This window comes from Hansschlegelia beijingensis (assembly GCF_014196425.1).
Lineage (GTDB): Bacteria > Pseudomonadota > Alphaproteobacteria > Rhizobiales > Methylopilaceae > Methylopila > Methylopila beijingensis.
In genome coordinates this window covers 610624-667791 of record NZ_JACIDR010000002.1, presented here as the reverse complement: position 1 = coordinate 667791, position 57168 = coordinate 610624, and the positions used below count along the sequence as shown (strand labels likewise).

Annotated in this window: 50 protein-coding genes and 1 tRNA gene (2 of these 51 cut by a window edge); 30 read left to right on the top strand and 21 right to left on the bottom strand. The window is 70.5% G+C overall.

Translation table 11 applies throughout. The annotated features are described in order from the left end of the window. The 3 genes in view from GGR24_RS09650 to GGR24_RS09640 are tightly spaced (at most 5 nt apart) and all read left to right on the top strand, a layout consistent with a single transcriptional unit that may run on beyond the window. On the top strand, positions 1-6203 hold the 3' portion of the coding sequence (locus GGR24_RS09650) for a type I polyketide synthase (RefSeq protein WP_183395116.1). The gene continues 1408 nt to the left of window position 1, outside the view; 6203 of the gene's 7611 nt are visible here — the last part of the coding sequence; the start codon falls outside the window, past its left edge; it ends in the stop codon at positions 6201-6203. Further along, positions 6200-7588, top strand: coding sequence for an aminotransferase class I/II-fold pyridoxal phosphate-dependent enzyme (locus GGR24_RS09645; RefSeq protein WP_183395115.1), 1389 nt, complete (start codon positions 6200-6202; stop codon positions 7586-7588). Before GGR24_RS09650 ends, GGR24_RS09645 begins: the two co-directional genes overlap by 4 nt. A gap of 5 nt (positions 7589-7593) precedes the next feature. Beyond that, on the top strand, positions 7594-8748 hold the full coding sequence (locus tag GGR24_RS09640; protein ID WP_183395114.1) for a GNAT family N-acetyltransferase: 1155 nt from the start codon (positions 7594-7596) through the stop codon (positions 8746-8748). A gap of 4 nt (positions 8749-8752) precedes the next feature. On the opposite strand, the gene rimM is transcribed toward GGR24_RS09640, so the two are convergent. The 3 genes from rimM to ffh form a co-directional block, all read right to left on the bottom strand. Continuing rightward, a complete protein-coding gene (gene rimM, locus GGR24_RS09635) occupies positions 8753-9289 on the bottom strand; it encodes a ribosome maturation factor RimM (RefSeq protein WP_183395113.1) in 537 nt (178 codons plus the stop codon). Between the two features lie 177 nt (positions 9290-9466). Then, on the bottom strand, positions 9467-9826 hold the full coding sequence (rpsP, locus tag GGR24_RS09630) for a 30S ribosomal protein S16 (protein WP_183395112.1): 360 nt from the start codon (positions 9824-9826) through the stop codon (positions 9467-9469). A gap of 144 nt (positions 9827-9970) precedes the next feature. Beyond that, positions 9971-11512, bottom strand: a complete 1542-nt coding sequence (gene ffh / locus GGR24_RS09625) for a signal recognition particle protein (RefSeq protein ID WP_183395111.1) — start codon at positions 11510-11512, stop codon at positions 9971-9973. A gap of 385 nt (positions 11513-11897) precedes the next feature. Between ffh and GGR24_RS09620 the strand changes: the two genes are divergently transcribed. Together GGR24_RS09620 and dapF are read left to right on the top strand one after the other, a co-directional pair. After that, the gene (locus tag GGR24_RS09620) at positions 11898-12056 is read left to right on the top strand and encodes a hypothetical protein (RefSeq protein ID WP_183395110.1); all 159 of its coding nucleotides are present in this window, start codon (positions 11898-11900) and stop codon (positions 12054-12056) included. Positions 12057-12126: 70 nt separating this feature from the next. Further along, positions 12127-12990, top strand: a complete 864-nt coding sequence (gene dapF / locus GGR24_RS09615) for a diaminopimelate epimerase (RefSeq protein ID WP_183395109.1) — start codon at positions 12127-12129, stop codon at positions 12988-12990. Between the two features lie 5 nt (positions 12991-12995). Here dapF and GGR24_RS09610 read toward each other — a convergent pair whose 3' ends face one another. After that, positions 12996-14255, bottom strand: a complete 1260-nt coding sequence (locus tag GGR24_RS09610) for an MFS transporter (protein ID WP_183395108.1) — start codon at positions 14253-14255, stop codon at positions 12996-12998. Positions 14256-14353: 98 nt separating this feature from the next. Between GGR24_RS09610 and mtaB the strand changes: the two genes are divergently transcribed. Together mtaB and ftsY are read left to right on the top strand one after the other, a co-directional pair. Continuing rightward, positions 14354-15592, top strand: a complete 1239-nt coding sequence (gene mtaB, locus GGR24_RS09605; protein ID WP_183395107.1) for a tRNA (N(6)-L-threonylcarbamoyladenosine(37)-C(2))-methylthiotransferase MtaB — start codon at positions 14354-14356, stop codon at positions 15590-15592. A gap of 37 nt (positions 15593-15629) precedes the next feature. Then, positions 15630-16574: a signal recognition particle-docking protein FtsY gene (gene ftsY, locus GGR24_RS09600; protein ID WP_183395106.1), complete on the top strand. Its 945-nt coding sequence runs from the start codon at positions 15630-15632 to the stop codon at positions 16572-16574. On the opposite strand, the gene GGR24_RS09595 is transcribed toward ftsY, so the two are convergent. Continuing rightward, on the bottom strand, positions 16539-17801 hold the full coding sequence (locus GGR24_RS09595; RefSeq protein WP_183395105.1) for an MFS transporter: 1263 nt from the start codon (positions 17799-17801) through the stop codon (positions 16539-16541). The two genes, ftsY and GGR24_RS09595, sit on opposite strands and share 36 nt — an antisense overlap. Then, on the bottom strand, positions 17798-19933 hold the full coding sequence (locus tag GGR24_RS09590; protein ID WP_183395104.1) for a TonB-dependent siderophore receptor: 2136 nt from the start codon (positions 19931-19933) through the stop codon (positions 17798-17800). The genes GGR24_RS09595 and GGR24_RS09590 overlap by 4 nt, the downstream gene beginning before the upstream one ends. A 367-nt stretch (positions 19934-20300) precedes the next feature. On the opposite strand from GGR24_RS09590, the gene GGR24_RS09585 reads away from it, so the two are divergent. From GGR24_RS09585 to GGR24_RS09555, 7 genes are all read left to right on the top strand, one after another. Next, positions 20301-20861: a DUF3016 domain-containing protein gene (locus GGR24_RS09585; protein ID WP_183395103.1), complete on the top strand. Its 561-nt coding sequence runs from the start codon at positions 20301-20303 to the stop codon at positions 20859-20861. A gap of 44 nt (positions 20862-20905) precedes the next feature. Further along, positions 20906-21838 (top strand): pirin family protein, encoded by a 933-nt coding sequence (locus tag GGR24_RS09580; protein ID WP_183395102.1) that lies wholly within the window; start codon positions 20906-20908, stop codon positions 21836-21838. Between the two features lie 116 nt (positions 21839-21954). Further along, the gene (gene bioB / locus GGR24_RS09575) at positions 21955-22953 is read left to right on the top strand and encodes a biotin synthase BioB (protein WP_183395101.1); all 999 of its coding nucleotides are present in this window, start codon (positions 21955-21957) and stop codon (positions 22951-22953) included. Next, positions 22950-24086 carry an 8-amino-7-oxononanoate synthase gene (locus tag GGR24_RS09570; RefSeq protein ID WP_183395100.1) on the top strand — a complete coding sequence of 379 codons (1137 nt, stop codon included), beginning with the start codon at positions 22950-22952 and terminating at the stop codon, positions 24084-24086. Before bioB ends, GGR24_RS09570 begins: the two co-directional genes overlap by 4 nt. Further along, positions 24083-24712 carry a dethiobiotin synthase gene (bioD, locus tag GGR24_RS09565; protein ID WP_183395099.1) on the top strand — a complete coding sequence of 210 codons (630 nt, stop codon included), beginning with the start codon at positions 24083-24085 and terminating at the stop codon, positions 24710-24712. Before GGR24_RS09570 ends, bioD begins: the two co-directional genes overlap by 4 nt. 98 nt (positions 24713-24810) lie before the next feature. Further along, a complete protein-coding gene (locus tag GGR24_RS09560; protein WP_183395098.1) occupies positions 24811-26076 on the top strand; it encodes an adenosylmethionine--8-amino-7-oxononanoate transaminase in 1266 nt (421 codons plus the stop codon). Continuing rightward, positions 26073-27056, top strand: coding sequence for a beta-ketoacyl-ACP synthase III (locus tag GGR24_RS09555; RefSeq protein WP_183395097.1), 984 nt, complete (start codon positions 26073-26075; stop codon positions 27054-27056). Before GGR24_RS09560 ends, GGR24_RS09555 begins: the two co-directional genes overlap by 4 nt. Here the strand turns inward: GGR24_RS09555 and GGR24_RS09550 are convergent. The 4 genes from GGR24_RS09550 to GGR24_RS09535 all read right to left on the bottom strand — a co-directional run bounded on the left by GGR24_RS09550 (position 27053) and on the right by GGR24_RS09535 (position 32373). Beyond that, positions 27053-28228, bottom strand: a complete 1176-nt coding sequence (locus tag GGR24_RS09550; protein WP_281375341.1) for a M20 aminoacylase family protein — start codon at positions 28226-28228, stop codon at positions 27053-27055. The two genes, GGR24_RS09555 and GGR24_RS09550, sit on opposite strands and share 4 nt — an antisense overlap. After that, positions 28225-29370, bottom strand: a complete 1146-nt coding sequence (locus tag GGR24_RS09545) for a polysaccharide biosynthesis/export family protein (protein ID WP_183395095.1) — start codon at positions 29368-29370, stop codon at positions 28225-28227. Before GGR24_RS09545 ends, GGR24_RS09550 begins: the two co-directional genes overlap by 4 nt. Before the next feature lie 154 nt (positions 29371-29524). Then, positions 29525-30994: a sulfatase-like hydrolase/transferase gene (locus tag GGR24_RS09540; protein WP_183395094.1), complete on the bottom strand. Its 1470-nt coding sequence runs from the start codon at positions 30992-30994 to the stop codon at positions 29525-29527. Further along, positions 30991-32373, bottom strand: a complete 1383-nt coding sequence (locus GGR24_RS09535; protein ID WP_183395093.1) for a capsular polysaccharide export protein, LipB/KpsS family — start codon at positions 32371-32373, stop codon at positions 30991-30993. Before GGR24_RS09535 ends, GGR24_RS09540 begins: the two co-directional genes overlap by 4 nt. Positions 32374-32774: 401 nt before the next feature. Between GGR24_RS09535 and GGR24_RS09530 the strand changes: the two genes are divergently transcribed. From GGR24_RS09530 to GGR24_RS09520, 3 genes are read left to right on the top strand one after another with little or no spacing between them, the layout of a single operon-like run. After that, the gene (locus tag GGR24_RS09530; RefSeq protein WP_183395092.1) at positions 32775-34079 is read left to right on the top strand and encodes a capsule polysaccharide biogenesis protein; all 1305 of its coding nucleotides are present in this window, start codon (positions 32775-32777) and stop codon (positions 34077-34079) included. Beyond that, positions 34076-34867, top strand: a complete 792-nt coding sequence (locus GGR24_RS09525) for an SDR family NAD(P)-dependent oxidoreductase (protein ID WP_183395091.1) — start codon at positions 34076-34078, stop codon at positions 34865-34867. Before GGR24_RS09530 ends, GGR24_RS09525 begins: the two co-directional genes overlap by 4 nt. A gap of 5 nt (positions 34868-34872) precedes the next feature. Continuing rightward, positions 34873-36543, top strand: coding sequence for a thiamine pyrophosphate-binding protein (locus GGR24_RS09520; protein ID WP_183395090.1), 1671 nt, complete (start codon positions 34873-34875; stop codon positions 36541-36543). A gap of 3 nt (positions 36544-36546) precedes the next feature. Here GGR24_RS09520 and GGR24_RS09515 read toward each other — a convergent pair whose 3' ends face one another. From GGR24_RS09515 to GGR24_RS09500, 4 genes are all read right to left on the bottom strand, one after another. Continuing rightward, positions 36547-37308 carry a pyrimidine 5'-nucleotidase gene (locus GGR24_RS09515; protein ID WP_183395089.1) on the bottom strand — a complete coding sequence of 254 codons (762 nt, stop codon included), beginning with the start codon at positions 37306-37308 and terminating at the stop codon, positions 36547-36549. A 105-nt stretch (positions 37309-37413) separates the two neighbouring features. Then, a complete protein-coding gene (locus GGR24_RS09510) occupies positions 37414-37734 on the bottom strand; it encodes a hypothetical protein (RefSeq protein ID WP_183395088.1) in 321 nt (106 codons plus the stop codon). A gap of 8 nt (positions 37735-37742) precedes the next feature. After that, positions 37743-38639, bottom strand: a complete 897-nt coding sequence (gene argB / locus GGR24_RS09505) for an acetylglutamate kinase (RefSeq protein WP_183395087.1) — start codon at positions 38637-38639, stop codon at positions 37743-37745. A gap of 73 nt (positions 38640-38712) precedes the next feature. Further along, complete coding sequence (locus GGR24_RS09500) at positions 38713-40836, bottom strand: putative bifunctional diguanylate cyclase/phosphodiesterase (protein ID WP_183395086.1); 2124 nt, start codon at positions 40834-40836, stop codon at positions 38713-38715. Between the two features lie 191 nt (positions 40837-41027). Between GGR24_RS09500 and galE the strand changes: the two genes are divergently transcribed. Beyond that, the gene (gene galE, locus GGR24_RS09495) at positions 41028-42044 is read left to right on the top strand and encodes a UDP-glucose 4-epimerase GalE (RefSeq protein WP_183395085.1); all 1017 of its coding nucleotides are present in this window, start codon (positions 41028-41030) and stop codon (positions 42042-42044) included. Positions 42045-42063: 19 nt separating this feature from the next. On the opposite strand, the gene GGR24_RS09490 is transcribed toward galE, so the two are convergent. Continuing rightward, the gene (locus GGR24_RS09490) at positions 42064-42228 is read right to left on the bottom strand and encodes a Thivi_2564 family membrane protein (protein ID WP_183395084.1); all 165 of its coding nucleotides are present in this window, start codon (positions 42226-42228) and stop codon (positions 42064-42066) included. A 128-nt stretch (positions 42229-42356) separates the two neighbouring features. Then, a complete protein-coding gene (locus tag GGR24_RS09485) occupies positions 42357-42866 on the bottom strand; it encodes a DUF2244 domain-containing protein (protein ID WP_183395083.1) in 510 nt (169 codons plus the stop codon). A 21-nt stretch (positions 42867-42887) separates the two neighbouring features. On the opposite strand from GGR24_RS09485, the gene nth reads away from it, so the two are divergent. Then, positions 42888-43637 (top strand): endonuclease III, encoded by a 750-nt coding sequence (gene nth / locus GGR24_RS09480; RefSeq protein WP_183395082.1) that lies wholly within the window; start codon positions 42888-42890, stop codon positions 43635-43637. A gap of 14 nt (positions 43638-43651) precedes the next feature. Here the strand turns inward: nth and GGR24_RS09475 are convergent, their stop codons facing one another. Beyond that, the gene (locus GGR24_RS09475) at positions 43652-44953 is read right to left on the bottom strand and encodes an MFS transporter (RefSeq protein ID WP_183395081.1); all 1302 of its coding nucleotides are present in this window, start codon (positions 44951-44953) and stop codon (positions 43652-43654) included. A gap of 200 nt (positions 44954-45153) precedes the next feature. Here GGR24_RS09475 and GGR24_RS09470 point away from each other — a divergent pair, with 200 nt between their 5' ends. The 8 genes from GGR24_RS09470 to GGR24_RS09435 all read left to right on the top strand — a co-directional run bounded on the left by GGR24_RS09470 (position 45154) and on the right by GGR24_RS09435 (position 49318). Then, positions 45154-45597 (top strand): DUF2948 family protein, encoded by a 444-nt coding sequence (locus tag GGR24_RS09470; protein WP_183395080.1) that lies wholly within the window; start codon positions 45154-45156, stop codon positions 45595-45597. 6 nt (positions 45598-45603) lie between these two features. Beyond that, positions 45604-46902 carry a histidinol dehydrogenase gene (gene hisD, locus GGR24_RS09465; RefSeq protein ID WP_183395079.1) on the top strand — a complete coding sequence of 433 codons (1299 nt, stop codon included), beginning with the start codon at positions 45604-45606 and terminating at the stop codon, positions 46900-46902. A 12-nt stretch (positions 46903-46914) separates the two neighbouring features. Beyond that, a complete protein-coding gene (locus GGR24_RS09460; protein ID WP_183395078.1) occupies positions 46915-47400 on the top strand; it encodes a UPF0262 family protein in 486 nt (161 codons plus the stop codon). Positions 47401-47454: 54 nt separating this feature from the next. Next, positions 47455-47871: an arsenate-mycothiol transferase ArsC gene (locus tag GGR24_RS09455; protein WP_183395226.1), complete on the top strand. Its 417-nt coding sequence runs from the start codon at positions 47455-47457 to the stop codon at positions 47869-47871. Between the two features lie 148 nt (positions 47872-48019). Further along, positions 48020-48238, top strand: coding sequence for a translation initiation factor IF-1 (infA, locus tag GGR24_RS09450; protein ID WP_131003039.1), 219 nt, complete (start codon positions 48020-48022; stop codon positions 48236-48238). Positions 48239-48287: 49 nt separating this feature from the next. Then, positions 48288-48911: a Maf family nucleotide pyrophosphatase gene (locus GGR24_RS09445; protein ID WP_183395077.1), complete on the top strand. Its 624-nt coding sequence runs from the start codon at positions 48288-48290 to the stop codon at positions 48909-48911. 4 nt (positions 48912-48915) lie between these two features. Further along, a complete protein-coding gene (gene yacG, locus GGR24_RS09440; RefSeq protein WP_183395076.1) occupies positions 48916-49110 on the top strand; it encodes a DNA gyrase inhibitor YacG in 195 nt (64 codons plus the stop codon). Positions 49111-49242: 132 nt separating this feature from the next. Beyond that, positions 49243-49318, top strand: a tRNA-Phe gene (locus tag GGR24_RS09435). A 130-nt stretch (positions 49319-49448) separates the two neighbouring features. Here the strand turns inward: GGR24_RS09435 and GGR24_RS09430 are convergent. The 3 genes from GGR24_RS09430 to GGR24_RS09420 all read right to left on the bottom strand — a co-directional run bounded on the left by GGR24_RS09430 (position 49449) and on the right by GGR24_RS09420 (position 52113). Further along, positions 49449-50405 carry a manganese catalase family protein gene (locus GGR24_RS09430; RefSeq protein ID WP_183395075.1) on the bottom strand — a complete coding sequence of 319 codons (957 nt, stop codon included), beginning with the start codon at positions 50403-50405 and terminating at the stop codon, positions 49449-49451. A 164-nt stretch (positions 50406-50569) separates the two neighbouring features. Beyond that, positions 50570-51688, bottom strand: coding sequence for a carboxylate-amine ligase (locus GGR24_RS09425; RefSeq protein WP_183395074.1), 1119 nt, complete (start codon positions 51686-51688; stop codon positions 50570-50572). Positions 51689-51780: 92 nt separating this feature from the next. Continuing rightward, entirely contained in the window at positions 51781-52113 is a 333-nt protein-coding gene (locus GGR24_RS09420) for a hypothetical protein (protein ID WP_183395073.1), read from the bottom strand. 251 nt (positions 52114-52364) lie between these two features. On the opposite strand from GGR24_RS09420, the gene GGR24_RS09415 reads away from it, so the two are divergent. Beyond that, on the top strand, positions 52365-53729 hold the full coding sequence (locus tag GGR24_RS09415; protein ID WP_183395072.1) for a cytochrome P450: 1365 nt from the start codon (positions 52365-52367) through the stop codon (positions 53727-53729). 53 nt (positions 53730-53782) lie between these two features. Then, positions 53783-54880 (top strand): YihY/virulence factor BrkB family protein, encoded by a 1098-nt coding sequence (locus GGR24_RS09410; RefSeq protein WP_343066231.1) that lies wholly within the window; start codon positions 53783-53785, stop codon positions 54878-54880. Here the strand turns inward: GGR24_RS09410 and GGR24_RS09405 are convergent, their stop codons facing one another. Beyond that, positions 54881-55537, bottom strand: a complete 657-nt coding sequence (locus GGR24_RS09405; RefSeq protein ID WP_183395071.1) for an alpha-ketoglutarate-dependent dioxygenase AlkB — start codon at positions 55535-55537, stop codon at positions 54881-54883. It abuts the gene before it with no gap. 135 nt (positions 55538-55672) lie between these two features. On the opposite strand from GGR24_RS09405, the gene dnaK reads away from it, so the two are divergent. Continuing rightward, positions 55673-57168 carry the 5' portion of a molecular chaperone DnaK gene (dnaK, locus tag GGR24_RS09400; protein WP_183395070.1) on the top strand. Its footprint extends 412 nt past the window's final position, so the window shows 1496 of its 1908 coding nt (coding positions 1-1496); it begins with the start codon at positions 55673-55675; its stop codon lies beyond the right edge, outside the window.

The following is a 57168-nucleotide window of genomic DNA, read 5'->3' as shown; positions in this document are numbered from 1 at the left end:
TGCTCGAGGGCCGCGACCCCGCGGCCGCCCGCCACATCGCGAAGAGCGTGGCCGCGACCCGCGACCTGCTGCCCCGCAGGCTGGTGCTGGAGAGCGACGATCCCTCGACCTGGGCGGCGACGCTCGCCGCGGTCGCCGAAGGCGGCGAGGCCAAGGACGTCGCGATCGACGGCGCGGTCGGCCGCGACGCGCCGGTCGCTTTCGCGTTCTCGGGCAACGGCTCGCAATGGGCCGGCATGGGCCGCAGGCTTCACGCCCACAACGCGACCTTCCGGCAGAAGATCTCCGAGATCGACGCGCGCTTCGCCGCGCTCGCCAAATGGTCGATCGCGGACGCGCTGTTCGCCGACGACCTTCCCGACCGTCTGCGCCGCGCCGAGACCGCGCAGCCGCTGATGTTCGCTGTGCAGGTGGCGACCACCGCGGCGCTCGCCGCCGAGGGGCTGACGCCGGATATCGTGCTCGGCCATTCGGTGGGCGAGGTCGCGGCCGCCGCCGCCTCCGGCGCCTTGACGCTCGACCAGGCTGTGGCGGTCGTTCATTCGCGCAGCGTTCACCAGGAGATCGCCTGGAAGAACGGCACGATGGCCGCCGTTCTGCTGCCGGCGCAGGAAGTCAGCGCGCTGCTGCGCGACGGCGGTTTCGCCAATGTCGAGATCGCGGCGATCAACAGCGAGCGCTCGATCACGATCTCGGGGCCGGAGTCCGAGATCAAGGAGCTCAGCCGCTTCGCCCGCACCCGGCGCGTGCCGGTGCGCGTGCTCGACATCGACTATCCGTTCCACACCGGCCTGATCGACGCCGTGAAGGAGCCGCTGCTGGCCGATCTCGCCGGCCTGCAGCCGGGCGCCACCCAGCGCACCTTCGTGTCGAGCGTCACGGGCGCGGTGATCGACGGAGCCGAGCTCGGCGCCGACTACTGGTGGGAGAACGTTCGCCGGCCTGTGCGCTTCGCCGATGCGGTCGCGGCCGCGGTCGAAGAAGGCGCGCGGGTGTTCGTGGAGATCGGTCCGCGGCCGGTGCTTCAGACCTATCTGAGCGACTGCCTCGCGGCCGCGGAAGTGACCGGCGGCGTGCTGTCCTGCGACGACCACGGCGCCGGCGAGCATGATCCGCTCCGCCGCGCGGTGGCCCGCGTCATCGCCAAGGGCGGCCGGGTCGACCGCGAGCTGGCCTTCGGGAAGCTCGACGGCTCGGCGGTCCGCCTGCCCACTTACCCGTGGCAGAACACCCGTTTCGCGGTCGGCGCGACCGCGGAGGCGCAGTCCTTCTACCGGGGCTTCGACCCGCATCCGCTGATCGGCTCGCGACTGCGCGCGGATTCGGACGAGTGGACTGCTCATCTCGACGCCGCCGTCGTCCCGCTTCTCGGGGACCACAAGGTCTCGGGCCGCGTGATCGTGCCCGGCGCGGCGCTTGCCGAGATGGCGCTCGCGGCAGGCCGCGGCTGGCTCAAGGCCGACGTGGTGGAGCTTGCGGACTTCGAAATCCCGCACGCGCTGACGCTTGAACCCGACTCCATGTCGGAAATCCGCACCCGCGTGTCTCCCGAGAGCCGGACCGTCGAGATCCTTAGCCGTCCGCGCCTGCGAGACGACGGCTGGGTGCTGCATGCCACCGGCCGGGTCTCCGCCCCGCCGACCGTCGCCGCGCAGACGCCGTCGACCCCTGCGCATGACGGCGAGATCTTCCGCGCCGCGGACCTCTACGCCCGCGCCGAGGCCCACGGCCTCGACTTCGGCCCGGCGTTCCAGGTCGTCGATCACGTGGTTCGCTATGGGCCCGACCGCCTGTCCGTCCGCCTCCGTCCGGAGGGCGACCGCAAGGGCGAGCGCGACGCGCGCTACGGCCTGCACCCGGCCGATTTCGACTCCTGCTTCCACGCCCTGCTGACGCTGTTCGGCGTTCATGGCGACCGGCCGGACGTGACGTACCTGCCGATGCGTTTCGGCTCGCTGCGGCTGCTCAAGCCGGGCGCGGCCATCGCGGGCGCGGAAATCGTGGTGCGCCGCCTCAGCCCGCGCTCGATCGACGCGACCTTCACGATCCTGGGCGCCGACGGCGAGATCGTCGCGGTGCTGGCGGACGCGCGCTTCCGCGCGGTCACGCTGTCCCGGCGTACGCCGCTCGGGCGGCTGTCCTACCATTACGCTCCGGCGCTTGTGGGGGCCTCCGAGGGGGCCTCGGCCCCGGCCCCGACCGGCGAGGAGCTCGCCGCAAGGGCGGCGGCTCTCGGCCTGACCGCGACGGGCGACGTCGAGCGGCCGGAAGACGACCTTCTTCTGGAAGCCTTCGCGGTCGCGGCCGCGCATGAAAGCCTGTCGGCGATCTTTGGCCGAAAGCGCCAGGGCGCGATCGCGGACCTCATCAAGCGAGGCCGGCTGGCCGCCGCCTCTGCGCCGCTCGCCTACAGCCTGCTCGGGCTGCTGGAGCATCAGGGTCACGCGACGGCCCAGGGCGACGTCTGGACGCTCGTGGCCAAGACCGGCCTGCCGCCGTCGGCCGAGATCATCCGCACGATCATCGCCGACTTCCCCGATCGCGGCGCCGAATGCGTGTTCGCGACGCGCGCCGCGGTCCTGCTGCCGAAGGCCCTCAGGGACGGCCCGCTCGCGTCGCCCTATGGCGCCTCCACGCTGGCCCACGCCGGCAGCGCGGCGCCGCTGGTCTCCGCCGGCGTCACGGCCGTGGCCGAGACGGCCGCCGACCTGGTCGCGCAGAGCCCCGCCGGCCAGCCTATCCGCATCCTCGAGATCGGCGCCGGCTCCGGCGCGCTGACCCGCCGGCTCGCCCCGCTCGCGCGCGATCCACGCGTCACCCTGGTGGTGACGGATCCGGACGCGACCGCGGCGGAGCGGCTGCGCTTCGCCTTCGCGGGCGAGCCAAACGTCACGGTCGAGCAGTTCGACCTCGCCGCCGACGGCGCGGATGTCGGCAGGTTCGACCTCGTGGTCGGCTCGCTCGGCTGGGGCGCCACGGTCGCTGCGTCCGACGCCATGCGCCGTCTCGGCGCCCGGATCGCGGACGGCGGACGGCTCGTGCTGGCGGCTCTGGAGCCCACCCCGTTCCTGGACGTCGTGTTCGGCGTGCAGGCCGGCTGGTTCGAGCGCTCCGCCTCGCCGGAATTCCCGGTCGGCGGCGCGAGGTCCTCGGCGGACTGGACGGCCGACCTCGGCGACGCCCGGCTTCCCGATCAGGCGATCGCCCCTGTCGCGGGCGCGCGCTCGCCGATCTCGCTCGTGCTCGCCGCCAAGCGGCGGCGCGCGACCGCGGCCGTCGAAGCGGCCGCGCATGTCGCGCCGCTCGTGCTCGTGGCCGAGACCCCCGGCGCGGCCGAAGGGCTTTCGCTCGCGATCGCGCGTGCGATCGAAGGTCTCGGCCGACCGGTCACTGTGCATCAGGCGCCCGCCGGCGCTGGGCGCTCGAACGGCAAGACCAATGGCCATGCCCATGCCGAGCAGGGCTGGGCCCCGGCGGCCGAGCTCGGGCTGCGGGCCCCCGCCAAGGGAGCGACCGGGGCCTCGGCCGACGTGATCGCTGTGTTCGACGCGGCCGAAGGCGCGCTGTCGGCCGCGACCGCGGACCGGGCGGGACGGCTGCTGTCGCTCGCCCGCGCGGTGCATGACGTGTCGGCGCGCCTCTGGGTGGTCGCGCCCGGCGCGCTCGCGGGCGGCCTTGGCGCGGGAGAGGATCGTCCGGAACAGGCCGCGCTGACCGGTTTCCTTCGCGTCGTGCGCAACGAGCTGCGCGGCGTGGACATCCGTCTGCTGGACGTGTCCTCGCAGCTCAGCCTGGACGATGCGGCTCGCGCCGTGGCGGCCGAACTCGCCGCGCCCAAGGATGACGTCGAACTCGCGATCACCTCCGAGGGCGTTCTGGCCCCGCGGCTCCGGCCCGGCCTGCCGGAATTCCCGGTCGCCGCCTCCGACGCCGAGGGCGCTCGCGTCGCGGCGCTCGAATCCGGCCGCGACGGCGGCCTCGACGACCTGTCCTGGGTCGCCGCGCCGGCCCTCGACCCTGCCGAGGGCGAGGTCGCGATCGATGTCTCCGCCGTCGGCCTGAACTTCCGCGACGTGATGTGGGCTCTCGGCCTTCTGCCCGAAGAAGCGCTCGAGGACGGCTTCGCCGGTCCCGGGCTTGGCATCGAATGCGCCGGCGTCGTGACCGCCGTCGGGCCGGGCGTGAAGCGCTACCGGGTCGGCGACCGCGTCGTGGCGTTCGCCTCCGGGGCCTTCGCGTCGCGCGTCGTGACGTCTGAAACCGCCGTGGCCCCGCTGCCGGACTCGATCAATTTCGAGGAAGGCGCGACGATCCCGGTGTGCTTCCTCACCGCCTATTATGCGCTCCAGCATCTCGCCCAGCTTCGGCGCGGCGAGTGGGTGCTGATCCATGGCGGCGCCGGAGGCGTCGGACTTGCGGCGCTGCAGATCGCGCTCTGGAAGGGCGCCAAGGTCATCGCGACGGCCGGCTCCGACGAGAAGCGGGACCTGCTGCGCGCGCTCGGCGCGACGCACGTTCTGTCGAGCCGCAGCCTCGAGTTCGTCGACGAGGTGAAGAAGCTCACCGGCGGCGAAGGCGTCGACGTGGTGCTGAATTCGCTGTTCGGCGAGGCGATGGAGCGCTCCCTGAGCGTGCTGCGCCCGTTCGGCCGCTTCCTCGAGCTCGGCAAGCGCGACTACTACGCCAACAGCCGTCTCGGGCTCCGTCCGTTCCGCCGCAACATCAGCTATTTCGGCATCGACGCCGATCAGCTGCTGATCCACCGCGGGGATCTCGGCCAGCGCCTGTTCGGCGAGTGCATGAAGCTGTTCGACAAGGGCGTGTTCGCGCCGCTGCCCTACCGGGCCTATGAGGCGAACGACATCGGCGACGCCTTCCGGCTGATGCAGCAGTCCGGCCATGTCGGCAAGATCGTGGTGCGGCCGCTCGACCCGGCCCAGCTCGGCGAGACCACGCCGCCCGCGTTCCGCGCGGCCGAGGGCGCGCATGTGCTGGTCGGCGGCCTCGGCGGGTTCGGGCTCGCGACCGCCGAATGGCTGGTCGCCAACGGAGCCGACAGGATCGCCCTGATCGGCCGCTCCGGCGCCTCCACCCAGGCGGCCCGAGACGGCGTCGCCCGCGTCGAGGCGGCCGGCGCCAAGGTCAAGGTGTTCGCCTGCGACGCCGCGGACGCCGCCGCTCTGGAGAAGGCGCTCGACGAGACCCGCCGCGACCTCGGTCCGATCGGCGGGGTCTGGCACGTGGCCATGGTGCTCGACGACGCGCTGCTCGCCAATCTCGACGAGGCGCGGTTCGAGGCCGTGCTGCGGCCGAAGATCGACGGCGCGCATGCGCTCGACAAGCTGACGCGCCAGGACCCGGTAAAGCAGTTCGTGGTCTATTCCTCGGCCACGACGGTGATCGGCAATCCGGGCCAGTCGAACTATGTCGCGGCCAACATGTGGCTCGAGTCGCTGGTTCGCGTGCGTCGGCGCGAGGGGCTTCCGGGCCTCGCGATCGCCTGGGGCGCGCTCGGCGACGTGGGCTACCTGGCCCGCACCGGCGAGGTGAAGGAGAAGATCCAGAAGCGTCTCGGCTATCAGACCCTCTCGGGCGCCGAGGCGCTGGAGGGACTGGGCCGCGTGCTCGCACATGACGACCTCCGCCTCGAGACCGCGGTGATCACGATCGCCCCGCTCGACTGGGGCGCGGCGCGGCGCGATCTCGCCTTCCTGGCGTCGCCGATGTTCGCCCAGGTGGTGGCTGGCGCCGAGATGGGGCCGCAGGACTCCGTCGAGACGATCGACCTCGCCGCGCTCGTCCGCGGCAAGGACGCCCGCGAGGCGCGCGACATCGTGGCGGAGATCCTCGCCGGCGAGGTCGGGCGCATCCTCAAGCTGCCGGCCAAGGAGATTTCTCCGCAGCGGCCGCTCGCAGAACTTGGGATGGACTCGCTGATGGGCCTCGAGCTGCGGATGAGCGTCGAACGTCGCTTCGACATCGAGCTGCCGCTCGTGGCGATCGGCGACTCGACGACGCTGACCACGATCGCGCAGTCGATCGTCAGCCGCATCCATGAGCCGGACGCGGGCGCCGAGGCGGGCTCGGTCAACGCCGACCTCGTCAACCGTCACATCGGCGACGACGTCGCTCACGCGGAACTCGCCGAGTTCAGCGAAGCCGTCGAAGCGCGCCGCGCGACGCTCGGGCACGTCACCGGATGAGCGGCCGGCGCGGAATCGGCGCACTCTCCCGTTCGGCCAAGGACGGCATCCTGGGCGCGCTGCGCGCGACCCCGAAGCCGGAGGCGCGCGGCGAGACGGCCGCCGCCGCGCGGCCGGCGCGCAAGCGCAACGACCGCTTCGCCGACCTTCAGGAGCTGAAGGACATCAAGACCCAGCAGGCGGTCACCGACCTGCTCGGGGTGACGAACCCGTTCTTCCGCCTCCACGACGGAGTCGCGGGAGCGACCACGCATATCGACGGCCGCACCGACATCAACTTCGCCTCCTACAACTATCTCGGCCTGAACGGTCATCCGGAGGTCGCCGCAGCGGCCAAGGCCGCGATCGACCACTACGGCGTCTCGGTCTCGGCGAGCCGCCTCGTCGCCGGCGAGCGCCCGATCCATCGGGAGCTCGAGCGCCGCATCGCGGACTTCTACGGCGTCGAGGCCGCGATCGCCTTCGTCAGCGGCCACGCCACCAACGTGGCCGCGATCGGCCACCTGATGCGTCCGAAGGACCTCATCGTCTACGACTCGCTCGCCCACAACTCGATCGTGGTCGGCGCGACGCTGTCGGGCGCCACCCGCAGGCTGTTTCCGCACAACGACCTCGACGCGCTGGAGGAGATCCTCGCCCAGCAGGCCCATTCGCATGAGCGCGTGCTGGTCGCCGTGGAAGGCCTCTACAGCATGGACGGCGACTTCCCGGATCTCGCGCGCCTGGTCTCGCTGCGCGACCGCTACGGCTTCTGGCTGATGGTCGACGAGGCCCATTCGCTCGGCGTTCTGGGCAAGACCGGCCACGGCGTCGCCGAGGAATGCGGCGTCGACCCGCGCGACGTCGACATCTGGATGGGCACGCTGTCCAAGACGCTGTCGGGTTGCGGCGGCTTCATCGCCGGCTCGGCGGCGCTCGTCGAATACCTCAAGTTCACCGCCCCCGGCTTCGTCTATTCGGTCGGCATGCCGCCCGCGGTCGCGGCCGCCGCGATCGCCTGCTTCGACCTGCTGGAGCGGGAGCCGGAGCGGGTGACGCAGCTGCGCGCCAACGGCGTGCGCTTCGTCGAGAAGGCCAAGGAGGCGGGTCTCGACGTCGGCTCCAGCACCGGGCTCGCCATCGTGCCCGTGATGGTCGGCGACTCGCTGCGGGCCGTCCACCTGTCCAACAGGCTGCTGGAGCGCGGCGTGAACGCGCTTCCGATCATCCATCCGGCGGTGCCGGAGCGCTCGGCTCGGCTGCGCTTCTTCATCACCAGCGAGCACACGCCGGAGCAGATAGACGAGGCGGTCGCGATCACCGCCGACGAGCACGCGAAGCTGGCGAAGGCGGGGTTCGGCATCAAGATGGCCGCAGCCCTGGCCAAAGCGACCCGGCCGAGCTGACCCGCTTGGCGTCGGCGACCAGGGTCCCGGGTGGCGCGGTCGAGATCCGGCCTGTCGCCACCAGGGCTGACGTCAAGCCGTTCTGGCGCGCCGCGCTGAAAGCGCAGGGCCACGAGCCGAACTACGCGCCGCCGCTGCTCAAGGAGACCTATGACGTCCTGACCCCGCGCGTGACGCCGTTCGCGCGCGAGAACGAGGGTCAGGCCTGGGTGGCCTTCCGCGGCGGCGAGCCGGTCGGCCGCATCTACGCGGTCAAGCACAACGCGCACCTCGCCAAGTACCACGACGCCACCGGGCACTTCGGCTTCCTTGAGGCCGTGGACGACGACCCGGTGTGGGACGCGCTGTTCGCCGTCGCGGCGGATTTCCTGCGCTCGCACGGGCTGAGCCGGGTGACGGGGCCGTTCAGCGCCTCGGTCAACCATGAGTGCGGGCTGCTGGTCGAAGGCTATGAGACGCCCTCGACCACCCATACCAATTTCGCGCCGCCCTATTATGCGCGGCAGCTGGCGCGCCTCGGCTTCCGGCCTATCAAGGACATCGTCGGCTACGAAGGGTCGATCGCGGAGAGCCAGCTCCCGAGCCGCGTCGCGGCCGTGCGCGCCCGGTGGTCCGGGTCCGACGACCTGAAGCTCCGGCGCGCGCAGGGACCCAACGCGGCCCGCGAGCTGAACGAGGTCTACAACGACGCCTGGTCTGTGAACTGGGGCTCGGCGCCGGTGTCGTACGAGGAGGCGAAGTTCCTCGCCGAGCTCGCGCAGCAGATCGTGCCGCCGGACTGGACGACGCTGGCGGACTGGCGCGGCGAGCCGATCGGCGTCCTGTGCATGGCGCCCGACCTCAACGAGGCGGTCCATGACCTCGGCGGCAAGCTCATGCCGTTCGGCTGGGCGAAGCTGATCTGGCGGCTCAAGGTCTCCGGCGTTTCGCGCGTGCGGGTGCCGATCATCGGGGTGCGCCGCGCCTGGCGCGGCACCCGGGTCGGGGCCATGGCGGCGGCCGTTCTGCTGGCGGACGCGATCGAGAAGGCCAGGAAGGCTGGCTGCCGGCGCCTCGAGGTGAGCTGGATGCTCGAGGACAACAGGTCGATCCTCAACCTCGTCCGGAGCATGCCGGCCGAGAAGACCAAGGTATGGCGGATCTTCGAGAAGGAGATCTGAGAGGCTAGCGCCCCTCGGGGGTCGGCTCGTCGAGCGCGCCCTCGGGCGGCTGGACAACCACGCGGCCGCCCGCGATGTCGACCAGCGGCGCGACCGCCTTGGTGAACGGCAGGTAGATCGTGCGCCGGCCGCGATCGAGCCGTATCTCCAGAAGGTCGTCGGCGCCGAAATTCGTCACTGCGACCACCTCGCCCAGGCGCGCGCCGTCGACCGTCTCGGCCCGGAGGCCGACGAGGTCGGCGTAGTAGAATTCGTCCTCGTCCTCGGCGGGAGGCAAGGCCTCGCGGGGAACGAACAGGCCGACGCCAGTCAGCGCCGCGGCGGCGTCGCGGTCCCCGAAGTCCTTGAGCCGGACGACCAGCATGTCGTCCTTGAGAAGCCTGGCGCTGGCCACTTCAAAGCGGCGCGCCCCCGCCTCGTCCGTCAGCGGCCGGTAGCCGGCGAGCGCCTGCGGATCGGCCGTGAACGACTTGACGCGCAGCTCTCCGCGCACGCCGTGAGGCGCGCCGAAGACGCCGATCTGAACAAGGCGGGAGGCCATCAGTCTCAAGCCAGTAAGGGGACGCGCCGTCCGCCGGCGAGCCGGAGGACGGATCTCGGCGGCCTTGGCCCCGGTCCGGCGCAGATGACCCGGCGAAGCCGGATCACGACGGACCAGGGTTCAGGAGACGCTCCCGGCGCTCGGCGAAGCCTCGGCCGGGACGACGTCGGTTCCGGCTTACGCCGCGGCTTCGTCGCCGCCGCCGGCGGCCGCCTTGGCGGCCTCGGCGCGCTCCTGGGCCTTCTTGCCCGGCTCGCCCTTCTTCGGGTTGTTGCGCGGGTCGCGCTTCAGCAGGCCGGCGGCGTCGAGGAAGCGGTGCACGCGGTCGGTCGGGGTCGCGCCCTTGGCGAGCCACTCCTTGGCCTTGTCGAGGTCGAGCTTGACGCGGTCGGCGTGGTCCTTGGCGAGCAGCGGGTCGAACGAACCGATGCGCTCGATGAAGCGGCCGTCGCGCGGGTAGCGCGAGTCCGCAATCACGATGCGGTAGAACGGACGCTTCTTGGCGCCGCCGCGCGCCAGACGGATCTTGAGGGCCATTGTCTTCGATTCCTTCAGTCAGACATTTCAGAACTACGTCGTCCTCCGGCTCGACCGGAGGACCCAGGCTCGACGTCGAGCGCGACGTCGGCGTGGATGGTCCGGTCAAGCCGGACCATGACGGCGGTGGTTGATGCGCTCAGTTCACTTCTTCTTGCCGAGGCCGGGGAAGCCGCCGAGGCCGGGCAATTTCGGCAGTCCGCCGCCCATGCCCGGAAAACCGGGCGGCAGCCCGCCGCCGGGGCCGCCCGGGAAACCAGGCGGCAGGCCTTGCGGCATCTTGCCCTTCTTCAGATCCTCAAGCGCTTCCGGCGGAATCTGCGGGGCGCCGCCGCCGAACCCGAGCGCCGCTCCGAGGCCAGCGAGCGGGCCGCGACCGGACTTCGCGCCCTTGCCCATCATCTTCATCATGTCCGCCATCTGGCGGTGCATCTTGAGGAGCTTGTTGACGTCCTCGACCTTGGTCCCCGAACCGGCGGCGATGCGCTTCTTGCGGCTCGCCTTGAGGAGGTCGGGATTGCGCCGCTCGGCCTTGGTCATCGAGTCGATGATCGCCGCCTGCCGCTTGAACATGCTCTCGTCGAGATTGGCGCCCGCGAGCTGCTTCTTGAGGTTTGCGACGCCCGGCATCAGCGACATCACGCCCGACATGCCGCCGAGCTTCTGCATCTGGCCGAGCTGCTCCTTCAGGTCGTTCAGGTCGAACTGACCCTTGCGCATGCGCTCGGCGGCCTTCTGGGCCTGCTCGGCGTCGATCGAGGCGGCCGCCTTCTCAACCAGCGCGACCACGTCGCCCATGCCGAGGATGCGGTTCGCGATGCGCTGCGGGTCGAACTCGTCGAGCGCGTCGAACTTCTCGCCGACGCCGACCAGCTTGATCGGCTTGCCGGTCACGGCCCGCATGGAAAGCGCGGCGCCCCCGCGGCCGTCGCCGTCCAGACGGGTCAGCACGATGCCGGTGACGCCGAGCGCCTCGTCGAAGGCGCGGGCGGTGACGACCGCGTCCTGGCCGGTCAGCGCGTCGGCGACCAGCAGCACCTCGTGCGGGTCGACCGCGCGCTTGACCTCCGCGACCTCGGCCATCAGGGCCTCGTCCAGCGTGGTTCGGCCAGCGGTGTCGAGCAGCACGACGTCGTAGCCGCCGAGCCTTCCGGCCTCCATGGCGCGGCGCGCGATCTGCACGGCGGACTGGCCCGGCACGATCGGCAGCGTGGCGACGCCGGTCTGCGTCCCGAGCGTGGCGAGCTGCTCCATCGCGGCCGGACGGCGCGTGTCGAGCGAGGCCATCAGGACCTTGCGCCGGTCGCGGTTCGTGAACCGGTAGGCGATCTTGGCCGTCGACGTGGTCTTGCCCGAGCCCTGCAGGCCGACCATCAGGATCGGCACCGGGGCTGCGGCCGCAAGGCTGATGGTCTGGGCGTCGGCCCCCAGCATCGCCACGAGCTCGTCATGGACGATCTTGACGACCATCTGCCCGGGCGTGACGGACTTGACGACGTCGACCCCGACCGCCCGCTCCTTGACGCGGTCGATGAACGTACGGGCGACATCGAGGGCGACGTCAGCCTCGAGCAGCGCGCGACGCACCTCGCGCATCGCCTCCGCGACGTCGGCCTCGGTGAGGGCGCCGCGGCGGGTGAGCCGGTCAAGAATGCCGCTCAGGCGGTCTGTCAGCGCGTCGAACATGCGACGTCGGTTCCTTCCGTTCCGAGATCAGGCCCAACGCAAATCGCGCCCGCGGACGCGACGCGTCGGCGGACGTTGACCCCCCGAACTCACTGGGACGGGCGGCTTGATTGGACTTCTGACCTCGTCAGATGGCCGATGACCTACAGAAACAGGGGCTTTGCGTCAATCGCGGGCCCGCGGAGGTTGCGACCGAGCGTCGCGCGCCAGCGCTTCGGCTCGCGCGGGAGGCGCCCGGCGAACTATATCTGAGCACGTCATCGCCTGGATGTACGCGAACGGTTCGACCCCGCCACTTCGCTTCGGCGCAAGCCGAAGCCTCCATCCGGCGGAGCTCCAAGGTCACCGTCACGCGGTCCAGGGCTGCGACCTGCGGAGGGAGCTCATGACGTCCACATCCAATATCCGCGCCGGCGTCGGCCGCGCATTCTTCTGCTGGCCATCCCGGATCGGGGCGCTGGCCCTGGTGGCCCTCACCCTCAGTTGGGGCGCCGAGGCTGTCTCGATCTCCGGCGGCTCAGCGATCGAGATCGCCGAACGCTGACCGGAAGCCGGCGCTCGCATAGAGCGCCGCGAAGGGGCATATGTGGGCGGCAACCTTTAGCGGCCCGGCCATGAACGCCCTGATCGACCGTCGATACGTGAAGATGAACGGGCTCGGCAACGAGATCCTGGTGGTGGACCTGCGCGGTTCGACCGCGCGGGTGTCGGCCGAGGATGCGCGCGCGCTCGCCCGCCGGCCCGAAACGCGCTTCGACCAGCTCATGGCGCTGCACGACCCGCGCACGCCCGGAACAGCCGCCTTCATGCGCATCCTCAACGCCGACGGCTCCGAGGTCTCGGCCTGCGGCAACGGCACGCGCTGCGTGGCGGCGTTGCTCGCCCGCGACACGGGCGCGCGCGAGATCGCGCTCGAGACGGCCGCCGGGCTGCTCAACTGCGTTGTCGAAAGCGGGGGCGTGACGGTCGACATGGGCCGGCCGCGCTTCGGCTGGGCCGAGATTCCGCTGTCGGAGGAATTCGCCGACACCCGCGCGATCGAGCTGCAGATCGGGCCGATCGACGCGCCGCTGATCCATTCGCCGTCGGTCGCCAACGTCGGCAATCCGCACGCGATCTTCTGGGTCGACGATCTCGACGTGGTCGACCTTTCGCGCGCCGGCCCGCTGCTCGAGAACCACCCGATGTTCCCGGAGCGCGCCAACATCTCGCTCGCCCGGGTCACGTCGCGCGAGGCGCTGACCCTCAAGGTCTGGGAGCGCGGCGCCGGCCTCACGCTCGCCTGCGGCACCGCCGCCTGCGCGGCCGCGGTCTCCGCGGCCCGGACCCGGCGCACCGGGCGCGACGTGACCGTCACGCTTCCGGGCGGCCCGCTCCGGATCGTCTGGCGCGACGACGACCATATCCTGATGACGGGACCGGCCACGTTCGAGCATGAGGGCCGGCTCACCGCGGAGATGTTCCCCCGGGCGGCGTAGCGTGCTTACGCTTCCCGACGCTCCAGCGACCTGGCCAGCCGCAGGCCCGGGAACCAGTAGGCCCATAGCCCCGCGACCGCCATCGCGCCCACGCCGCCGGTGACGATCGCCGGCATCACGCCGATCACCGCGGCCGTCATGCCGGCGCGGAATTCCCCGAGCTCGTTCGAGGCGCCGACGAACATCATGTTCACGGCGTTGACCCGGCCGCGCACGTCGTCCGGCGTCCACAGCTGCATCAGCGTCTCGCGGATCGTCACGCTCACCATGTCCGCCCCGCCCATCACGACCAGCGCGGCGATCGACAGCCACAGCGTGTGCGACAGCCCGAATACCGCGCCCGCGAGGCCGAAAAGGCCGACGCACACGAACATGATCCGGCCGGCGTGATCGCGGATCGGCACGAGCGAGAGCATGACGGCGACCGCGATGGCGCCGACCCCGGGGGCGGCGCGCAGCATGCCGAGCCCCCACGGCCCCACGTCCAGCACGTCGCGCGCCACGGCGGGCATCAGGCCGACGGCGCCCCCGAGCAGAACCGCGAACAGGTCGAGCGTGATCGCGCCGAGCACGATCTTCTCGCGGAACACATAGGCGAAGCCGGCCACCAGCCCGGCCCAGCCGGCCTCGAGCGCGCGGCGGTGCTGAACGATCTTCAGCAGCAGGGCCGCGCCGGTCGCGAAGATCAGCAGCGCGAACGCCGCCCCATAGGCGATCTCCGGCCCCAGACCGTAGAGCAGTCCGCCCGCCACCGGGCCGACGATGGAGGCGAACTGCCAGGCCGAGGACGCCCAGGTGATGGCGTTGGAGAGCGCCTCCCGCGGCACCGTGCTGGGGATCGCAGCCGAGCTCGCCGCGCCGAAGAACGCGCGCGCGACGCCGAAAACCAGCAGCACGCCGAAGATGGGCGCGGTGGAGATGTCCCCCGCGAGGGTCAGCCAGATCAGCGCGGCCGCCCCGATCGCCTCGGCTGCGCAGCACGCGGCCATGATGAGCCGGCGCGGAAAGCGGTCCGCGGCCGGCCCGGTGACCAGCACCAGCGCGAAGGCGGGCATGAACTGGAACAGGCCCACGAGACCGAGGTCGAACGGATCCCGCGTCAGGTCATAGACCTGCCAGCCGACGGCGACCGACACGATCTGGATCGCGAAGGTGCCGGACAGGCGGCAGAGCCAGAACAGCACGAAGTTCCGGTGCCGGAACGCGATCGGCGAGACCGGCGCGCCGCTCGCGGGGCTCGGGGCGTCGGACCCGATCGATGTCATGCGGAAACCTTGGGCGGGACGCTTCGGCTTACGGCCACGAGCAGCGCCTGTCGAGCGCGCCATGGCGTTTTGGCCCAGCCTCGGGCATACCCCGCCGCATGTCCGTAGACGTCCTGACCTTCGGCTGCCGTCTCAACGCCGTTGATGGCGAGACCATCCGCGCCCATGCGCGCGCAGGCGGCGCCGCGAACCTGTTCGTGGTCAACGCCTGCGCCGTGACCGCGGAGGCGAGCCGCCAGGCCCGCCAGGCCGTTCGGCGGGCCGCCCGCGAGCGGCCGGAGGCCGAGATCGTCGTGACCGGCTGCGGGGCGCAGATCGAGCCGGAACGCTTCGCGGCGATGCCGGAGGTCGCGCGCGTCGTGGGCCTTTCTGCCCGCGCCCGGCCGGAGACCTGGGCGCGCCGGGCGGACGCTCCGCGCGTGGAGGTCGAGGACGCGCTCGAGGCGCGGGACGTTTCGCCGCCGCCACGCGACGCCGACATTCTGCGGCCGCGCGCCTTCGTTCAGGTCCAGACCGGCTGCGACCACCGCTGCACCTTCTGCGTCATTCCGTTCGGCCGCGGCGCCTCGCGCTCGACGCCCCCTGAGATCGTCGTCGCGGAGGTCCGCCGCGTGCTCTCGCTCGGCGCCCAGGAGGCTGTGCTGACGGGCGTGGACGTCACCGCCTGGGGCGCGGACCTGCCGGACCGCCCAGGCTTCGGCGAACTCGTCAGGCGCATCCTCCGAGAGGTCCCGGAGCTCCCGCGGCTCCGCCTGTCGTCGCTGGACGCTGTCGAGATCGACGACGAACTGGTCCGCGCCTTCACCGAGGAGGAGCGGCTTGCGCCGCACCTTCATCTCTCGCTGCAGTCCGGCGACGACATGATCCTCAAGCGCATGAAGCGGCGCCACGCCCGCGCCGACGCTGAACGCCTCTGCGAGCGCCTGCGCCGCGCGCGGCCTGACGTGGCCTTCGGCGCGGACCTCATAGCCGGCTTCCCGACCGAGACGGAGGCGATGTTCGAGAACTCGCTGTCGATCCTCGAGGCTTGCGACATCGCCTATGCGCATGTCTTCCCCTATTCGGCGCGTCCGGGCACGCCGGCCGCCCGCATGCCCCAGCTGCCGACCGACGTCGTGAAGGAGCGCGCGGCGCGCCTTCGGGCCGCGGCCGCGTCACGGCTGGCGCGTCATCTCGACCGCCATGTCGGCGCGCGGCTCAACGTGCTCGCCGAAGGCGGCCTCATCGCGCGCGCCGCCGACTTCTCGACCGTGCGGCTCGCAGCCGTGTCCCCGAAGGGCGCCTTCCTGAATGTGCTCGTCGCCGGCCACGACGGGCGCGCCCTGAGCGCCGCATGACCATCAGACCGCCTCTCTCCGCCGAGAAGATCGAGCCATGACTGACACGTCCCAATCCTCCGGCTGGTTTTCGCGGCTGCGCCAGGGGCTGTCGAAGACCTCATCGTCGCTCACGCGCGGCATCACGGATCTCTTCACCAAGGAGAAGCTCGACGCCGCCACGCTCGACGAGCTCGAGGACCTGCTGATCCGCTCCGACCTCGGAATCGCGACCGCCGAACGCGTCACCGAGGCGGTCGGCCGGGCGCGGCACGCGCGGGCGCTCGACGGCGAAAGCGTCAGGGGGATCGTGGCGGCGGAGGTGGCGCGCGTGCTGGAGCCGGTGGCGAAGCCGCTCGACCCTCCGGAGAGCGCGCGGCCGGCCGTGATCCTAGTCGTCGGCGTCAACGGCTCCGGCAAGACCACGACCATCGGCAAGATCGCCGAGAGCTACCGCACGGCCGGCCTCAAGGTCGTGCTCGCCGCCGGCGACACGTTCCGCGCCGCGGCGGTGGAGCAGTTGGCGGTCTGGGCCAAACGCGCCGACGCGATCTTCGTCTCGAAGGAGACCGGCGCCGACGCCGCGGCGCTGGTCTATGAGGCGTGGCAGAAGGCCAAGTCCGAGGACGCCGACCTGCTGATCATCGACACCGCCGGCCGGCTGCAGAACAAGGCGGGCCTGATGGCCGAGCTCGAGAAGATCGTGCGGGTTCTGAAGAAGCTCGACCCGTCCGCGCCGCATGACAGCCTGCTGGTGCTCGACGCCACGACCGGGCAGAACGCGCTCGGTCAGGTCGACGCGTTCGGCAAGGTTGCGGGCGTCACCGGCCTGGTGATGACCAAGCTCGACGGCACGGCGCGCGGCGGCATCCTCGTGGCGGTCGCCGAGAAGTACAAGCTGCCGGTGCACTTCATCGGCGTCGGCGAAGGGGTCGACGACCTCGAGCCCTTCGATCCGCAGGAATTCTCACGCGCCCTGCTGGGCCTCCCGCGCGCGGGCTGATTCCCGCCGCGCGAGAAACGGCAGCGCGACGAGCGCCGCGAGGCCCAGGATAGCCGCGGCGCCAAAGCACACCGCGAAGCCGAGCCGGTCGCCGACCGCGCTGACGAGCCACCAGCCGACGACGCTGACGATCGCGTCCATGCTCTGGAACAGCGTGAAGTCGACGCCGGCCTGATCCAGCGAGGCGCGGCCCATCAGCTCGGAATAGAGCGCGACGACGCCCAGCGAGAACGACAGCGAGCCGAGCAGCATCAGCGCCCCCAGCGCGGCGGGCGCCTTGACCCCCGCCACCGCCGCCAGCGCGAAGCCGGCGAGGCCCAACGCGGTCAGGGCCAGCGCGCCCGACATGATCGGGAAGGCGCCGAAGCGGCGGACGAGCCAGCCGCCCCCGAAAGCCCCCGCGAGGCCAGAGACGGTGATTCCGATGCCGTTGAGGGTCCCGAGCGCGGTCAGGCTGAGGCCTGAATCGATCAGGAAGGGGCTGATCAGGATCGACGCCCATTTCGCCCCGAGAACGTAAACGGCCACGAGCAGCAGGCCGGACCGCATCTCGGGCCGACGAAGCGCCGCCATGATCGACTGCGGCGGACGATCCTCGCGGGCGGCGCGCTGCCGGTCGGGCGTCAGCAGGAACGGGAGGCCGAGCGCGACGAGCACTCCGGCCATCACGAGGGTCGCCGGCTGCCAGCCAAGATGATCGATCAGGACGAGGAACAGGCCCCCGCCGATCGCGGCGCCCATATAGGCGCCTCCGACCTGCGCGGCGTTGCCCCAGCCCCGGTTCCGCTCCGCCAGGCTTTCGACCGCATGGCCGTCGCACGCGATGTCGAGCGTCGCCGAGGCGAAGGAAGCCGCCATCATCGCCACGGTGAGGGGGAGCAGCGCGCCGGGGCCGATGAGCGCGCAGGCGACGATCATGGCGACCGCGAAGGCGCCGACGATCGCGACCACCTCGCGCGATCGCCTCCGCCCGGACCGCGGCGAGCGATAACGCTCGACCGCCGGCGACCAGACGAACTTGAACGACCACGGCAGGACAGTGAGCAGGATGAACGCGATGTCGTTCAGCGAAGCGCCGTTCTGGCGCAGCACGGCGGGGAGGCCCGTGAAGACCACCCCGCCGATCACGCTCTGCGCGACATAGAGCCCGCCGAGCCCGGCGATGATCGTGGCGGGCGAAGCTATCGACCGCTCGCGCGGCGCCGTGGACGCGCGAACGAGGCTCACCACCGGTAACGCAGGCTCGCGATGACCTTCCGGCCCTGGTTGAAGTAGCAATAGCTCGCCGTGCAGACCTGCTCGACCTTGTCGAGCAGATTGGTCGCGTTCAGCTGCGCGCGGACGCCCTTCAGCTTCGGATCTATGGCCTCGAAGTCGTAGCTCAGCATCGCATCGACGAAGGCGCGCGGCTTGTTCTTGATGACCGCACGATTGTAGTCATCGCCGAAGCTCGAGCCGGTGTAACGGACGCCGGCGCCCAGACCGAGCCCTTTCGCCGCCCCCTGCTTGACCTCGTAGCCCGCCCACATCGAGAAGGCGTGCTTCGGGACGCTGTTCACCTGGTTGCCGACAGTGTCGGGCGACAGCTTCAGGATCTTGGTGTCGGTGTAGCTGTAACTCGCCAGCAGATTGACCCCGTTGGCGAGAGACGCGGTGGCTTCGACCTCGAAGCCGCGCGACCGGAAGTCGAGCTGCGTCTGCCGGTTGATGCTGTCGACGACCGTGTAGACGATGCCGTCCCTCTGCTTCAGCCAGAAGACCGAGGCGTTGATGTTGGCGTTGTAGCCGGGCACGGCGTACTTCACGCCGGCCTCCGCCGCCTCGCCCTTGGTGGGCTTGGCCACGCCGCCCGTCAGCGGGCCCGCTCCGTCGGGATCGATCACGGTGCCGGAGTTGGGGTTGAACGACGTGCCGTAGCTGACGAAGGGCGTGACGCCGAAGTCGGTGACGTAGCTCAGCCCGGCGCGGCCGGTGAAGGCGCCTTCGTTCTGCTTGGCGGAGGCGGCGCCAGGCACGCGATAGGTGCTGTCCATCCAGTCATGGCGGCCTGAGAGCAGCAACCGCCACGGGCCGGCCTTGAGCTCGTCCTGGACATAGACGCCGACCAGACGCTGCTTCTGCTTGGTCGGGTCCGGCAGATCCGGATCCTCGGCCGCCGCGAAATTGTAGCCGATCCTGGAATCGTAGTTGAGGTGGCCGAAGTCGACGCCGGTCAGGATCGTGTGGCCCACCGGACCGGTGGCGATCTGGGTCTTCAGGTAGGTGTCCGCCGCAAAGGCGCTGACCTCCTCCTTGACCTGGCCCACATAGGTCCCGCTGGCGTCACCGAACCGTTCGTTGGTCGAGAGCCCGGACCAGCGCACGTTCTGATGGACCGAGACCGCGTCGTTGAACCGATGCTCGAACTCGTAGCCGACGCGGCCCTGCTGCTGCGTGAACTGGTTGTAGTCAGGGTTGAACAGGATTTCCTTGATCGCCCCGGTCGGCTGCTGGGTGACCGTGCCGTCCTTCAGGACATAAGGCGCATAGGTGTTGTTGTAGGCGGTGGAGCCGCCCAGCGTCGAAGCCATGAACTCCGACAGGATGGTGAGCTTGGTGTCCTCGGTCGGCTGGAACGTCACGGCCGGCGCAATGAAGAGGCGGTCGTCCGGCACGCCCGGCAGGTTCGTGTTCGCGTCACGACCGACCCCGGTCAGCCGGAAAAGGACGGTCCCTTCCTCATTGAGCGGTCCGCCGAGGTCGAAGTTGAACTGCTTGCGGTCCCAGGAGCCGCCCTGGAGCTCGATTTCGGCGAACTTGTAGTCGGTCGGCCGCTTCGAAATCAGGTCGATGATGCCGACCGACGAGCTGGCGCCGTAAATGGACGAGGCGGGACCCTTGAGGATCGAGATCGACTCCAGCCCGTAGGGCTCCAGTCGGAACAGGCCGCTCGGGCTGTTGAACTGCCGCAGCCCGTCCCGGAACACGCCGGTGTAGGTGACGTCCACGCCCCGGATGGTGAAGCTGTCGAAGCGATCGTCGAACCCATAGGCGCCCACGCGGACGCCCGGGGTGTAGGCCAGCGCATCCGCGAGGGTCTGCGGAAGGCGGTCCTGCAGTTGCTGCTGCGTCACCGTGTTGATCGTGACCGGCGCCTCGTTGACCGGCGTCTCGGTCTTGGTCGCGGTGCGCGTGGTCTTCGCGACATAGCCGTCATTGGTGGCGACGCCCGGCGCGCCGCCGGTTCCAGAACCAACCCCAGCCGCGCCCTCGACGGTGATCTCCTGCAGCGGAGTCGCGTCCTGCCCCAGCGCGGGCTGGGCCGCCAGGAGCGCGGCGCAGGGCACGGCAGCTGAAAGCGCGCACGACAGCCTGGACATGGAACGAGATCTCCCCGGAAGCACTCAGTCTTCCGCTCGTTACCGCGAGATATTCCGGGGGTGCAATAATTGATTTGCACCTGTGAAGTATAATAACTCTAATCTGGAATTATAGTTTTTCTAATGAGCGGGATCTTTCGCAGCCATGCGGCGCATCAATGTCGCGGATGCAACGTACGGTCGCCCCTTATTACGATACATCAAGCCGGTGTTTGCCGCCCTGGCGGGAAGATTTACGGTTTCCGGTCCCCACTAATCCTCCACTAGAATGCGGGGCGGCTGTGAATTCTGGCGGAGCGACTGGCTCCGGCTCGCCCGGAGACGACGGCCGGCCGGCGAGCGTCAGGGGCGGATCAGGAGAGAGGCCATGTTGAGCGGGAAGATCGTCACGGCGGCGGAGCAGAGGCCTTTCTGCCGGGCCGCGATCAGGCCGGGGCTGTGCGCGCTGGCTTTCGTTCTGGCGGCCTCCGCCGCCCCTCCGGCCGCGAGCGCCGACGTCGCCGTGCGGTTCGCGCCCGCCAAGACCGTCTCCAGCTGGGACTTCCGCAGCGCGCAGGAGCGCAACAGCATGTTCCGCGAGCTTGCGCGCTATCTCGAGCGGATCGGCGACCAGCTGCTGCCGCCCGGGCGCAGCGCCTCCATCGAGTTGCTCGACCTCCAGCCGGCGGGTCGCTTCGAGCCGTGGCGCATTCCGCCCGGCGACAGTGTCCGCGTCCTCCGCGACACCACGCCGCCGCGCGTGAAGCTCCGCTACAGGGTCACCGAGCGCGGCCGCGCGATCGCGCAGGGTGAGGAGACCGTGACGGACATGAACTATCTGTCGAACCTCGCCGCCCGGTCCTCGAGCGATCGGCTGGCCTACGAGAAGGCGATGCTGCGGGACTGGCTGCGCAAGCGGCTGGTGCGGCTGGAGCCCCAGCGCCGCTGACGGGAGGGTTTCGGTCGCGTAACGTGCGCCGAACAGGAGGCGTCATGAGCTGGAATCCCGCCCTCGAGCCTGGTTGCCCGGACGCCGCGCATCTCGACTCGATCGAGACCCTGATCATCCCCCGGGCGCACGATCTCGGCGGGTTCGAGGTGCGGCGCGCCCTGCCCGCGCCGAAGCGGCAGATGGTCGGCCCCTTCATCTTCTTCGATCAGGCCGGACCGGCCGAGTTCCTGACCGGCAAGGGCGTCGACGTGCGGCCGCATCCGCATATCGGGCTCGCGACGGTGACCTACCTCTTCCGCGGCGAGTTTCAGCACCGCGACAGCCTCGGCTCGCACCAGACGATCCTGCCCGGCGCGGTCAACTGGATGGTCGCCGGGCGCGGCGTCACCCATTCGGAGCGCACCAGCATCGAGACCCGCCAGGCGCCGCACAGCCTCTACGGCATCCAGACCTGGGTGGCGCTGCCCGAAGACCGCGAGGAGGTCGCGCCGAGCTTCGAGCATCACGGCAAGGAAGCCTTGCCGATGATCGAGGCCGAAGGCGTCAGACTGCGGTTGATCCTCGGCCGGGCCTATGGCGAGGCCGCTCCGGCCAGCGTCTTCTCCGAGACCTTCTACGCCGACGTGGCGCTGCAACCGGGCGCGCGCTTTCCTCTGCCGGACGACCACGAGGACCGCGGCCTCTATGTGCTGGAGGGCTCGATCTCGATCGCCGGCCAGACTTTCGAACCGGGCCGGATGATGGTGTTCCGCCCGGGCGATCCGATCACGGTCGCGGCCGGGGAGGCCGGCGCCCGGCTGATGGCGCTCGGCGGCGCGACGATGGGCAAGCCGCGCTACATCTGGTGGAACTTCGTGTCCTCGAGCCGGGAGCGGATCGAGGCCGCGAAGGAAGACTGGCGGCGCGGCGCCTGGGGCAACGGCCTGTTCGACCTGCCGCCGGACGACCGGGGCGAGTTCATCCCGCTGCCCTGAGCGGCGACGTCGCTGCGCGGCCGACGCGCAGGAGCCTCGACCTTGAGCGGGTTTGCAGCGCAGCGCGATCTGTGTAAGCGATGGCCGCCTGCAGGAACCTCTGAAACGGGCGGCGGATGGCGCTTATCGATCTGGCTCAGGCGGCGGGACGCGCGCCGGCACGGACCCTCTGGACGCGCGAGGACGCGCGGCGGATCTACGATCTGCCGTTCGCGGACCTGATGTTCGAGGCGCAGACCGTCCACCGCCGCACCTTCGACCCGAACCGCGTGCAGATGTCCAAGCTGCTGTCGATCAAGACGGGCGGCTGCCCGGAGGACTGCGGCTATTGCAGCCAGTCCGCCCGCATGCCCGGCGAGAAGCTCAAGGCGTCCAAGCTCATGGAGGTCGAGCGGGTGCTCGCCGAGGCCCGCAAGGCGAAGGAGGGCGGGGCCACGCGTTATTGCATGGGCGCGGCCTGGCGGTCCCCGAAAGAGCGCGACATGGATATGGTCGTCGCCATGGTGGAGGGCGTGAAGGCGCTCGGCATGGAGACCTGCATGACGCTCGGCATGCTGAGCCCCGAGCAGGCGCTGCGGCTCAAGGACGCCGGTCTCGACTACTACAACCACAACCTCGACACCTCGGAGCGCTACTACTCCGAGATAATCACCACGCGCACGTTCGCGGACCGGCTTGAGACGCTCGACAACGTCCGCTCGGCCGGCATGAAGGTCTGCGCGGGCGGCATCCTGGGCATGGGCGAGACGGTCGACGACCGCATCGACATGCTGGTCACCCTCGCCAACATGGACGAGGCGCCGGAGAGCGTGCCGATCAACATGCTGATCCCGATTCCCGGCACCAAGCTCGAGAACGCCGAGACCATCGACGCGCTGGACTTCGTCCGCACCATCGCGCTCGCCCGCATCATGATGCCCGAGAGCCATGTGCGGCTGTCGGCCGGGCGGACCGAGATGTCGGACGAAACCCAGGCGCTGTGCTTCCTCGCCGGCGCGAACTCGATCTTCTGCGGCGAGACCCTGCTCACCGCCGACAATCCGGGCGAGGACCACGACGCGAAGCTGTTCCGGCGCCTTGGGATCGAGCCGGAGGAGCTGGATCCGCTCGGATGAGCCGCGCCGCGCGCTTCGAGGCCGCGCTTCAGGGCCTTGAACGCAGGAGCCGCAGACGGCGGCTCGCGCCACGGCAGGGCGCGGACTTCGCCTCCAACGACTATCTGGGGCTCGCCGTTTCCCCGCGCCTGAAGGCCGCCGTGGCGGACGCGCTGGAGCGCGGCGTTCCGGTGGGCGCCGCCGGCTCCCGGCTGCTGCGGGGCAACCATCCGGAACATGAGGCGCTCGAGGCCGAGGCCGCCGCCTTCTTCGGCGCCGGGCGCGCGCTCTACATGGGCGCGGGCTACGCGGCGAACGTCGCGCTGGTCTCGACCCTGCCGCAGCGGGGCGATCTGGTCGTCTGCGACGCGCTGGTGCACGCAAGCGTCCATGACGGCCTGCGGGACGCCAAGGCCGAGGTGGCGTTCGCCGCGCACAACGACGCCGAGGCGGTCGCCGACGCCATCGCGGCGTGGCGGGCGCGCGGCGGCCGCGGGCAGCCCTTCATCGTCGCCGAGAGCCTCTACTCCATGGACGGCGATCGCGCGCCGGCCGGCGATCTGCTTGGGCTCGCCGAGCGACATGACGGCTTCCTGATCCTTGACGAGGCCCATGCGACCGGCGTCTTCGGCGCCGGAGGCCGCGGCCTGGGCGAAGCGCTGGAAGGCTCTGACGCGCTGATCGCCGTCCACACCTGCGGCAAGGCGCTCGGCGCCTCGGGCGCGCTGGTCACGGGGCCGGCGCCCATCGTCGACACTCTGATCAACCGCGCGAAACCCTTCGTCTACGCAACGGCGCCGTCCCCCCTGATGGCCGCAGCGGTGCGCGAAGCGCTGCAGATCGTCGCCGACGAGCCGGATCGTCGCGCCCGCCTGCACGGCCTCGTCGCCTTTGCGGGCGAGCGACTGGCGCGGCTTGGCCTGCCGGCGTCGAGCTCGCAGATCCAGCCCGTGATCCTCGGCCAGAACGCCCGCGCCGCCGCGCTGGCGGCCAGCCTCCAGGCGGGCGGCTTCGACTGCCGCGCCATCCGTCCGCCGACGGTGCCGGAGGGAACAGCGCGGCTGCGGATCTCGCTCACGCTCAACGTCGACGAAGCGACCGTGGCGGCCCTGATCGACGCCATCGCGGAACGGATGGCGGAGGCCGCGGCGTGAGCCTGCGGCTGGTCGTCACCGGCACGGACACCGGCATCGGCAAGACGGTGTTCGCCGCCGGCCTGACGGCGGCTCTCGGCGCCTCCTACTGGAAGCCTGTTCAGTCGGGACTCGAGGAGGAGACCGACAGCGAGACAGTGACGCGGCTCGCGCGCCTGTCCGCGGAACGCGTGATCCCGGAAGCCTGGCGGCTGAGGACGCCCGCCTCGCCGCACCTCGCCGCGGAGCTCGACGGGGTGGCGATCGACCCCGACGCCCTCAACCCGCCTGACGTCGCCGGCCCCCTCGTCATCGAGGGCGCGGGCGGCCTGCTCGTGCCTCTGACCCGCCGGGTGCTCACCGTCGACCTGTTCGCGCGCTGGGGCCTGCCGGTCGTGCTGGTCGCCCGCACGGCTCTCGGCACGATCAACCACACGCTCCTGTCGCTCGAGGCTCTCCGCGCGAGAGGCGTGCCGGTGGCCGGGGTGGCGTTCGTCGGCGACGAGCATCCGGACAACGCCCGGGCCATCGCGGAATTCTCCGGCGCGCCCGTCCTCGGGCGGCTGCCGATCCTGCCTGAGCTGACGCCCGAGCGCCTCACCGAGGCCTTCGCGGCCGGCTTCGATCTCTCCAGCCTCGCCCGTTGACCGCGTTCCGTTAGGGAGCGGAAGGGTCTATGGGTCGCCCATCAAGCCGGACGCCAAGCGCGCGACCACTCCGGCGCACTGGAACGCCAACGCCTCGCATGCCCACCTCCCCCCTCTGGCGCCCCTTCACCCAGCACGCCGTCGAGCCGACGCCGCCCAGGATCGTGCGGGCCGAGGGCGCATGGCTGGAGACGGATGGCGGCGAGCGCATCCTGGACGCGATCTCCTCCTGGTGGGTGACCACCCATGGCCACCGCCATCCGGCGATCATGGCGGCGATGCGGGAGGCGACCGAGAGCCTCGACCAGATCATCTTCGCCGGGCTGACGCATGAACCGGCCGAGGCGCTGGCGCGGGAACTTGTCGGCCTCGCGCCGACCGGGCTCGCGCACGTCTTCTTCTCCGATTCCGGCTCAACCTCCGTCGAGGTCGCCCTCAAGATGGCGCTGGGCTTCTTCCGCAATCGGGGAGAGGCGCGCGCGAAGATCGCCGTGATGGAGGGCGCCTATCACGGCGACACGATCGGCGCGATGAGCGTCGGCGCGCGCGGCGTGTTCAATGCGCCCTATGAGCCGCTGCTGTTCGACGTCGAGCGGATCCCGTTCCCGGCGGCGGGCCGCGAGCAGGCGACGATCGACGCGCTGGAAGCCGCCGGCCGGAGCGGCGAACTCGCGGCGCTGCTGGTCGAGCCGCTGATCCTCGGCGCAGGCGGCATGCTGATGTACCCGGCCGCCGTGCTGGCCGAACTCGCCCGCGTCGCGCGCGCCGCCGGCGCGCTGTTCATCGCCGACGAGGTGATGACCGGCTGGGGACGCACCGGCACGCTGTTCGCGTGCGAACAGGCGGACGTCTCGCCGGATATTCTCTGCACCTCCAAGGGCCTGACCGGCGGCGCGATCCCGCTTGCGGCGACGCTCGCCACGGCGGCGATCTTCGAGGCGCACTGGTCGACCGACCGCGCCAAGACCTTCTTCCACTCCTCCTCCTTCACCGCCAATCCGATCGCCTGCGCGGCCGCCCTCGCCAATGTCGGCGTCTGGCGCGACGAGCCGGTGCGGGAGCGGGTCGCCACCCTCGCCGCCGGGCAGGCGCGGAGGGTCGAGGGCTTCCGGCGCGATCCGCGCTTCGCGAACGTCCGGTCCTGCGGCACGATCACGGCGCTCGACCTGCGGTCGGCGGACATCGGCTATCTCGCCGAGGTCGGACCGAAGCTGCGCGCCTTCTTCCTGGCGCGCGGCCTGCTCGTGCGGCCGCTTGGGGACGTCATCTACCTGATGCCGCCCTATTGCGTGACCGAGTCCGAGCTCGACGCGCTCTACGATGCGATCGCCGAAGCGCCGGACGCGCTGGAGCTCGCACGATGAAGGCGGCCGGGACCCGTATCCTCGGCCTCGGCCATGCCGTTCCGGAACGGCGGGTGCTCAACGCCGAGATCGAGGAGAGGCTCGGGCTGGAAGCGGGCTGGATCGAGCGGCGCACCGGCGTGCGCGAGCGGCGCTGGGCGCGCCCGGACGAGACGCTTTCGGCGCTCGCGACCGCGGCGGGCGAGCATGCTCTGGCGTCCGCCGGGCTGGACCGCGGCGAGGTGGCGCTGCTGCTGCTCGCGACCTCGACGCCCGACCAGCTTCTGCCGCCGACAGGCCCGCTCGTCGCCCACCGCCTCGGCCTCGGCCGCGCCGGGGCGCTCGACCTCGCCGGCGCGTGCGCGGGCTTCCTCTATGCTCTCGCGCTCGCGGACGCTCAGGTGCGCGCTCATGGGCGTCCGGCGCTGGTGATCGCCGCGAACCTGCTGAGCCGCCGCATCAACCCGGCGGAACGCGCGAGCTCAGTCCTGTTCGGCGACGCCGCCGGCGCGGTCCTGATCGGGCCGGCCGAGGAAGGCCGGGGTCTGCTCGGCCAGTCGCTCGCCTCCGACGGCGGCGGCTATGGGCTCATCGGCATTCCGGCCGGCGGCAGCGCCAAGCCGTTCGGCGCCGACATCGCCGAGAGCGAGACGCTGATGACCCTCGCGGACGGCCGTGCCCTGTTCTCCGGGGCGGTCGCCATGATGGCCGACTGCTCGCTCGATGCGCTCGGCGAAGCAGGCGTGGGCCCGGACCAGGTCGACCGCTTCGTGCCGCATCAGGCGAACTCGCGGATCTTCTCCGCCGTCGGCCGGCGCGTCGGCGTGCCGGAGGCGATCACCGTCAACACCGTGGCCGAGTACGGCAACTCCTCCGCCGCGACCGTGCCGCTTTCGCTGAGCCTGTCGCACCAGGCCAGACCGTTGCGGGAAGGGGAGATTTTGCTGATGGCCGCAGCGGGCGCTGGCCTCACCGGCGGCGCGGCGGTGTTCCGGACCTAGGCCGCGAGGCGGCGCTCCACGAGCCGCAGCCAGTACGACACGCCGTTCGGAATCGCGCTGTCGTCGAAATCATAGCCGGGGCTGTGCAGGCCGCCGCTGTCGCCGTTCCCCATGAAGATGAAGGCGCCCGGCAGCTCCTCCAGGAAGTAGGCGAAGTCTTCCGCCACCATCAGCGGCGGATGGTCCATGGCGACCGCGCCGGCGCCCACGACGGTCGACGCCGCCTGCGCGGCGAAGCCTGCAGCCTCAGGCGCGTTCACGGTCACCGGATAGCCGCGGCGATAGCTCGTGACGGCGCGCGCCCCCAGACCTCCCGCGATTCCCGAGGCGATCTCGCCGATGCGCCGCTCGATCAGGTCGCGGACATGCGGCGTCAGCGTGCGGACAGTGCCGGACAGGACGGCTGCGTCGTCCACGATGTTGTCGGCCGCTCCCGCCCGGATCTGCGTGATCGAAAGCACGCCGGATTCCATCGGATCGACGTTGCGCGACACGATCGTCTGCAGCCCCAGGACGACATGGGAGGCCGCCACCACCGGGTCGACCACCAGCGCGGGGCGACCGGCGTGGCCGCCGCGGCCCTCGATCCTTATGTCCACCCGGTCGGCCGCGGCCATGATCGGGCCCGGACGGATCCCGAACTCCCCGAGCCCGAGCCCCGGCAGATTGTGCATGCCGTAGATCTCGCGGACCCCGAAGCGGCCGACGAGTCCGTCGTCGAGCATCGCCTTGGCGCCTGCGCCGCCTTCCTCGGCGGGTTGGAACACGAGCGCCACCGTGCCGGCGAAGTCGCGGTCCTCGGCAAGGCATTTCGCTGCGGCGAGGAGCATCGCCATGTGGCCGTCATGGCCGCAGGCGTGCATCTGGCCCGGCGTCCGCGAGGCGTAAGGGGCGCCGGTCGCCTCCTCGATCGGCAGCGCGTCCATGTCGGAGCGCAGACCCACCACATGATCGCTGTCGCCGCGCCGGCCGACGATGGTCGCCACCACGCCGGTGCGGCCGATGCCGGTCTCGATCCGGTCGCAGCCGAACTCGGACAGCCGCTCGGCGACGAAGCGCGCCGTGCGCGGCAGGTCGTACATCAGCTCGGGATGTGCGTGCAGGTCGCGCCGCCACGCCGTCGCCTGCTCGGCGACGGCTGAGGCGCGCGGATCGGGGCCCTCGGTGCTCAGAACCCGCCGATCTTCTGCACGGTGCGGGCGGTCGACGCCACGTTGCGGGCGGTCGCCAGGATCTCCAGGAACTTCTGGAGCTCCGTGAGCTGGGCGTTGGCCACGTAGAGCACGTCGCGATCACGCACCGCGAAGGACTTGGCGTAGAAGTAGGCCCTCGGGTCGCGCAGGTTGACGCGGTACACGACCGGCACCTTGTCGCCGAGATGTCCGTTGTAGTCCGGCCGCATCGACCGCACCGCGGACGCCGGCTCGTAGCGGAACAGGAAGAACGCGCCCGGATCGGACCGCTGGTCGATCAGGCCGCCGGCTTTGCCGACCGCCTCGAGCAGGGAGATCTTGTCGAGACCGAACGGAATCGGGCCCGGATTGGGAACCGCGCCGAACGCCAGGAAGATCTCGGGATCCTTGGTGACGTAGATCCGGTCGTTCGGCTGAACGAAGACGTTCTCGGACGGGTTCTCGATCATGTCCTTCATGATCGCCGAACCCTGCGCGGAGCCGCGCTGCAGCGTCACGCGCGTCTCGAACGCCTCCTGGCGCGGACCGCCCGCGACCGCGAGCGCGTCGAGCACCCGGTCCCCCGCGCCCGTGATCGGATACCGGCCGGACCTTCCGACCTCGCCGTTGACGACGAAGCTGCGGCTGACCGTCTCGGTCACCTGAACGATCGCCTGGGGCTGGATCGCACGCCCTTCGAGCGCGGCCACGATTCGCCTCTCGACGACCTGCGGGGACACGCCGGCCGCCTGGATCTTGCCGCCGTAAGGCACCGTGATCGAGCCGTCGCTGTCGACGCGCTGGTTGAGAGTCACGCGGGCGCCGTAGTCGCTCGCGAACAGGCCGCCCTGGCCGGCTTCGAACAGCGTGATCGACAGCTGATCGCCCAGACCGACGATCTGCCCCGGCGCCGGCTGCGGCGCGGCGAAGCGCTTGGCGAACGGCGCGACGCGATACTGCGAGAGGATGTCCACGACCTGCTGGTTCAAATCGACCAGCACGTAATCCTTGATGGCGTTCTTGTTGACGCTCGGCGGATCGATCTGCTGCGCCGTCGGTCCAGCGGCGGGCAGCGTAGAGCACCCCGCGAGTAGGCCGGCGGAGGCGATGGCCGCCAAGCCGGAGACGAGCCTGGACCGCATTAGTCCTCGCAATTAGATGCAACCCCGAGCCTCGGGTTAGCATCGAAGAAGTTGCCTGCCAACTAACGCGGAGCGGCCTTGGCCCTTCGCCACATTGATGACGCAGCTTGGCGAGCTGCGTGAGATGTTTTGGCAACAGCCCGAGGACTCAGCCTCAACTTTGAGCAAGAAGAAGCCGGCTCAGGGCCTCGATGCTCGTATCTTGGCGTTCGCCGCCTCCGATGGAGGCGGCCCGGGAATCCCAGAGGACATAATCCGAACAGCGCCTGTCCGGCATCTCGGGATGGAGCGTCCGGGCCGGCGCATGGTCTCCGTAGACGCAGAGCAGACCTCCGCCGGGCCGATTCGAGAGCGCCCGGGCGACGTCGGCGATCATGCGGTCGGCGTTCTCCAGGTGCCGCGCATATTGCTGCGCCGGGTCGGGCAGCCCTGCGAGCCGCCCCGGCCCCCATGGCCCGTGGTTCTCCATCGTGACGACGAACAGGAAGGTCGGTGCGCGCGCGGCCTTGATCTCGGCCGCCACAGCCTCCGCGACCGCGGCGTCCGCCACATAGGGCCCGAATCGCGCCGCCCCCGCGAAGGCCTCGCGGTCGACGAAGCGCTCGAAGCCGAGCGCCGGCATGAGCCTGTCACGGTCGAAGAAGCGGCGGTCGTAAGGGTGCATGAACACCGTGCGCCGCCCGGCCGCCGCGTAGCGGCGCGCGAGCGAGGCGTCCGCGTAAGCCTCCGCGGTGAGGTAGGGATCGTAGGCGTCGAGGCCGAGCGCCGGGCGTGGCAGACCGGTGAGGAACGCGAATTCGCTCCGCATCGTATAGGCGCCCTCGGCCGGCACCTCGCATCGGCCCCAGGCGAGGCTCCGCTCCGTGAGCTGCCGGTAGCCCGGCAGGGCCGGTCCCGGCAGCCCGCGCGACGCCAGGTCGACGAAGCTCTCACACTGGATCGCGACGATCAGCGGCGGGCCGGCGCGGGCCGGCGTGACCGCGGGCGCAGAGAGGATCGCATCCCGGGCCTGCTGCGACGGCCGCTGCTTCCGGCGCCAGACGAGCCAATGCGCCAACATGCTGGCCCCGAGCCCGAGGCGCGCTTCTTCGGTGGCCGGGTCGGGCGCGGCCGGCACGAGCGGCTCCGCTGCGCGGGCGACCGGGGCGCTCAACAGCGCGACAAGAAGCAGCGCGGTCAGCACGGCGGGTCCGAGCGCCAGGATGGCTCCGCCGCTCGGCAGGATCGAGGGCTCGACCGCAAACCAGGCGGCCGTCGCGGCGATCAGGGCCGCGAAGCCGGCGAGCGCGCGCGGCTCCGCGAGCCGCTCCGCGTAGTAGAGCCGCGGATGCCGGATCGCGTTCCGCACCAGCGCGAAGTCGGAGAAGATCAGCGGCTCGCCCAGGATGCGCCGCTTGATCGCGGAGCCGGCCCCGAACAGGCCGCAGACGGTGACGGTCACGAAGGCCGCGTGCCATGGCCGCCAGGACAGCGAGAACGCCGCAAGAAACAGCACGGCGTGAAGCGCCAGGCGGAACGCCAGGGCGCGCGCCGGCGCCCTGAACGAGGCGAGGCTCGGCGGCCACGTCTCGACGACGAGCGACGCCAGGAAGGACGCGACGAAAGCGAACAGGAATCCGGTCACGGAAGCCGCCGAGCGATCGGCCCGAGAAGCCGGTGACGCGCCAGCGCATAGGCGTGGCGCAGCCGCGCCGCCGTGGCGCCGCGCCAGGTCCGCGTCCGGGCGCGCGCCGCCGACAGCCGGTCGAGCGCCGTCTCGGGCCCGCAGGGAAGGCCGGTGACGGGGTCGCGATACAGCGGGTAGAGGATCAACGTCGCGGCGACCAGTTCATCGAGGGTGCGCCGGACGCCGCGGCGTGGATGGGCCGCGAGATCCTCCGTCAGGCCCCAGCCGGCGTAGAACGGGGCCCCGTGCGTGGTGACGGAGAGGCCGCGCAGAAGCGCCTCGAAGCCGGACAGCGAGGTCATCGTCTCCACCGAGTCGCATTGCGGATAAAGGGCGGCGATGGAGCCTTCGGGGACGACCGCGTCCGCAAGCCCGAGATCGTCCGGCGAAACCGCGCCACGCCGGTAGCCGGCGACGACGTCGGGATGCGGCTTGTAGACGATGAAGGCGTCCGGGTGGCGGGCGCGGGCGGCGGCGAGCAGAGCCCGATTCGTGCGGATCGCCCCGGCCCCGCGGAGAATGGAGGCGTCGTCCTCGACCTGGCCGGGCACCAGCACCCCGCGCCGGCCTTCCGGCACCACGCGATCGGCGTCGACGCCGACATTGTATTTCGTGAAGTTCTCCGCAACGAGCCGGCGACGCAGGCGGGAGGCCCGCTCCACGAGCTCGGGCGGGATTTCGGCTTCCCGCAGCAGCGTCTCGAGATCGCTCGGGCCCGACGGATCATAATAGACGCCGCTGTCGTCCAGCACGAGCGAGACCGCCTCGATGAACGCGGCGCCGAGCCCGACCGACCGGAGAAAGCCGTCCTCCAGCCGCGCCAGCGGGGCCCCGGCCTCGCGCGCCGCGCGTTCCGCCGCGACCACGTCGCGCGACGCCCATGTCACGACCCGGCCGGAGCCGGCGCGGGCCGCGGCCGCAGCGTCCGCAGCGCGGCCAACAAAGACCGGAGGTCCGTTCGGCCCGTCGAGGAAGGCCGTGACCGCGGGACGCTTCCAGCGCGTGATCCCGACGGCGTAGGAGCGCCGCGACGTCTTCGCCCGATGGCGCAGGATATCGCCCGCGATCTCGAGCGCGCGCTCGATCGGAATGCGCCTGCGGTCGTAGGGGTCGAGCCATACGAGACGAGGGTCCGCGCCGTCGAAGTCTCCGGCGACCGTCAGTTCGCCCGGCGGGGCGGCGGCGACCAGCCTGGCCACCGCCGAGGCGACGAAGGCCGGGTCGACCGGAGCGCCCGGGCCCGGACCCGCAGGCAGTCCGTCCACTGCGTAACACAGCGGGCGGCCCGCCCGATCGAGGACGGAGAGGCGAACCGGCCCCGGCCAGAGCTTGAGCAAAGGGATCCGTTTTGCGGCTGCGAAGGCCTCAGCGCGTTCGAGCGAAGCGTCGCCGCCTGTCGTCGCGACCGCGCGGATCGTTCGCCGCGCGGTTCCAAAACGATACGCCCGAAGATCCGCGATCGCCTCGGCGTCTTGGGGCCGATCCCGCAAACGGCTGGAGATGATTGCCACTCTGCCCGGCGTGTGGTTCAAATGGCGAGTCCGACGTCTCTCTAGCTTCTGATGGTTGCTCCAGCGCTACCGGTCCGGCCGTGGCGTTGCAACGGGCAATCTGAGGTTTCCCCGGCGCCGACCTACAAGGGACGCCTTCGCATTTGCGAAAAGAGAAACGACGGGTGTGGGGCAGCGATAAGGACGGGGCGACGCGCGTTTTGCGGAACGCTCCGGGCAGGCGACCGATGATCGACGGCGGGAACGACGTTCGGAGGCGGCCGCAGCGCACGTTCCTGTTCCTGCAGGGACTCGCGTCGCCGTTCTTCAAGCGTCTCGGCAAGGCCCTGAAGCAGCAGGGCTACGGCGTCGAGCGCATCAATCTCAATCTCGGCGACAGGCTGTTCTGGGGCATGCCCGGTTCGGTCGACTATCGTGGTCGCTTCGAGGGCTGGCGCGGCTTCCTTTCGGCCTTCATGGACACGCGCGGCGTCACCGATCTCGTGCTGTTCGGCGACGGGCGGCCGTATCACCGCGTCGCCATCGCCACCGCGCAGCTGCGCGGCGTCGACGTCCATGTCTTCGAGGAAGGCTATTTCCGCCCGAACTGGATCACCATGGAGGCGGGAGGCGTGAACGGCTTCTCGAGCCTTCCGCGGGATCCGGAGACCATCCGCCGCCTCGCCGCGGAACTGCCCGATCCGCCTCGACCGCGCCCTATCCAGGGAAGCATGCCGACCCGCTCGCTGTGGGACGTGGTCTACAACAGCGCCAATATGGGCTTCCCGTACCTGTATCCCGGCTATCGGCGCTATCGGCCGAACCACCCGCTGGTGGAGTATGCAGGCTGGATCGGGCGCCTGATGCGCCGCAAGGCGGAAGCGCGCCGCGCGGCGGCCGCGCAAGCTGCGCTGACGGCCAATGGCCAGCGCTATTTCATGCTGCCGCTGCAGCTCGACAGCGACTACCAGATCCGCCTGCATTCGCCGTTCAGCGCGATGACCGAGGTCGTCGACTTCGTCGCCCGGTCGTTCGCCGCGCACGCCGCCCCGGACGCCCATCTGGTCGTCAAGCTGCACCCTCTCGACAACGGCCTCGTCAACCGGCGGCGCGCGACGCACATCACGGCGCAGCGCACGGGTCTTGGCGACCGCCTCGTCTACGTGGACGGCGGCAACAATCCGCGGCTGATCGACGGCGCGAGCGGCGTGGTGGTGGTGAACAGCACGATGGGCACGCTCGCGATCGAGCGCGGGCGGCCGACCATCGCGCTCGGTCAGGCGATCTACGACCTCCCGGGGCTCACCCATCAGGGCTCGCTCGAAAGCTTCTGGCGCGACCCCACCCCTCCGGACCTCGAGTTCGCGGCGGCCTTCCGCAAGGTCGTCGCCGCGCGGACGCAGATCAACGGCGGCTTCTACTCGCGCGAAGCCATCGAGATCGCCGTCGCCAACGCCATGGCCCGGTTGGTGGGGCCCGCGCCCGCCGTGTCGCTCGCCTGGACGAGCGAGAACGCCTTCCGCGAAGCTGGCGCTCCGGTACCTGGCGAGTGATTCAGGCGTCTCCGCAGTCTGTCGTGGTCACCGGAGGGGGCCGCGGGATCGGCGCTGCGCTGGCGCGCGCCTACGCCGCTCCGGGGGTCGCCCTCCTGCTGATCGGGCGGGATGCGGAACGGCTCGCCGGAACCGCCGCGGAATGCCGCGCCCAGGGCGCTGCGGTCGAGACCGCGGCGGTCGACGTGATCGACGCGGAAGGGCTCGCCAGGGTTCTGCTGGCGTTCGACGCCGCCCATCCGGTCGACCTGCTGATCGCCAACGCGGGAGTTTCGGGCGGCCTGCAGGACGACCGCCGCATGGAGACCTTCCAGAGCGCTCAGCGCCAGATCAGGGTGAATCTCGAGGGCGCGGTCGCCACCGCGACGCCGCTGATCGAGCCGATGCGGGCGCGCCGGCGGGGCCAGATCGTTCTGATGAGCTCGCTCGCTGCGCTGCAGCCGATCGGCGACACCGCAGCCTATTCGGCCTCGAAGGCCGGCATCCTGGTCTGGGGCGAGGCGCTGGCCGACTTCCTGGCCGCCGACGGCGTCGGCGTGAGCGTGGTCTGCCCCGGCTTCGTCACGAGCGACATGAGCGCGCGCTATCTGGGGCCGAAGCCGTTCGAGATGTCCGCGGATGACGCGGCGGCGCTGATCCGCCGCCGGCTCGCCCGGGGACATGAGCTGATCGCGTTCCCCTGGCAGATGGTGGCGGCGATCCGCGTCGGCCGCCTGCTGCCGCGCAGGCTGCTGAGGTACATCCTGGGTCGCGTGCCGGTCACGATCGCGGCCGACAAATACGGTTGAGGCCGATGGCGGCTCTCCATACCGGCGCCGAAATCCTGGTGAACGCGCTGCTCGCGAACGGCCTGTCGACGGGCTTCGGCGTGCCGGGCGAGAGCTATCTCGGCGTGCTCGAGGCGATGCGCGCCCGGGCCTTCGACTTCGTGGTCTGCCGGCAGGAAGGCGGCGCGGCCATGATGGCGGACGCGGCCGGACGGCTGACCGGCAAGCCGGGGCTCTGCTTCGTCACCCGCGGGCCCGGCGCGGCGAACGCCATGAGCGGCCTCCATGTCGCAAGCCAGGATTCGACGCCGCTCATCCTGTTCGTCGGCCAGGTCGCGCGCGGCTTCCGGGGCCGGGAGGCGTTCCAGGAGCTGGACGTGCGCGCGGTCTTCGGGTCGATGGCGAAGTGGGCCATCGAGATCGACGACCCCGCCCGGGTCCCTGAATTCGTGGCGCGCGCGGTCCGCACGGCCTGTCAGGGCCGTCCCGGACCCGTGGTGATCGGGCTGCCGGAAGACATGCTGGCGGAGGCCGCGGCGGTCGCCGACGCGCCCCCGGTGGCGCCCGCGGAGACCTGGCCCGGCCTCGCCGACATGGCGCGGCTGCAGAAGATGCTATGGGCGGCGGAGCGACCGGTCGCGCTGATCGGCGGCTCGCGCTGGTCGGCGGCCGCGGTCGCGAGCCTCGCGCGGTTCGCCGAGCGCTTCCGCCTGCCGGCGGCCGTCACCTTCCGGCGGCAGATGCTGTTCGCGGCCGATCACCCGTGCTTCGCCGGAGACCTCGGCATCGCGCCGAATCCGAAGCTCGTCGCGCGGGTGCGCGAGGCGGATCTCGTGCTGCTGATCGGCGGCCGGCTCAGCGAGGTTCCGAGCCAGTCCTACGACCTTCTGGAGGTCCCCTTCCCCCGGCAGACGCTGGTCCACGTCCACCCGGACCCCGAGGAGCTCGGGCGGGTGTACCAGCCGGCGCTCGCCATCAACGCCTCGCCGATCGCGTTCGCGTCCGCCCTCGAAGCTCTCCAGCCGCCGCAGAGCCTGCCATGGTCGCAGCTGACGGCGGTCGCGCATGACGAGTACCTCGAATGGTCCGGCGCGGTTCCGGAGCATCCCGGCGCGGTCCAGATGGCGGAGGTCGTCGCGGCCCTGAACGCCCTGCCGCGCGACGCGGTCCTGACCAACGGCGCCGGCAATTACGCGGGCTGGCTTCATCGCTTCCGGCGCTTCAACGGCTACGGAACGCAGGCCGCCCCGGCCTCGGGCTCGATGGGTTACGGCCTGCCGGCCGCGATCGCCGCCAAGCGGCTCTTTCCGGAGCGCGAGGTCGTGGCGGTCGCGGGCGACGGCTGCTTCATGATGACCTGCCAGGAGCTCGCGACCGCCGTGCAGCACGGCCTCGCGGTCATCGTCCTGGTCATAGACAACGGCCAGTACGGCACGATCCGGATGCATCAGGAGCGGGAGTTCCCCGGCCGCCCGTTCGCCACCGGGCTGCACAGCCCGGACTTCGCCGCGCTGGCGCGGGCATGCGGCGCCGCGGGGTTCACGGTCTCGGCGCGCGGCGCGTTCGCCGACGCGTTCGCTGAGGCGCGCGCCTGCTCCGGGCCGGCGCTGGTGCATGTCCGGCTGGACCCGGACGCGCTGTCACCGACCGCGACGCTCGAGGGCGTGCGGAGCGCCGCCAGGGCGGCCGGACGCTGACGCCTACTCCGAGGCCACGATCGCGAGCGCGGTGAGGAAGCCCGGGAGATCGTCGGTCATGTGATCGACATGCGGCGCCGGCGACGCGTCGTCGGAGGCGGTGAGCCGCTCCAGGCCTTCGGGTTCGCCGCCCCTCGGCGTGACCAGCACCGTCCGCATCCCGAGGCTATGGGGGACCACCAGATTCGTCGACAGGTCCTCGAACATCGCGGCCCTGTCCGGAACGACGCCATGCAGCTTCAGGAAGGCGTCGTAGGCCGCATGCTCTGGCTTCGGCACGAAGCCCGCGGCGGCGATGTCGAAGACGTCCTCGAACAGGTCCGCGACGCCGAGCCGGGCGATGACGCTCTCGGCGTGCCGTCTCGAGCCGTTGGTGAGAACGAAACGCCGCCCCGGCAGCCGCGCGATCCCGGCCGCAAGCTCCGGGGCCGGGACGAGCACCGAATGGTCGATGTCATGCACGAAGGCGAGGAAGTCGGCCGGGTCGAGGCCTTCCTCGGCCATCAGGCCGCGCAGCGTGGTGCCGTGCTTGCGGTAGTAATGCTTCTGCAGCGCGCGCGCCGACAGGCCGTCGATGTCGTAGTGATGCGCGATATAGGCGGTGATCTTCGCGTCGATCTGGTCGAACAGCCGCGACGAGGCCGGATAGAGCGTGTTGTCCAGGTCGAAGACCCAGGTCTCGACATGGTCGAAGCCCTTCGCCTCGGCCCGGAGCGCGTGCTCCTTCAGAGCGGCGAAGGAATCCGGATCGGGAATGCGGTTCATGAATGGCTGGCGTCTTTCAGCGATGTCCGTCCCTGCAGTCTGGGCGCGCTGTATGACGAACATGTTGTCGCGACGCAGCGGCTTTTCCAGGGCCGCGCAGAAGGCTCAGCGGAGCGCCAGATCCGCATACCCTACCGCGACCGCGAGCGCGTAGCTCACCGGCGAGGGCGCGCCTGTCAGGACCAGCAGAACCAGCGAAAGCGCGATCCAGAGACCCGCCACGATCCTCGGCCCCTGCTGGAAGTAGACCACCGCGACCAGCAGGTGGACGACCGCGAGCAGGTTCTGCGGCACGCCTGACCAGAGCGAGGGCAGCAGAAAGAGCGCGAGGCCGACGCCCGCCATCGCGGTCGCGAACTCCGCGACCGAGCGACGCCGGGGCTGGGCGTCCGGAGCGGCGGGTCGCTTGAAGGGGACGACCGACATGAGGCGGCTCAGCGCGTGACGAGCGTGCCGGCGCCGCCCGGCGTCAGCAGTTCGATCAGCACCGCGTGAGGCTGCTTGCCGTCGAGGATGACCACGCCCTCGACGCCGCGCTCGACCGCATAGATGCAGGTCTCGACCTTCGGGATCATGCCGCCCGAGATGGTGCCGTCGGCGATCAGCCGCCGCGCCTCCTCGACCGAGAGCTCGTGGATCAGGTTCTTGTCCCGATCGAGCACCCCCGGCACATCCGTCAGCATCAGCAGGCGCTTGGCTTTCACGGCGCCTGCGATCGCGCCAGCGAAGGTGTCCGCGTTGACGTTGTAGGTCTGGGGACCGTCGGTCGCCGTCGCCACCGGCGCGACGACCGGAATGAAATCCGAGGCGATCACCCAGTCGAGCACCGTGCGGTCCACGCGCTCCGGCTCGCCCACGAAGCCGAGATCCACCACCTCCTCCTGGCCGGTGGCCGGATTGATGATCGTGCGGCTCACCTTGCGGGCCGCCACCATGCCGCCGTCCTTGCCCGAGAGACCGATGGCCCGGCCGCCTTCAGCGTTGATCGACGCCACGATCTGCTTGTTGATCGAGCCGGCGAGGATCATCTCGACGATGTCGACCGTGTCCCTGTCGGTCACCCGCAGGCCGGCCTTGAACTCGCTCTTGATGCCGAGCCGGTCCAGCATGCCGCCGATCTGTGGCCCGCCGCCATGGACCACGACCGGGTTGATGCCGACCTCCTTGAGGATCGCCACGTCCTGCGCGAACCAGCGCGCCGCGTTGGCGTCGCCCATGGCGTTGCCGCCATACTTCACCACGACGGTCGCCGCGTCGTAGCGCTGCATGTAGGGCAGCGCCTCGACGAGGATGCGCGCGGTGTCGTGCGGATCAGGGACGCTGGCGGTCATCGGCTCGCTCGGGCTATGGGGCCGGCGGGCGTTCTAGACGCTTCGGCGCGACGCCTCAATGAGGCCCGGCGTTTCAGCTCGCCATCAGGGCGCCGACGCCCCAGTGCGGGACGGCGGAAGGCCCCGGCGCCGCGCGGTCCGCGAGCGCGCGCAGCTCCGCGACCAGGCGGTTCGCGTACCAGGCCTCGAAGGCGTCCGCCGACATCGGCCGGCCGAACAAATAGCCCTGCGCATAGGTGCAGCCGTGGCTTACGACGAAGTCCAGCTGTTCCTCAGTCTCGACGCCCTCCGCGACGGTCTCGACGCCGAGATTGTCCGCCATGCCGATGACGGTGCCGACCACGACGCGGGCGGCCGGCGCGTTCAGCGCGTCGAGCACGAAGGCTCGGTCGATCTTCAGCACGTCGAACGGCAGCTGAGTGAGCGTCGCGAGGTTGGAGTAGCCGGTCCCGAAATCGTCGATCGCGATCCGCACCCCGGCCGCCTTGAGCGGCGCGAGTTCGCGGGCGGCGTGCTCGGGATCGCCCATCGCGGCGCTCTCGGTGATCTCGAGCTCGATGCGGGACGGGTCGGCCCCGGCCGCGCGGATGATCTCGAGCGCGCTTTCGCCGAAGCGGGGGTTGCGGAACTGCAGGGTCGAGACGTTGACCGCCACCCGGAGCGGCATGCCGCGGGCGGTCCAGCCGGCGCAGACCCGGCTCGCCTCGGCGAGCACGAAGCGTCCCAGCTGCTCGACCAGGCCGCACTCCTCGGCGAGCGTCACGAACTCCGTCGGGGGCACCAGGCCCCGGATCGGGTGCCGCCACCGCACGAGCGCTTCCGCCCCGGAGACGACCCCCGGCTTGAGCGCGATCTGCGGCTGGAAGTGGACCTCGAGCTCGTTCTGGTCGAGCGCGCGGCGCAGGTCCTCCTCGAGCCTGAGCCGGCCATAGGCGAGCTGGTTCAGGCCGGCGTCGGCGGCGCGCACGCTTTGCGGGCCGGCCGACCGCGCCGCCGACAGCGCCGCGGAGGCGCTGCGCAGCAGGCCATCGGCTTCATCCCCGTCGTCGGGGCCGATCGCGATCCCGATCGCGAGGCTCAGGGTCACGAAATGCTCGCCGACCGGCATCGGCGCCTCGAAAGCCTCGACGGCGCGCCGCGCAAGCTGCTCGGCGGCCTCGCCGTCGGCTCCGAGCGCGAGCATGGCGAATCCCGAGTCCGAGATGCGGGCGAGGAACACCGAGTCCGCGCCCGCCTGGGCGAGACCGGCATGCGCCCATCCGGCGGACGCCATCCGCAGCCTGTCGGCTGCGCCAAGGATCGCGTCGTCGCCGCGCTGCTGGCCCAGTCCGGCGGCGACGCGGGCGAGACCCACCACCTCGACCCGCAGCAGCGCCAGCTTGCGTCCGACCTGCAACGCCGCGGTCAGACGGCTCGTCAGGCTGCCGCGGTTCGGCAGGCGGGTCAGGGGATCATCGAAGGTCAGCCGGTGCAGCGCATCCGCGTTCTCGGCGAGGTTGCGGGCGATCGACAGATGGGCCCTCGCAAGCGCTCCGATCTCGTCCCGCCGCTCGCCGGCGCGCCGCAACTCGTCTTCGGCCGCGCCGGGACGCGTCACGGCGCGCGTCAGCGCGCGCAGCGGGGCCGCGACACGGTCGATCAGCAACGCCGCGAGCGGGAGAAGCACGGCGAGCAGAGCGAGCGCGGCGAGCGCGGCCCGCGCGATCATCCCGCGCATCGCGGCGTAGGCCTCGCTCAGGGAGCGCCCGACGTGAACGGTGACGGGGCTTCCGTCGGACAACATGGCGGGAGCCGCCGCATGGGCGAAGCCGCGCTCCACTGTCAGCGCCGCCGCGCCAGCCTGGAGGGAGTCGGAAAGCGTGTCAGGCGCCGGGGCCGAAGGCGGCGCTCCGGCGAGAATCGCGCCGTCGGAGCCGACCACATAGCCGTAGTCGAGGAATGCGGCTTCGCTGAGCTGGCTGAACCGCGCGGGCGTCACGTCCTGCCCGATCGCGGTCGCGAGCCGCTGGGCCGCGGCCGCGAGGTCTCGCTCGATCGACGAGATCGCCGCGTCGCGGAGATAGAGCCCGCTCGTGATGATGGCGGCGGCCGCGACCAGCGTGAGAGCCCCGCCCAGGAAGAGAGTCGAGCGCGCCGCCAGGCCCCGCCACCAGCGATCTTCAGAACCGCCGGCGCCGGGCCGGTTGGCGTATGGCATGCGCCCTGCGCTCCTCGGCGTCGCGAACCTCAGGAGAAAATACCGCCAGCATCGTGAATCAATCGTTATCGTCGATCGCTAACGGCCCCGAAGCCCGGACGCTCCGGTGTCCCCGGTGATCGTCGCAATGAAATGGAAATGGCGTCGCGCTAAGGTGCGACGCTGGGGGCTCGGCTCGTGGAGGGGACGACATGACGGTGCTCATCACCGGCGGCGCCGGCTATATCGGCTCGCATATGGTTCTCGCCCTGCGCGACGCGGGCGAGTCGGTGGTGGTGCTGGACGACCTTTCGACGGGCTTCCGCGAAGCCGTGCCGGCGGACGTGCCGCTAGTGGTCGGAGACGTCGCGGACCGGGCGCTCGTGCTGGGGCTGGCGGCGACCCACGCCATCGACGCGGTGGTGCATTTCGCAGCCCGGATCTCGGCGCCGGAGTCGGTGCGCGATCCGTTCGGCTACTACGCCGCCAACACCGCCAAGACGACTTCGCTGCTGGCGGCGCTCACCGACGCGGGCGTGCGTCGCGTGATCTTCTCATCCACCGCGGCGGTTTACGGGCTGGCGCCGCCGACGCCGACCTCCGAGACCGCCCCAACGGACCCGGCTTCCCCGTATGGGGCTTCGAAGCTGATGTCCGAGCGCGTGTTGCGCGACGGGGCGGCGGCGCATGGCCTGTCCTATGTCGCGCTGCGCTATTTCAACGTCGCGGGCGCCGATCATCAACTGCGGTCGGGCCAGCGCTCGCCCGGCGCATCGAACCTCATCACCGTCGCCACCCGGGCCGCGCTCGGGCTGAACGAGGGCCTGTCGATCTTCGGGACCGACCTGCCGACGCCCGATGGCACGGGCGTGCGCGACTACATCCATGTCTCCGATCTCGCCGAGGCGCATCTGGCCGCGCTCCGGCACCTGCGCGACGGCGGAGCGAGCCAGACGCTCAATTGCGGCTACGGCTGGGGCTATTCTGTCCGGCAGGTCGTGGAGGCGGTGCGGCGCGTTTCGGGAAACGAGTTCCCGGTGACGGAGAGGCCGCCGCGCGACGGAGACCCCTACGTCTCGGTGGCCGACGCCAGCCTGATCCAGGACATCCTGGGCTGGCGGCCGCAGCGCGCGGACCTCGATCTGATCGTCGGCGACGCGCTGCGGTGGGAGCAGTTCTGGTGGAGCGACGAGGCGCGCCGCTCCTGGCTATCGAGCGGACGCGCCTGAGTGCTGCGAAGTTCGCGGATCAGAATACTGCGAGATATTTCAGCAGCGAGATGATGCCGATGATGATGACGATGATCCGGATGATCTGCTTCGCCCGGCCGTCGATCGGCAGCATTCCGATGAGATAGAGAACCAAGAAGATCACCAGAATGGTGATCAGAATGCCGATGAGTGGCCCTTCCATTTCTCGTCATCCTTTGCGGCGAGAACTATTCGGGGTTGGGTGGGAAACGTCGGCTCGCTCCCGATTACGCGCCGTCGTGACGTGAAAACGCCCGGCCGCGGAATCCGTTCCGGAATGTCTTCCTTGGTCTAAAGGGCCGTTCGCGGCCCCGCCTTGGCGTTGGCCAGCGCGCGGCCGAACGCGTCCGCGAATTCCGCCCGCTCATGCGGAGACAGGGCGCCGCCGACATCGATGCGATCATTGCGCTGCGTGACCGCGAGCCGCGTCATCCCGAAGTCCTCGTCCGTCTCGGTCTCGAGCCGGACCCAGAGCGGGTTGAAGCGCCATTCGGCGCTCGGGCCGCGAGGCGGAACGCGCCGGATCAGAAGCTCCACATAGCTCAGCGCCACCTGCTCGCAGGCGCGCGCCTCCGCGAAGTTCAGCCGGAAGGCGATCCACAGCGCCAGCACGTCGAGACCGAAGAAACCCACGACCGGCCACGCCCCCATCAGATAGAAGGGGATGCTGAGGGCGGTCGAGAGCAGTGCGAAGGCGGCCATCACGATGATGAAGCCGCGCCGCCCCAGCGAGCGGTGCGGCGTGATGACCGCCGCGAACAGTTCGCTCTCGGGATCTGGGCGACTGGCGTCCCGGCTCATGGGCCGAGTATAGGACTTGCGATGCCAGAGCGTCAGTCCTCCCCCCGCAAAAAACCGGCCGCGCCCGCGAGCGCAGGGAAGCGCACGGCTCGGCCCCGGCGCCTGCCGCCTGCGACCGTCGAGGAAATATTCCGCCGGTTCGAGGCCCGCGATCCCGAGCCCAAGGGCGAGCTCGAGCATGTGGACGCCTACACGTTGCTCGTGGCGGTCGTCCTGTCCGCTCAGGCGACTGACGCCGGCGTCAACAAGGCGACCCGAAGACTGTTCGCCGAAGCCCCCACGCCGGAAAAGATGGTCGCGCTCGGCGAGGATCGGGTGCGGGAGCTGATCAGGACGATCGGCCTCTACCGCACCAAGGCGAAGAACGTGGTCGCGCTCTCGCAGAAGCTGATCGCCGAGCATGGCGGGGCGGTGCCGCCGTCACGCACGGCGCTGGAGATGCTGCCGGGCGTCGGGCGCAAGACCGCCAACGTGGTGCTCAACACAGCTTTCGGAGAGCCGACGATCGCGGTCGACACGCATCTGTTCCGGGTCGGGAACCGCACCCGCCTGGCGCCCGGGAAGACGCCGCTCGAAGTCGAGCTCGGCCTGGAGAAGACGGTGCCGGAGCGTTACCGGAGGCACGCCCACCACTGGCTGATCCTGCACGGCCGCTATGTCTGCAAGGCGCGCAAGCCCGAGTGCCCGGCCTGCCTGATCAATGACCTCTGCCCGTTCGAGCCGAAGACCCAGCCTGCGCCGCCGCCGCGGGACCCTGCGGTCGGCGGATAGCCGGGACGGGGCGTTCAGGCGTTCTCGACTGCGAGCCGGAAGGTCCGGCGGCGGCCGATGAGCCAGAAGGCGACCGCGCTCAGGAGCGCCATCGCGGACATGTAGTAGCCGACCGCCGAGAGGCCGTAGGCGCTCGCCAGATAGGTCGCGGCGTAGGGCGCGGGCGACGCGCCCAGGATGCCGGCGAGCGTGAAGGCGAGCGAGGCGCCGGTGTAGCGCACGGCCGTCGGGAACAGCTCCGAGAGGGCGGCGCTGAGCGGCCCGTAGGTGAAGCCCATCAGGCCGAGCCCGATCGACAGGAAGAGCAGCACGCCGATCACGCCGCCCGAGCCGAACAGCGGCTCGAACAGGAAGCCGAACGCGAAGATCGCGAGGCTCGCTCCGATCAGCGCGCGTTCGGTCCCGATCCGGTCGGCGATCTTGGCCGCGACCGGGATGGTGACGCCGAAGAACACCACGCCCAGCATCTGGAGCGGCAGGAACTCGCCCTTGGAGTAGCCCAGCGCGCTGGTGCCCCAGCTCAGCGCGAACACGGTCATGAGGTAGAAGATCACGAAGGTCGCGATCGCCGCGACGGTGCCGAGGATGAGCGTCCCGGTGTGCTCGAGGAACACCGTCAGCATCGGCACCCGCACCCGCTCCTGCCGCTCGAGCGCTTTGCGGAAGGCCGGCGTCTCGGTGATCTTGAGCCGGACGTAGAGGCCGACGATCACCAGCAGCGCGCTCGCCACAAAGGGAATGCGCCAGCCATAGGAGAAGAACTGCTCATCCGTGAGCAGCGCGCCCAGGAGCAGGAAGCTGCCCGCGGAGCAGATGAAGCCGATCGGAGCGCCGAGCTGCGGAAACATGCCGTACCAGGCTTCCTTGCCCGGAGGCGCGTTCTCGGTCGCGAGCAGCACGGCGCCGCCCCACTCGCCGCCGAGTCCGAGCCCCTGGCCCAGCCGGAACAGCGCGAGCAGCAACGGCGCCGCGACGCCGATCGACGCATAGGTCGGCAGCAGCCCGATCGCGACGGTCGAGAGCCCCATCGTCATCAGGGCTGCGACCAGCGTCGCCTTGCGCCCGATACGGTCTCCGAAATGCCCGAACAGCACCGCGCCGATCGGACGCGCCAGGAAGGCGATCGCGAAGGTCGCGAAGGACTGCAGCACCGCTGAGGTCGGGTCGCTGCTCGGGAAGAACAGCTTCGGGAACACCAGCACGGCCGCGGTCGCGTAGATGTAGAAGTCGAAGAACTCGATCGTCGTGCCGATCAGGCTCGCGAACAGAACGCGGCGGGGAGAGTTCGCCGGGGCGGCTGTGACGGGCGCGGACACGGGCGACTGGCTTTCGGCGGGTTCCGGGAGAGACCAACGGCCTTAGCGCCATCCCGGCCGGCGCACAATCGTCCGGAAGGCCATGGCGAGTCGCGAGCCTGCCAGCCGACGACGGCGCAGCGCGTGGCTTGCCCGCCTCCCCTTGCCCCGCTAACTCTCCCGCTCTCGACCGCGTCCGGTCGATCAGCCCTTGCGAGCCGATGTCAGATTCCGCCGACGCGCCGCTCAAGCTTGCCGCACTCGACGCGGAGGACCTCGAGGTCCTCGCCGCGCATCTGCAGGATTTCGTGCTGAAGATCGGCGACCTCGTCTACCTGCCGGGCGAGCAGCGGCTGGCGATGGTCGGCAACCGCGCCGACCGCCGGGCGCCGGGCGAGGTCCGCCGCCGCCGCACCGCGGCCCATTTCGACCGGGTCACCCGCGTCCGCGCGAAGGGCGTCGACCGCTCCAATCCCGAGGCGGTGCTGAATCTTTTGACCATCGCCTTCGACCCGGCCGATCCGCCCTCCGGGGCGATCGACCTGCTGTTTTCGGGCGGCGCCTGCCTGCGCCTTGAGGTCGAATGCATCGAGGCGCAAGTCGCCGATCTCGGGCCCGTCTGGGCCGCCAAAGCCCCTCCCCTCCACGAAGCCGACGAGGCCTGATCCGAAATGGCGCTCCGCCTGACCGCCGCCGCCGATGACTTCTCGGCGCGCTTCGACGCCCTGCTTTCGACGAAGCGCGAGGTCTCCGAGGACGTGGACCAGGCCGTCGCGGCGATCCTGGCCGACGTCAAGGCCCGCGGCGACGCCGCCCTGATCGACCTGTCGCGCCGGTTCGACCGGGTGGACCTCGAGGCGGTCGGCATCCGGGTCGCGCCTGACGAGATCGCCGCCGCCCGCGCGGCCTGCGACGCCGAGGCGCTCGACGCCCTGACGCTGGCGCGCGACCGGATCGAGGCGCATCACCGCCGCCAGATGCCGGCCGACGAAAGCTATGTGGATCCGATCGGCGTCGAACTCGGGCATCGCTGGACGCCGGTGGACTCGGTCGGGCTTTACGTGCCGGGCGGCACCGCCGCCTATCCTTCGTCGGTGCTGATGAACGCGGTTCCGGCCAAGGTCGCGGGCGTCGAGCGGCTCGCGATGGTGGTGCCCGCGCCGGACGGCGCGCTTTCGCCGCTGGTGCTCGCGGCCGCCGAGATCGCCGGCGTCGATGAGGTGTTCCGGATCGGCGGCGCGCAGGCGGTCGGGGCGCTCGCCTATGGCACCGAGACGGTGCGGCCGGTCGCCAAGATCGTCGGGCCGGGCAACGCCTATGTGGCGGCCGCCAAGCGCCGGGTGTTCGGCACGGTCGGAATCGACATGATCGCGGGCCCGTCCGAGGTCCTGATCGTCGCGGACCATACCGGCAACCCGGACTGGATCGCCGCCGACCTGCTGGCGCAGGCCGAGCACGACGCCTCGGCGCAGTCGATCCTCATCACGGACGATCCGGAGCTCGCCGACGCGGTCGAGGCCGCCGTCGAGCGCCAGCTCACCACCCTGCCGCGCAAGGACATCGCCGCGGCCAGCTGGCGCGACTACGGGGCGATCATCGTGGTCCCGGACATCGGCGCCGCCGCGCCGCTCGCCAACCGCATCGCCGCCGAGCACCTCGAGATCATCGCCGAGGACGGCGACGCGCTGGCGCAGGCGATCCGTCACGCCGGGGCGATCTTCCTCGGCGGCCACACGCCCGAGGCGATCGGCGACTATGTCGGGGGCTCCAACCACGTGCTGCCGACCGCGCGCACCGCGCGCTTCGCCTCCGGCCTCGGAGTGCTCGACTTCCTCAAGCGGACCTCGATCCTGCGGTGCGGCCCCGAGCAGCTGCGCCTGATCGGGCCCGCGGCCGTCACCCTCGGCCGGGCCGAGGGGCTGGAAGCGCATGCGCGCTCGGTCGCGATCCGCATGAACCCGGGCGGCTGAGGGAGCGGCCCGGTGCCAGCGCCCGATCCCAAGCACAGACTCGTCGCGGTCACGCTCGACGAGAAGTCGATCGGGCGCGCGTCGCCGGACGTCGAGCACGAGCGGGCGGTGGCGATCTACGATCTCGTCGAGGACAACCAGTTCGCTCCCCAGGGGCTGGAGGCGGAGGGCCCCTTCGCGCTCCATGTCGGGCTTCTGGACCGCAAGCTCGCGCTGCAGATCCGGCGCGAGACCGGCGAGGAGATCGTCACGCACCTGCTCTCGCTGACGCCGTTCCTCAAGATCCTCAAGGACTACTTCCTGATCTGCGAGAGCTATCGCACGGCGATCAAGACCGCGAGCCCATCGCACATCGAGGCGATCGACATGGGCCGCCGCGGCCTGCACGACGAAGGCGCGCAGGTCCTGAGCGAACGGCTCAAGGGCAAGATAACCTGCGACCACGACACCGCGCGGCGCCTTTTCACGCTGATCTGCGCCCTGAGCTGGAAGGGCTGACCTCGGGTGGACGAGGGCGGCGATCAGGGCAAGCGCCCTCAGTCGGTGCTCTTCATGTGCGGGCAGAACGTGATCCGGTCGCCCGTCGCAGAGGCCTTGGCGCGGCATTATTTCGGCCGCTCGCTCTACGTCGCCTCCGCCGGCGTGCGTCCGGGCGACCCCGACCCGTTCGTGGAGGCGGCGCTCGAGGAGGTCGGCCTCACGCTCGGCAAGCACAAGCCGCACACGCTCGAGGATCTCGAAGACCTCAACTTCGACCTGATCGTCAGCCTCGCGCCGGAAGCCCACCACGCGGCGCTCGAGCTCACCCGGCGGCTGCCGGTCGAGGTCGAGTACTGGCCGACGCTCGACCCGACGATCGCCGCCGGGGGCAGCCGGGAGCAGGTGCTCGGCGCCTATCGCGCGATGCGCGACTCGCTCACCAACCGCATTCGCGACCGATTCCGGCCGCCGCGGAAGGCGCGGGTCTGAGGGCCGTGTCGCGTAAGGCGCAGGAGGCGCCTTGCGGCGGCTCGGTTGTGAAACCACATCGTTTCCGGTATCACGCCGTATCCTAACGCATGTCTGATGTCGGCCGCCCGGGCGCCGGGCCTTCGGCGTCGCTCACCATCGAGACCAAATGTCGAAAGAAGAGCTGCTCGAGTTTCCGGGCACCGTCGTCGAGCTTCTGCCGAACGCAACCTTCCGTGTGAAGCTCGAGAACGACCACGAGATCATCGCCCACACGGCCGGCCGCATGCGCAAGAACCGCATCCGCGTGCTCGCCGGCGACAAGATCCTGGTCGAGATGACGCCCTATGACCTGACCAAGGGCCGCATCACCTACCGGTTCAAGTGACCTTCGGAGCTTCGGCTTCTCTCCAGACGCTGGTCGGGTCGCGCGCCTCATGAAGGACCGCCCCAAACTCGTCCTCGCCTCGGCGAGCCCCCGCAGGCTCGCTCTGCTGGAGCAGATCGGCGTCCGTCCCGACGCGCTGCTGCCGGCCTCGCTCGACGAGACCCCGCACCGAAATGAACGCCCCCGCAGCCTGGCGCTTCGCCTGGCCGAGGAGAAGGCGCGCGAAGGCGCCCGGCTCGCGGCTCAGGACGCCGCGCTCTCCGGCGCGCTGATCCTCGCCGCCGATACGGTCGTGGCGGTCGGCCGCCGCATCCTGCCCAAGGCCGAAACGCCGGAAGAGGCCGGGGACTGCCTGCGGCTTCTGTCCGGGCGCGCGCACCGGGTCTCGACCGCGATTTGCCTCGTCAGCCGCAGAGGCACCCTGAAGAGCCGTCTGATCGAGACCCGGCTGCGGTTCAAGCGGCTGTCCGAGCGTGAGATCGAGAGCTACCTCGCCTCCGGCGAGTGGAGCGGCAAGGCGGGCGGCTACGCCATCCAGGGGCTTGCCGGCAGCTTCGTCTCGAAGCTCTCCGGCTCGTACGGAGCCGTTGTCGGACTGCCGCTCCATGAGACCGCGGGGCTTCTCGCCGGCGAGGGCTATCCGCTCCACGCAGGCTGGTCAGCGAAGACCTGAGCGAATGGCCGACGAACGGACCTACGAACCGCGGCCCTGCCCGATCTGCCGGAAGACGTCGACGGCGGACTTTCACCCGTTCTGCTCGAAGCGCTGCGCGGACGTCGACCTGTCGCGCTGGCTCAGCGGCGTCTACGCGGTGCCCGCCGACGATCAGGAAAGCGACGAGCCGGAGCAGGACGGCGGCGCGACGCATTGATGCCGCAGCGTCCAAGAAGCCGCGCTCCACGCTGGACACCCTCCGGCCGACCCCCTATAAGCCGCGGCGGCCTCGTCGTCTGACGACGCAAGGCCGCTCCGAGACGGCCGCGAAACTCTCGCTTCCGCCTTGGCCCGGGTAGCTCAGTTGGTAGAGCAGCGGACTGAAAATCCGCGTGTCGGTGGTTCGAATCCGCCCCCGGGCACCATCCCCCTCCAGACCACATCGCCATCGGGCCGGCTAACGCGCGACGCATGTCGTCCGCAGCGAGACGCCGGCCATGAAAAAGGCCCGCCAGGCGACCGGCGGGCCTCGTCCGTTCTGCGACGCCCGCGCCCTTACTTGCGCGCGGCCGCTTCGGCGACGGCGGGCGCCTCCTGGATGTTGGCCGCGCCACCCATGTCGCCGCTCTTGGTGCGACCGGCGCCCGGGCCAGCGCCGAGATCGGCCCCGGTTGTCGGATCGGAAGCGGGGTCGGACATGGTCCGCTCGGCCATCTTGGCCGCGACCTTCTTGTCCTTCGCGTCGAGCTTGACGGTGGCGAGGCCGTCGCCGCCATCCGCCGGCATGACCTGCTCCAGATCGTCGACGCGGTCCCATTCGGCGCCCGAGTTCCACGGACCTTCCACGTCGCCCTCGCCCTGCGAGGTGTTGACGTACATGCTGGCGTACCTCTCGACGCCCGGCAGCTTGCCCGTGGGGAAGTTGTTCTCGATCGCGTAGAGCGCCTTCTCGAACGACTTCTGATGCGCGATCTCGCGCGTCATCAGGAAGCCGAGCGCGTCCTTCACGCCGGGATCGTCGGTGATGTTGATCAGCCGCTCGTAGACGATCTTGGCCCGGGCTTCCGCGGCGATGTTCGACCGGAGATCGACGGTCGGCTCGCCGCGCGAGTCGACATAGGCGGCGGTCCAGGGCACGCCCGCCGAATCGCAGAGCGCCGGCGCGCCGCCGAACAGGATCGACTCCTTCGCGGACGTGCCGCTCGAGCCGATCATCTGGTAGAGCTCGGCTTCCTTCATCTGGCCCTCGGCCAGCTGCGCCTTGAGCCCCTTGTTGAGCATGGTCACGATCGAGCCGACCACCTCGAGGTGGCTGAGCTCCTCGGTCGCGATGTCGAGCAGCATGTCCTTGCGGCCCGGATCATCCTCGCCCAGACCCTGAGTGAAGTAGCGCATCGCGGCAGCGAGCTCGCCGTCCGCTCCGCCGAACTGCTCCATGATCATGCGTGCGAGCTGCGGGTTCGGTTCGGAAACTCGGACGGTGTACTGCAGTCGCTTGTTGTGCATGAACATGGGCGAACTCCTCCGTGGAGTTAGGTAAACCGGGCTCGCCTCGACTTGTTCCAAACCATCTCGATCGCAGCTTTGGCGCCTGACTGAGTGGACTGCCGCTCGAAAAGGTCGACCCGGCGCACGCGCGCCCGCGAAGCGGACCCGCGCTCGGCTCGGGCTGAAGGCTAGCTGACCGTCTCTTCGGCGATCGCCCTGACGACCCGCCTGAGGGCGCCCTCAGGCCCCTCCCCGGCGGCGAGCGCGGCCTCATAGCGCGCGAGCTGCCGATCCGCCGCCGCGCCCCGCCGGGCGATCTCGGGCAAGCGGCCGATCCAGCTGGTCGAGCCCAGGGCTTCGGCGTCCTCGCGGGTCATTTCGATGAGCGCGTCGAGCTGCTCGGCGACCGGCCGGGCGCGGCCCTCGGGATCGATCAGCTTCGCCTCCACCCCATGCTGCTGGGCGAGCCAGATGTTCTGCGCGCAGATTCCCCGCTCGACAGGCCCGGCGGCGGCGTTGAGCTCCGGGCGGCGGGCGACGCAGCGCATCAGCGCTTGGTAGAGCGCCGCGATCGCGACCGCGTCCTCCACCCGCGGGCAGCTGTCGCAGACGCGCAGCTCGATCGTCGGATAATGCGTCGACGGCCTGATGTGCCACCAGACGAAGCTGGCGTCCTCGACGATCCCCGCCCCGACCAGAAGGTCGATGTAGCGCTGGTACTCCTCCTGTCCGCTGAAGATCTCCGGCACGCCCATCCGGGGCCATTGCGCGAAAGCCGTCAGCCGGAACGCCCTGATCCCGGTGTCGCGGCCCTGCCAGAACGGCGAGGAGACCGACAGAGCGAGCAGCAGGGGGATGAACGGGATCAGCCGGTTCATGAGCTCGATGCGACGGTCGGGCTCCGGCGCTTCGACATGGATGTGCATCGCGCAGATCATCGCCCGCTGCGCGATGATGCCGAACTCGGACTCGAGGCGCTTGTAGCGCTCCTTCTCGGTGGTCTCCTGCTCCCGGACGCGGGCCAGAGGATGAGTCCCGGCTGCGAGCAGCAGGAGCCCGTGATCCTGCGCGATCCCGGCGAGCTCGCGACGCATCCCGCGAAGCGCCTCGCAGGCTTCGTCGAACCGTGTCCCAGGCTCCGTCTGGACCTCGACCTGACCCTTGAGCAGCTCGTGAGACGCCGGCTTCACGAACCGCCGCGCGGCCTCGTGGAACCTGTCGGCGGTGGCGCCGTCGGGGCTCCTGCCCGAGGCGGCGTCCGCCAGAAAATACTCTTCTTCAATACCGAACCGGAACGCGTCGGCCATTCAGCGCTGCTCCATGCGCCGGGCGGCGCAGACCCTCGGGACACGAATTCCGCCCGCCGGACGGCCCGGCGGGCGGATGAAGCTAAGCGACGTCAGCGCTGGCGCAGAGGCCGGAGCGGCCGGGGGGTGTAGTAGCAGCGCCGGCCGACCCACTTGCCGCACCAGCGCCCCCGGCGATGAATGTGGCGGAGGCTGTAGTTCGAGCCGCGATTGTACCTGTGCGCGCGCCGGTGCCTCTGGACGCGCCGATTCTGGCGATAGTCGACGAGCTGCACCTGCCCGATAAGGCGCTCAGGGCCGGCGGCCGGCTGGCTCGCCGGGGCGCTCGGAACGACGACGCGGGCCGGCTCCGCGGCGCTCGCCGGCTCATAGGCCAGGCCCGCCAGCAGCGCGGCCGCGACGGTCAAAACGGCAGTTCTTCTCAAGACCAAGCCTCCCGTGACGTTTCGTTGAAGAAGATCCAGGGATTAGCTATCGCGGCGATGCTCGCCGGCTAGCTCCGCCCCAGCAGCCGGCCAGGCGAGATCCGCAAAGCGTTAATCGTCGAGCAGCGGCTGCTCGGACGGCACGCCGGCGGCGGGCGCAAAACGCCGCGGCGGGTCGCCTCGCCCGGCGCGGGACCATATTTGCCGGGCCCACCCTGTCGCCCGCGCCGCCGTCTGGAGCCGCCGCCCGCATGACCGGACTGAACCCCACCCTGGCCCGCGTGGACCCGCCAGCCGAACCGCTCGGCGCGTTCAGCCTGCTTCGGACCGCGGTTCGCAACCCGATCGAGATCTGGCCGCAGGCCGTCTATCGCGAGCCGGTCTACCGTCGCCGCTTCGCAGGCCGGGACGTCGCCTTCTTCTGCGATCCGGACATGATCCGGGAGACGCTGGTCGACCAGGCCGACGCCTTCGAGAAGGCGGAGCCGATGCGCCGCGCGCTGCGGCCGGCGCTGGGCGACGCCCTGCTCACCGCCGAGGGCGCCGACTGGCGCTGGCAGCGGCGCGCGGCCTCGCCGATCTTCCGACACGAGCGCATCCTGGCCTTCGCGCCGGCCATGCTCGCAGCCGCCGAGACGACGCGCGACCGCTGGCTCGCCGCCGGCGGCGCCGAACTCGACGTCGCGCGCGAGATGATGCTCACCACCTACGACGTCATCGTGCGAACGATGCTCGGCGGAGGCGGGGTCGACGCCGAACGGGTCGAGCGGGCGGTCAACGACTATCTGGACCCGCTCGGCTGGGTGATCGCGATGTCGATCGCCCGGCTGCCGCCCTGGCTGCCTCACCCCGGCCGCCTGCGCAGCGACCGCGCAAGGCGCTTCCTGCGACGCGAGATCGTGGAGATGATCGCGAAGCGCCGGGGAGCGCCGGGCGCGCAGGACGACCTTCTGGCGCTCCTGCTCGCCGCGCGCGACCCGGAGTCCGGCAACGCCATGAGCGACCGGGAGCTTGCGGACAACGTCCTGACCTTCATCACCGCCGGGCACGAGACCACGGCGCTCGCGCTCACCTGGACCTTCTACCTGCTCGACCGGCATCCGGAGGCGGCGGAACGCATCCGGGCGGAGATCGAACAGGTCACCGGAGGGGGCCCTCTGACCGCCGAGCACGTCGCCGGGCTCGCCTATGCCCGGCAGGCCCTGCAGGAGGCGATGCGGCTCTATCCGCCGGCCGCCGCCATCGTGCGCGAGGCCGCCCGCCCGGTTCGCATCGGCTCCGAGACGCTCGACGCCGGCGCGCAGGTCTATATCCCGATTTACGCGGTCCACCGCCACGAGCTGCTGTGGGAGGCCCCGGACGTCTTCGATCCCGAAAGGTTCGCGCCGGAGGCCGCGAAGGCGCGCCACCGCTACGCCTACCTGCCGTTCGGCGCAGGCCCGCGCATCTGCATCGGGATGAGCTTCGCGATGATCGAGGGCGTCCTCATCCTGGCCACGCTGCTGCGCGCCGCGCGAGCGGAGCTGCGGCCGGGCTTCGAGCCCGAACTCCGGCTGCGGGTGACGCTGCGGCCCGGCGGCGGGATGCCGATGCGGATCACGCCGCGGCGGGATTGAGGCAACGAGAAGGCAAGTCGCGCGTTTGCCCCCTGCAAAACGGGGTGAGTAGCGTGCCACAGGAACAGTCCAGCCAGCAGCATCGGGACCTTCGCCCGGCCATCGACGCCGCGGTGCTCGCGGCCGGCGCGATCGCGGCCGCGGGCGTCATCGCCGCCGCGGCTCTTTTCCAGCGAAAGCCGCGCCCGGCCAAGGCCGCGCCCCCGGCGGCCTCCCCAGGTCGCGGGAAGCACGCCCGCACGCCGACGGAGATTCCGGCCCAGGGCTGGAAGGAAATCCTGATGCGGGTCTACGCCGAGATCTCGGACGACCGCCTTCTGGCGGTCGCCGCGGGCGTCACGTTCTACGGCCTGCTGGCGATCTTCCCGGCGATCGTCGCCCTCGTGTCGCTCTACGGTCTCGTCGCCGATCTCTCCACGCTGAACGACCAGCTCGCCTCCTTCGAGGGCGTGGTTCCCGGCGGCGCCCTGGACATCGCGCGCGATCAGGTCACCCGCATCGTGACCAAGAGCGACGGATCGCTCGGCTTCGCCTTCCTGTTCGGCCTCGCGGCGGCTCTCTGGAGCGCCAACGCCGGAATGAAGGCGCTCTTCGACGCGCTCAACGTCGTCTACGACGAACATGAGCGACGCTCGTTCTTTCGCCTCAACCTGATGTCCCTGACCTTCACGGCCGGCGCCATCGTGTTCCTGCTGCTCGCCTTCAACGCCATCGTGGTGCTGCCCATCACGCTCGACTTCGTCGGGCTGGGCGACCGCACCGAGACGCTGCTGTCGCTCGGCCGCTGGCCGTTGCTGTTCTGCGTGGTGATGCTCGGCCTCACGCTGCTCTACCGGTTCGGGCCAAGCCGCGCGCAACCGAAGTGGCGGTGGGCGGCCCCGGGCTCGCTGATCGCCGCGCTCATCTGGATCGCCGCCTCGGCGGGCTTCTCCTGGTATGCGGCCAACATGGCCACCTACAACGAAACCTACGGTTCCCTGGGGGCCGTGATCGGCTTCATGACCTGGATCTGGATCTCGGTCATCGTGGTGCTTCTCGGAGGCGAGCTGAACGCCGAGATGGAGCACCAGACCGCGGCGGACACCACCACCGGCGCCCCGCTTCCGCTGGGGCTCCGGGGCGCTCAGATGGCCGATAAGGTCGCGCCCTGATCAGCCCGGCGCGGAGACGCGCCGCAGCGTCAGATTGATCCGCCCGCCCTGCGGCAGCAGCGTCGAGGTGCCGGGATAGATCCGGTCGACGCCGTGAAACGCGAGCCGGCTTTCGCCGGCGAGCGCCATCGCGTCGCCGGACCCGAGGCGGAATGATCGCGTCGGGTCGGAGCGCCGGACGCCGCCCAGCCGGAACAGCGCCGTATCGCCGAGCGAGAGCGAGACCACGGGGGCGTCGAAGTCCTGTTCGTCGCGGTCCTGGTGCAGCCCCATCCGGGCGCCGGGCGCGTACCAGTTGACGAGGCAGGCTTCCGGGGCGGCCGCATAGCCGCCGATCTCGCGCCAGGCCTGCAACAATATGTCCGGAATCGGGGGCCAGGGTCTGCCCGTGACCGGGTGGGTCGACTGGTACCGGTAACCGCCCTCCGCGTCCGAGACCCAGCCGAGCGGGCCGAGATTCGTCATCCGCACCGAGAGCGGCTTGCCCGTGCGCGGCATCGTCGGCGTGTAGAGCGGCGCCGCCACGAGCGCCTCGCGCAGGAGAGCGAGCAGATCGCGCTGCGCCTGCGCCGACAGATAGCCCGGCCGCAGCCGCAGCCCCGCCGGCGCGCCGCTCACGGCCCCGTCATCGCCCGCCTTGCGACCGGAATTTGCCATCCTTATATACCCGCCGACCCGCGTAACCCGCGGAATTCCAAGGGACCGAAGGGTTGTGGAGGCTGGTCTGGCCGCCTCCGCAAGGCCGCTTCGGGGCCGTTCCGGTCCGCTTAAGAAGATGAGGAAGTGAGAGTCATGGGCAAGGTCATCGGGATCGATCTCGGAACCACCAATTCCTGCGTCGCCGTCATGGACGGGACTCAGCCGAAGGTCATCGAGAATTCGGAGGGCGCCCGCACGACGCCGTCGATCGTCGCGTTCACCGACAGCGGCGAGCGTCTGGTCGGTCAGCCGGCCAAGCGCCAGGCGGTCACCAACCCCGACCGGACCTTCTTCGCGGTCAAGCGGCTGATCGGCCGCCGCTTCGACGATCCGACGGTCGAGAAGGACAAGAAGCTCGTCCCGTACAAGATCGTTAAGGGCGACAATGGCGACGCCTGGGTCGAAGCCGACGGCAAGGCCTACTCGCCCTCCCAGATTTCCGCCTTCACGCTGCAGAAGATGAAGGAGACCGCCGAGGCGCATCTCGGCCAGAAGGTCGACCAGGCGGTCATCACCGTGCCGGCCTACTTCAACGACAGCCAGCGCCAGGCGACCAAGGACGCCGGCCGCATCGCCGGCCTCGAGGTCCTGCGCATCATCAACGAGCCGACGGCCGCCGCCCTCGCCTACGGCCTCGACAAGAAATCCTCCGGCACGATCGCGGTCTATGACCTCGGCGGCGGCACGTTCGACGTGTCGGTGCTCGAGATCGGCGACGGCGTGTTCGAGGTGAAGTCGACCAATGGCGACACCTTCCTGGGCGGCGAAGACTTCGACATGCGGCTGGTCGGCTACCTCGCCGACGAGTTCAAGCGCGAGCAGGGCATCGACCTGCGCAACGACAAGCTCGCGCTCCAGCGCCTGAAGGAAGCCGCCGAGAAGGCCAAGATCGAGCTGTCCTCGGCGAGCCAGACCGACATCAACCTGCCCTACATCACGGCCGACGCGTCCGGGCCGAAGCATCTCGCGCTGAAGCTGACCCGCGCGAAGTTCGAGAGCCTGGTCGACGACCTGATCCAGCGCACGATCGAGCCCTGCAAGGCGGCGCTCAAGGACGCCGGCGTCTCCGCCGGTCAGATCGACGAGGTGGTTCTGGTCGGCGGCATGACCCGCATGCCGAAGGTCCATGAGGTCGTGAAGCAGTTCTTCGGCAAGGAGCCCCACAAGGGCGTCAACCCGGACGAGGTCGTCGCGATCGGCGCCGCGATCCAGGCCGGCGTGCTCCAGGGCGACGTCAAGGACGTGCTGCTGCTCGACGTGACCCCGCTGTCGCTCGGCATCGAGACGCTGGGCGGCGTGTTCACCCGCCTGATCGACCGCAACACCACGATCCCGACCAAGAAGAGCCAGACCTTCTCGACCGCCGAGGACAGCCAGAACGCGGTCACGATCCGGGTCTTCCAGGGCGAGCGCGAGATGGCGGCCGACAACAAGCTGCTCGGCCAGTTCGACCTCGTCGGCATTCCGCCGGCGCCCCGCGGCGTGCCGCAGATCGAAGTGACCTTCGACATCGACGCCAACGGCATCGTCAACGTGTCCGCCAAGGACAGGGCGACGAACAAGGAGCAGCAGATCCGGATCCAGGCGAG

Bases quoted from the DNA above. Each gene is read 5' to 3' on its own strand.
- GGR24_RS09645 (WP_183395115.1), top strand. From the start codon at position 6,200: ATGAGCGGCCGGCGCGGAATCGGCGCACTCTCCCGTTCGGCCAAGGAC.
- rimM (WP_183395113.1), bottom strand. From the start codon at position 9,289: ATGGCCTCCCGCCTTGTTCAGATCGGCGTCTTCGGCGCGCCTCACGGC.
- rpsP (WP_183395112.1), bottom strand. From the start codon at position 9,826: ATGGCCCTCAAGATCCGTCTGGCGCGCGGCGGCGCCAAGAAGCGTCCG.
- ffh (WP_183395111.1), bottom strand. From the start codon at position 11,512: ATGTTCGACGCGCTGACAGACCGCCTGAGCGGCATTCTTGACCGGCTC.
- GGR24_RS09620 (WP_183395110.1), top strand. From the start codon at position 11,898: ATGACGTCCACATCCAATATCCGCGCCGGCGTCGGCCGCGCATTCTTC.
- dapF (WP_183395109.1), top strand. From the start codon at position 12,127: ATGAACGCCCTGATCGACCGTCGATACGTGAAGATGAACGGGCTCGGC.
- GGR24_RS09610 (WP_183395108.1), bottom strand. From the start codon at position 14,255: ATGACATCGATCGGGTCCGACGCCCCGAGCCCCGCGAGCGGCGCGCCG.
- mtaB (WP_183395107.1), top strand. From the start codon at position 14,354: ATGTCCGTAGACGTCCTGACCTTCGGCTGCCGTCTCAACGCCGTTGAT.
- ftsY (WP_183395106.1), top strand. From the start codon at position 15,630: ATGACTGACACGTCCCAATCCTCCGGCTGGTTTTCGCGGCTGCGCCAG.
- GGR24_RS09590 (WP_183395104.1), bottom strand. From the start codon at position 19,933: ATGTCCAGGCTGTCGTGCGCGCTTTCAGCTGCCGTGCCCTGCGCCGCG.
- GGR24_RS09585 (WP_183395103.1), top strand. From the start codon at position 20,301: ATGTTGAGCGGGAAGATCGTCACGGCGGCGGAGCAGAGGCCTTTCTGC.
- GGR24_RS09580 (WP_183395102.1), top strand. From the start codon at position 20,906: ATGAGCTGGAATCCCGCCCTCGAGCCTGGTTGCCCGGACGCCGCGCAT.
- bioB (WP_183395101.1), top strand. From the start codon at position 21,955: ATGGCGCTTATCGATCTGGCTCAGGCGGCGGGACGCGCGCCGGCACGG.
- GGR24_RS09570 (WP_183395100.1), top strand. From the start codon at position 22,950: ATGAGCCGCGCCGCGCGCTTCGAGGCCGCGCTTCAGGGCCTTGAACGC.
- GGR24_RS09560 (WP_183395098.1), top strand. From the start codon at position 24,811: ATGCCCACCTCCCCCCTCTGGCGCCCCTTCACCCAGCACGCCGTCGAG.
- GGR24_RS09555 (WP_183395097.1), top strand. From the start codon at position 26,073: ATGAAGGCGGCCGGGACCCGTATCCTCGGCCTCGGCCATGCCGTTCCG.
- GGR24_RS09545 (WP_183395095.1), bottom strand. From the start codon at position 29,370: ATGCGGTCCAGGCTCGTCTCCGGCTTGGCGGCCATCGCCTCCGCCGGC.
- GGR24_RS09530 (WP_183395092.1), top strand. From the start codon at position 32,775: ATGATCGACGGCGGGAACGACGTTCGGAGGCGGCCGCAGCGCACGTTC.
- GGR24_RS09520 (WP_183395090.1), top strand. From the start codon at position 34,873: ATGGCGGCTCTCCATACCGGCGCCGAAATCCTGGTGAACGCGCTGCTC.
- GGR24_RS09515 (WP_183395089.1), bottom strand. From the start codon at position 37,308: ATGAACCGCATTCCCGATCCGGATTCCTTCGCCGCTCTGAAGGAGCAC.
- GGR24_RS09510 (WP_183395088.1), bottom strand. From the start codon at position 37,734: ATGTCGGTCGTCCCCTTCAAGCGACCCGCCGCTCCGGACGCCCAGCCC.
- argB (WP_183395087.1), bottom strand. From the start codon at position 38,639: ATGACCGCCAGCGTCCCTGATCCGCACGACACCGCGCGCATCCTCGTC.
- GGR24_RS09500 (WP_183395086.1), bottom strand. From the start codon at position 40,836: ATGCCATACGCCAACCGGCCCGGCGCCGGCGGTTCTGAAGATCGCTGG.
- galE (WP_183395085.1), top strand. From the start codon at position 41,028: ATGACGGTGCTCATCACCGGCGGCGCCGGCTATATCGGCTCGCATATG.
- GGR24_RS09490 (WP_183395084.1), bottom strand. From the start codon at position 42,228: ATGGAAGGGCCACTCATCGGCATTCTGATCACCATTCTGGTGATCTTC.
- GGR24_RS09485 (WP_183395083.1), bottom strand. From the start codon at position 42,866: ATGAGCCGGGACGCCAGTCGCCCAGATCCCGAGAGCGAACTGTTCGCG.
- nth (WP_183395082.1), top strand. From the start codon at position 42,888: ATGCCAGAGCGTCAGTCCTCCCCCCGCAAAAAACCGGCCGCGCCCGCG.
- GGR24_RS09470 (WP_183395080.1), top strand. From the start codon at position 45,154: ATGTCAGATTCCGCCGACGCGCCGCTCAAGCTTGCCGCACTCGACGCG.
- hisD (WP_183395079.1), top strand. From the start codon at position 45,604: ATGGCGCTCCGCCTGACCGCCGCCGCCGATGACTTCTCGGCGCGCTTC.
- GGR24_RS09455 (WP_183395226.1), top strand. From the start codon at position 47,455: ATGTGCGGGCAGAACGTGATCCGGTCGCCCGTCGCAGAGGCCTTGGCG.
- infA (WP_131003039.1), top strand. From the start codon at position 48,020: ATGTCGAAAGAAGAGCTGCTCGAGTTTCCGGGCACCGTCGTCGAGCTT.
- GGR24_RS09445 (WP_183395077.1), top strand. From the start codon at position 48,288: ATGAAGGACCGCCCCAAACTCGTCCTCGCCTCGGCGAGCCCCCGCAGG.
- yacG (WP_183395076.1), top strand. From the start codon at position 48,916: ATGGCCGACGAACGGACCTACGAACCGCGGCCCTGCCCGATCTGCCGG.
- GGR24_RS09430 (WP_183395075.1), bottom strand. From the start codon at position 50,405: ATGTTCATGCACAACAAGCGACTGCAGTACACCGTCCGAGTTTCCGAA.
- GGR24_RS09425 (WP_183395074.1), bottom strand. From the start codon at position 51,688: ATGGCCGACGCGTTCCGGTTCGGTATTGAAGAAGAGTATTTTCTGGCG.
- GGR24_RS09415 (WP_183395072.1), top strand. From the start codon at position 52,365: ATGACCGGACTGAACCCCACCCTGGCCCGCGTGGACCCGCCAGCCGAA.
- GGR24_RS09405 (WP_183395071.1), bottom strand. From the start codon at position 55,537: ATGGCAAATTCCGGTCGCAAGGCGGGCGATGACGGGGCCGTGAGCGGC.